This is a genomic window from Ruegeria sp. BG11 (assembly GCF_056538565.1).
On the sequence record NZ_JBQFTH010000014.1, the window covers coordinates 57,672 to 106,253 of the forward strand.

Here is a 48,582-nt window from a genome sequence, read left to right on the forward strand (position 1 = left end):
GGATTCACCCGCGACGCCGAACATTTCCGCTTCAAACGTATCGGCCGACAATGCGGCGCAATTCAGCGCCAGAAACGGTGCCTCCGGCGCGCGGCCCAAATCATGTAAAGCATGGGCAACCAGCTCTTTCCCGGTGCCGGTATCCCCCTGCAACAAAACTGCAACCGATGTATCGGCAAGATCAAGTACGTCTTGTCGCAAGTCTGTAATGGCGTCCGTTTGGCCCAGAAGGATACGGTCAAGGCCTGACAGTTTGAACAGCCTGTCTTTGAGGCGGGCATTGCTTTTCCGCATTCGGTTTTGTTCAGCCGCATGCCTCAGCACCGTCAACAATCGCCGAGGTTCATATGGCTTTTCGATAAACCCATACGCGCCTTCCTGTATGGCCTGAACCGCCATTGGGATGTCACCGTGCGCCGAAATCAAGACTACCGGAGGCGCCACATGCCTGTCCAGACTGGCCAGCAATTCAAGCCCCGACATCCCAGGCATACGCACGTCGGACAGAATGACATCGGGCGACGCGCTGGCCAGATACTCCGTCACCTGGGTTGCGCGCGACAGGGCGCTAACAGTCCAGTCAGCAGCTTCGAGCAACTCGACAAGAGAATGTCGCATCGATTTGTCATCATCAACGACCAGAACTTTGAAAGGTTGCTGCTGGGTCATTCGTCCGTTTCTTCAATATTTGAGGCCATCGGGAAGGTGACGCGGAAAATTGTTCCTCCGCCATCGCGGTTTCGGGCCGTCATTGTGCCATCGTGATCTTTGACTATGCTGGTGGAAATCGCCAGTCCCAAGCCCATGCCTCGCCCGCTCTCTTTTGTGGTTACAAATGGCTCTTGCAACTCAGCCAGCGTTGCCTCGCCCAATCCGTGACCGTTGTCCTGAATTTCCAAAACTGCCTCACCATCAGAAGCCGTGATAGACATTTGGATTTCAGGCGCCTCCGCTTCATCTGTTGCATCTATGGCATTGCGCAAAAGATTGGTGATGACCTGTTCGATCCGCAGGGCACTGCCCCGGATAAAGACCGGACCGGTCGGCGCATCAACTGAGATTTTCACCCCACCCTGCTCGATGTTTGGCGCAACCAGAGCCAAAGCGGCATTGACCGAAGTGCATAAGTCTACGTCGTCGAACGCCTCATTCTCTGACCGTGCAAAGAACCGCAATTGGCGCGTGATCCCTTCCATCCTGTCGACCAGGCTTCCGATTTTTTGCGGCAGTTTTGTCTCACTAGAAGATGAGATCTCTGCTGCCACCAGATGATTGCGCATCGCAGCGATGGGCTGGCCCAGTTCATGCGTGACCGACGCGGAGAGTTGCCCCAGAGCCGCCAGTCGGCTTGCGCGCTCCAACTCGCTCTGGGTGCGTTTGAGGCTCCGTTCGGCTGTCTTGCGGTCGTCGATTTCGATGGCAAGCCTTTCATTTGCATCGCGCAGCTTTGCTTCTTCCTCTTCAGATCGCGCCAACGCCGCGCTTACGCGTCTCGCGCGTTGTATCTGGAAGAAGATAAATGTGAGCCCCGCCAAAAGGACAAAAATTGCAGTTACAAGCCAACTGCGCGCGACGGCCTGATCGTCACTTGCAAAATAGTGAAGCGACCAGCCATGAGGCAACTCCGTAGCTGCAAGATGCAAGCGCTTCGTCCCCGCAATTCTGGCCTGATCTCCCGGCAACTCAACCCAATCCAACGCATCCAAGTCTTGCCCCGGAAACTGCCTGGCATTTCGAATTCGCTCTCGCTGTGGTTCCGACAATTGTGTCAATGCGCGATATTGCCAATCCGCGTTCGAAGAAAGCAGAACGACACCGTCTTCATTGGCCAAAAGAACCTGTTCGCCCGAGTTTTTCCAACTGTCCTGAAGATCAGAGAAATCGATCTTAATCGCTATGACACCAGTTGAAGCTCCTCGGTCGTTAAGCACTGTGTTGGCGATGAAGTATCCTGGCAGACCAGTCGTCGCCCCGATGGCGTAAAAACGGCCTTGTTCCCCGGAAATGGCGCTTTGGAAATACGGGCGGAAAGCGTAGTTCTGGCCGACAAAGCTCCCTGTGTCGCGGTAGTTCGATGCGGAAATCGTGATCCCGTCTTCGTCCATCAGGTAGATCGCATCCAGACCGGCCTGCTCTGCAAAATCCTCGAGGCGTCGGTTTAAGGTTCCGGTGCCATCGCCTTCGGCTGTTCCAATTACAAAGGAGTCTTGTGACAGCACATAAGTAAGGTGGGAAAATCGTTCGAGCTCGCTGTTCACCGAACTTTGGTAGAGAGAGAGCCGACCTTGAGCTTTCGAAAGCTCCTCCGAAACGAAGTATTGATAAGAAACCAAATAGAGGCCAATGCTGGCGGCAATGGCTGCTAAGATACCTACAAGATACGAAACTGATCGCATTGAATGCCCATGAACTGCAATGGCATAGGATCACAGTAGAATTTGGCCGTCCATCCCAAGAGTTCTAGGATCACGACCCATGATTTCCTTCAGGCGATATGATTCACTTTTTGAAAATTGCGCTTTGAACATATCTGATCTCTTGTGGCTGTCGGATGCGCAGATGGCGCGTCCTGGGCTTTTTTACCGAAGCCCCATGGCAAGCCATGCGTTGATGACCGGCGTGTATTGAGCGTGTTTCTCGTCATCAACTTCAATGGTATGCTATGGCGTGATACCTTGGCGGTTTTTGGACCTCGTAAGACGCTGTACAACCGTCGGAAGCCGCGGAGAGATAAGAGCATCTTCGCCCGTATGATGGTTGGTCTGGCCGCCGCGCATAGCGAAGAGAAGACAGTGATGATCGACGCGACTTACTTGATGGCGCAACACAAAGCGATCAATTTAGACGTCAAAAAGGGGGGCGTGGACGCCTTATTGGTCGGAAGACAGGTGGCGTGAACACGAAGCTACATTCTATCTGCGATTGTCTGGACAGACCGATCAAACTTCTTGTCACTGCCCGTAAGGTCAGCGGCTACATGGGTGCCCCGGCGTTGCTGAGCAGCCTTCCGATCGTCGATTGGCTTCACGATAACCGGGACTATGATGCCGACTGATCCAGAGAAAGCTTGAGAAACAAAGGGATAACTCAATAGCGTCATCGAACAAGATCACCGCTTCATCATACGGAGCAATAGTCTCAGGTTAGAGTTCAAGGCTTTTGCTGTAGCCGAATCTACCTTTGCAGATTTAGAATTGGTCAACATGATGCGCAGAGGTCAGTTCGTACCTGGAGTCCACCCGTGTCAACAGTTTGGTCGGCTGGCGAAACAATCGCCTCTCCGGTTCCGTCTAGGCAGGTCTCAAAGAAATTTGCGACAGAATCGTCAAAACGCAAAGGTTTGCAAGAGTCTTAACCGCCCAATGCAAGATAGCCATCCAGAATGCAGTGATCATTATATTGATATTTTGCACACTCCTAAAAAGTTGCTTTTCTGCCCTCCTTTCTACCAGCCTCCTGCACCTCAACTATTACCTATTCAAATTGCTTACAAAGTTGGTTCACCAAGGCTTCCGCATCTGCCGGCGCCAGTTCACGCCCCTTGATTTTTAGCCGCAATTCACCGGATGCGACTTCTGCCCAAACCTCTCCTCCACCCTTCAATGGTCTCTTTGGGAGGCGTAGAACTTCTGTGGGTCGACCGCCTCGGCTTTTGCCTTGAGATGCTTCGGACGAGTCACTCATTGCTTTTTCAAGGATACCCCATTCGGCCTTTGCATCCAGCGGACCTACTCCTGCCAAAGCTTCGCGAAGTACCGCTTGCGCACCACTTCGAATGGCCGATGCCAGCTTTAAACCCGCCTTCTCTGACAAGGCAACCGGGTGCTGGAGAAGATCGCCTAGGCTTTCATGAACCATTGCAAAGCTGCGGACCTTTGATCGCTTTGCTTTTGACGCAGCAGCGAACAGCACATCAACAGCCGCTTCGGTCGACGGGAAAACCCCCTGCCCTGCCGCCAGTACGGCTATGCGTCCTCTCTCATACGGCGTGAGATTGGCGCGTAGCTCGTTCTCTTCGACCATGGAGACATAGGCCCCTTGCCCCGCCCCCGCGTTGCGAACAAAAGCTGGGATTTCGGCAAACCGAGGATCCGTGCCCGCCAGCCGTCGGAACGCTTCAAGCCGTCGAAATCCCGAAATCAGACCGAAGCCATCCCCTTCGGGAGTAACTTCGATCGGTGTTCTCAGCCCATTGACGCGAAGGGATTCCAGGAGCTCTGCCATGGCTTCTTCATCTTCGACCATGCGGTCACGTCGGATGAAATCTGCGTCGATCTGGTCAAGTGGCAGCATCTGGGCCACCAACCCCGCCTCTTGCGCATCGCGCCAACGCGCGGCGTCGCCCTGATCCTGAGCCAGCGCAACACGGTCTGTGACAGCAGCCATTCCCCCAAGCGATGCTGCTTCGGACGCGACTTGGGCGATGGGTGGCGGAGCGGATTTGGTCTCAAACGGGCTAACCGAGGGTTTCGCCGCGAAACCGGCCTCTAACTGTTCAAGCGCCTCTGTATCTGGTGCAATCAGTCTTCTACGTTTAGCCATCTGCCTGTCCTCCCATCTGCGCGTCGCGCCACCAACATCCGATCAGAACTTCTTTGAATTCGGCGTAGGTTCGGTCAAAGGTCTCACGTCCGCGCACATATGTCTCACGGTTGAAATCGCGGTAGTCCGCTTCATAGATGCCGTTCACTTGTTCACCCGCCTGCCCGACCAGCGCTGTATAGTCCTGCCTGTAGGCATTCATGAAATCCCCGAAATACGCCTGAATGACATTGGCCATATCGGTCTGCTGGCTTGCGTCAAACCGCGTGATGATCGCGCGCACTACATCCCATTCGAACTTCAGTTCGGGTAAACCCGCCGCACGTTGCGCTGCATTCTCACCATCTTCGATGCTGGCGAATGTCGTATAGAGCATATCGAAGAAACGACCGGTGGAATCGAATTCCAGAAACGAAGCCCCCAGCGGCACCAACAAAATGTCTGCAGCAGCCAACGCATTGATCGTTAGGTACCCAAGAGCAGGAGGCGTATCGAGGAAGACAACGTCATAGTCATTCAAAACGCCTTCATCCTGGAGGAAGTTCGTCAAACCGTCCCATAAGGGCCAGCTTCTCAGGCCCATACGCCAGACGGGTATCTGGAACTCGGCCCAATACAGGTTCAGTTGCGCCCCGATTAAGTCGATATTGGGCCAATGCGTTTTTTGAATCACGTCCTGAGGCGTGGTTTTCAAGGCTTCCTGCAGGGTTTCGTCAAGAGGGATTTCGGGTTGCGCCGAAGCCGAGCGCACCCGATTCTCCTCCTGTACCGCGCGGGCATAGTCTTTCGCGACCAAAGGGAAGACGGTTTGCCACTCATCAGCAACCTGGCCTCCGAGTATTGATGTCATCGAACCTTGGCTATCTAGGTCGATAACCAACACCTTATACCCATCTAGGGCTGCGGACATCGCCAGATGCGCGGCAGTGGATGTCTTGCCAACACCTCCCTTGAAATTGGCTACAGCCACGACCTTTGCTGGCAGCCCTTCGGGTCGGTAAGGCAGGTATTCCTTGGTGCTTACACCTTCCGCCGCAAAGTGCTTGCGCAGCGATAGTACATCTTCAAGGGTGAACCACTTGGAGCCCGCCTCACCTTCGCCTTGTGGCAAATCTGGGTTCGCTTTTAAAACACGTCGCAGATGGGCCGGAGCAACCGGAATCAGATATTTTGTGATTTCCCAAATTGAAAATCGGCGCAGTCGCTTTTCACCATCAGGCGCATATCCTCTACGGGCAAGGTCCTCGCGTCCTTTTGCACAGAAAGCCGCTGCTTTTGCGAATCGAGATGTATCGATAGGATTAGGTAACTTCGTCGCTGCGATTTCCGGATCGAGGTTCAGATAAGGGGGTAGGGGAGGTTGGTTGGTTTTACTCACTGTCGATGCCTCAGAAAATGTTCGTCTTTGCGACGTATATCGGTAAATGTAGCGAACATTGTTGGAGATGACTATCCTCTTCCGGTGTTTTTTCCACAGTTGATTGTAGCTGCAAGCGGTTTCGTGGCGAAACCAATCAAAATCAAAGAAAATCGACACATAAAACGTTTTAGTATTTTAGAAGTTTTAGAATCTTTACTATGTAGAAATGCAGTGAAAACAATAAATTAAATGCAATAGAGTACCTACTTACGGTTCTAAAGGAACCGTTTTACGGGATCAAAGGTATCTGTTTACGGTACATCAGGTGCCAAGGATCAGGAAGTAGGGGACTGATTCTCGGGACACTGAAAATCCACGGTAAAGAGACACTAATTCGATGGGTTTTCTCGCAGAGTACCGGGGACGAAGTTGGGATCGGACTCGGATTGATTCAATTTCTGTGGATAACTTGCTTGCGTGATTCTTAAGGTACCTGAATACGGGATTGCCTTCATCCCGTGTTTGGGTACCCAAAAACTATTGAAGCAAAGGTACCTTTTGTGTCACGCTTTTGCAAAATGAGCAGCCGGGCAGAATCATGCCGGATACACAATTGAATATGGATCAGCTCTCGGGCGCTTTGCGTCGAGAGACTGTTAAAAAGAATGTCGCAGCGATACACATCAGCGGCAAACTTTCTCTGTTGCAGAGAAAGCTTTCGAATGTTTTGTTGATGAACGCCTATGACGCACTGACGACCGCGCAGACCCACACGATTGATGCGCGGACGCTTGCTATGATGGTCGGGTACAATTCAAACGACTTTGACACTCTGCGTGCCAGCCTGCGGGCATTGGCGGAAACAGTCGCGGAATGGGACATGCTGGATGAGCAGGGGCGTCAGGAATGGGGCGTCTCATCCCTGCTGAGTTTTGCCAAACTGAAGGGGGGAGTTTGCGAGTATTCATACTCACCCGCGCTAGCGCAAAAACTGTACGATCCGAAGATCTATGCGTTGATCAACGTGCAGATACAGCGAAATTTCAGTTCCGGGCATGGGCTTGCATTGTATGAAAACTGCTACCGATTTGTGCGAACAGGGTCGACTGGTTGGTGGCCCCTGGACGTTTTCCGTAAGCTGATGGGTGTTGATGGCAGCGACTACTACGCCAGTTTCAAGCATCTCAACGCGAAGATCATCAAACCAGCGGTCACGGAGGTGAACAAAAGCTCGGATATTTTGATCGAGCCCGAGTTTCAAAAGAAAGGTCGAACCGTCACCGACATTCGTTTTCTGATCAAAGCAAATCCGCAAAAGGCGATGTTCGAGATCGACGATAGTGATGGGGTGCGCAATCTCGCCGTGTACAAAACTTTGAGGAAGCAGGGTGTGTCGGATCGCTTGGCACGGCAATGGATCGCGGAACACGGCGAAGACTATGTCCAGAAGAAGCTCGATTACGTAAAAGGGCAAGGCGGTGTAAAATCGACTGTCGGATACTTGTCGGCTGCTCTGCGGGATGACTACGAAGATACGAAGGAAATTTCAACACCCGAGCCTAGTCCCGAAGCCATCGAGGCAGCGCGAAAACGGGTCGCGGAAAAAGCCTCAGAAGAAAAGGCATATGCGGCCCGAACAGCCGAAAGGCAGGCAAGGGCACGCAAGCTTGCAATCGTAGAAGACCTGGTTTCGCGGCGAAACCCAACACAGCGAGATGCAGACAAGCGGTTATTCTTAGCAGGTTTGCACAATGATCTAGATCGAGAGCATTTTCGATCTCATGGCTGGCGCTCGGGCTTGAACGCCACAGCTATCTTCGAGTTTTGGGAAGACATGGAGCCAGAAGCGTTCGCCGTTTGACGCTTTGTTGTGTAGCTTTTTGACTTAAAAAGCTGACATCGAACTCACCGCCTATAATTTCAGTACTGCAATTTGAAGAAAGTGAAAGTATCTGGGCGTGAATTCACTTTTGCGGATCACGTGCGCCACCTCGCTTCTGACTATTGTTGTAGTGACTGAAGTGAAAGTCTCAAATCCCACTTTCTGTCGAGTGCGTCTTTTGGTGAAGCTATGGTTCTATCCCGCGACGTCACTCAAATGCTTCCCCGTGACCCTCTTGTTTGGGATTGGGCTGCCTAAGCCAATCAGCATATTTTCTTTGGCTTTGATACCTGCTGTGTTCGCTCCGCTCACATCGACACTAACTGTCGCGCAAGATCACTGCGTTAAATCAATTGAGCGACGAGTTCTTAAGCAGCAGGTTTCTTCCGACGCTCTGAAAGCATGAAGCCCAGCGTATCGCCGTGTTTGCACATAGCTTTATGGAGAGTGACCGTGTACCTTTCACGCTTGTTTAAGGTTCGTCCATCCGCAAGGGGTGGTCACTCGGTCCCTTATACCCGTATGCGACGTCGGCGATTTCACTAACGTATTTTGTGATCCAACGGTTCAGCGTCGGGTGTTTCACCCTAACGCCAAGGTAGGACATAGTCTCTGTAAGATCTTAGCAGGGAACGCTGTGTCGGACACAGAAGAAGACAAAAATTAGGATCACGTCCTCGGGATGTTTCGCGCCTTCGAAGGAGGTCATGAGTTGGCTTTCGACCAGTTGGGACTGAAGGTTTACCACGTACTAAAACCAAACGGAGCAAGCCAGAGCTTTGAAACAAAGCCTCAAAAGTGGGTGAAATTGACGAAGCAGATGTAATGTGCAGAAAGTTCGAAAAAATACCACAAAATTGTTTGTCAAACTAATTTCGCACACTCGTAGGTCCTGTAGCAAAGTTCCTTGCTGAGTACAGATATCGCGCTTTCCCCACGGGTTAAGCAGTGAATCCCGCGAACTGTAGAAACAGACAAATTCTCTGCGTGAACTGACCTTTACGGATCATCTGCGACACTTCGATTCCTGCAAGAATTGAGGGTGCAGATGCAAAAGGCTTGAAGCCGAGCTTCGTGCGAGTTCGTCTATAGATGGAACGATGGTCCTTTTCCATGATGCTGCCTCTATAAGAATGGGGCGACCAAAGCCTTTGAGCATTTTGTTGATCGCCTCGATACCAGCTGCCTTCTTCCCGCTTGTGTCGACAATACTCTTTCGCGGTAGAATGTTGACAGCAAAAATCCAAACAATGAGCTTTGTGGGACTGTCTAGTTGGCCGTTCGGACAGCATGGAATCCTATATTTTGCCGCGTTCAAGCACTTCCAGCAATGATCGAGCATACATGCGCTGCTTCTGGATGCATTCGCACGCTCGTGACCATTTTCCGGATATCGGATCGGGTGACTTGGATTGTACCTGAAGCTGCCCAGAGGCCCTGCCTCAAGGGCTTGTTGAAGCCAGTGCACAGGTTCAGAACGCGTAGCGCATCCCGAATTCGGTATAGTTTTGACTCAGTGTAAGATCGGCTTTCCGGCTATCGCGGATGACACGTTCTGCGTTGGGCAGATCGTTGGTTTTCGCGCGTTGTAGCGCGGTTTCAGGGTCAAATCCGTGCTTAATCCAGCGCTGCTGCAATCTGCTTTCGAGTTCTTCCAATGTGGGGCTGACAAAAACCGTTAGGGCGAAAACATCCTCTAACGTCCTCCAGGGGTCGCTTTTCATCAAAAGGTAGTTTCCTTCCACAACCACGATCGGAGTTTCAGGGTGAACCGCAATTGCATTGGCGATGGCAAGGTCCATTTGGCGGTCGAACATGGGATGAAAGACTTCGTGTCGCGCGGATTGTAGCGCCTTAATTGCCTTGCAAAACCCAACAGCGTCGAAAGTTTCTGGTGCGCCTTTTTTTGCCCGCAAGCCGCGCGTCTCCAATACGCGGTTGTCCAAATGGTAACCATCCATTGGCACAAGAGTGGCTGAAGGAACCGCCGAGCTCTGTTGCGCGTTCAGCGATTGAACAACGGCTTCTGCTAGGGTCGACTTTCCGGAAGCAGGGGGGCCGGCGATTGCAACAATCGTCCGAACCCCAACCTGCCTCCGGGAGGAGATCAGGTCGCAAACGTGCTTTGCATCCTGCTCGATCACGCGGCGTCCTCTTTTGGGGGTTCCTTGGCGCCGGTCATGAAGGCCACGGCGTCGGACATCGTATAGTCCTTGGGATCAATCGTGCAGAGCCTTTTACCGAGCCGGTGCACATGGATGCGATCGGCGACTTCGAAGACATGTGGCATGTTGTGGCTGATCAAAATGATCGGAATGCCACGTGCCCTTACGTCCTGGATCAGCTCAAGCACCTTGCGGCTTTCCTTGACGCCCAAAGCCGCCGTCGGTTCGTCCATGATGATGAACTTGGTCGCAAAGGCAGCTGCGCGCGCAACGGCAACGCCTTGGCGCTGGCCGCCGGACAACGTCTCCACCGCCTGATTGATCGACTGCACGGTCATTAACCCAAGCTCGGTCAGTTTTTCGCGGGCGAACTTCTCCATCGCAGGCCGATCCAGCTGACGCATGTATTTGCCCATGAATCCCTGTTTGCGGATCTCGCGTCCCATGAACATGTTGTCCGCAATCGACAGGGCAGGGGACATGGCAAGCTGTTGATAGACGATCTCGATGCCCATGTTCCGGGCATCAATCGGCGAGGTGAAGTTGACCTTTTTGCCTTCTATCAGGATCTCGCCTTCATCCGGGATCGTGGCACCGCAGATCGCCTTGACGATGGACGACTTGCCTGCGCCGTTATCACCGATCACCGCAAGGATTTCCCCCTGGCGCAGTTCAAAATCAGAATGGTCGATGGCGGTAACGTGCCCATAGCGCTTCACGATCCCGCGGCCTTGGACGACTGGAGTTGTGTCTGACATTAGCCCGATACCTTTCTGATCCACTGGTCGACTGCGACCGCTGCGATGATGAGAAGTCCGATAAGCAGGAAGGTCCACTGCGCGTCCGCGCCCAGAAGCCTGAGCCCCAGAGTAAAGACACCGACGATGAGAGCCCCGAACAGGGACCCCAGAATGGAGCCTCGTCCGCCGAACAATGAGATACCACCAATCACAACCGCAGTGATGCTTTCGATGTTGGCCAATTGACCGGATGTTGGTGAAACCGACCCGATGCGCCCGATCAGCGCCCAGCCCGCAAAGGCACAGATCAAACCGGATAGCATATAAACGGACATCAGTGTTTTGTGCACGTTCACACCGGATAGCTCGGCGGCCTCGGGATCGTCCCCCACCGCATAGACATGCCGGCCCCAGGCCGTGTGTTTGAGCGCGTAGGCCAGCACGAAAATCAGAACGAGCATGAAGATCACGCCAACCGTAAAGGTCGCGCCACCGACGCTGAATTTTGTACCAAAGAATTGCAGGAACGGGGCGTTGGCCTCGATATCCTGACTGCGAATTGTTTCATTTGCGGAATACAGGAAGTTTGTCGCCAGAACGATCTGCCACATGCCGAGCGTGACAATAAATGGCGGCAGCTTTACGCGACTGACCAGCCATCCATTGAGAGCCCCGATCAAGGTCCCCATGGCCAGACCGCACATCACCGCAATGGGCACGGGGATGCCATAGCGAAAGGTGAACTGACCCATTATGACGGATGAAAACACCATGATCGCACCGACGCTTAGGTCGATGCCGGCAGTCAAAATGACAAGACTTTGTGCGGCGGCCACGATGCCGACGATCTGAACCTGCTGTAGGATCAGCGTCATCGCAAAGGGTGAGAAGAACTTTGAGCCCAGCAGAAGGCCGAAAATTACGATCGCGCCAACCAGAACGATCAAGGGCACAAAGGATGGATTGACGTGGAGAAGATGCTGCAACTTCCCCAGAACACCACGCCGGTGATCTTCAAACTCCGCAACGGTTTCTGACGCGTTGGCGGCGGTTTCGAATTCCTGGGCGTTTTGGTTTGCTTCAGACATTTCTCCCCCTTTTCGTGGCTGGCATCGCGTCCACGAAATCAGTGTACAGGAAGTTTCGGTTTGCTGGTGAAAGGATTGATGAGGCGCTGCTGCGCGCCTCACCTATAGAGCTGTCTTTAGCCCCAGCAGAGATCCAGGCCTTCTGCGACCGACAGCGACTCAACCCCATCAACCGGCTGGTCGGTGATGAGTGCCACGCCCGTGTCATAGAAGTCTTTGCCGGGTGTGTTTTCGGGCTTCACACCCTCTTCGGCCCATTTCTTTACGGCCTCAACACCAAGCGAGGCCATCAACAGCGGGTACTGCTGGCTTGTCGCACCGATCACACCGGCTTCGACGTTTTGGACACCGGGGCATCCGCCGTCAACCGAAACGATCAACACATCGTTTTCACGCCCGATGGATTTCAGCGCCTCATATGCGCCTGCAGCGGCTGGTTCGTTGATCGTGTGAACAACGTTGATGGATGGATCTTTGGCCAGAAGGTTTTCCATCGCGCGGCGGCCGCCTTCTTCGTTGCCGTCGGTCACGTCACTGCCTACCAGACGCGCATCGGTTTCGTCGCCGATGACATTCGGGTCAGCCAGTTCCACACCGAAACCGTCGAGGAAACCCTGATTGCGCAGAACGTCCACTGTCGGCTGACTGACGTTCAGATCCAGCGTCGCGATCTTGGCATCGGCTGCGGCATCGCCCATCTTGGCCTTTGCCCATTGACCGATCAGCAGACCAGCCTTGTAGTTGTCTGTCGCGAATGTCGCGTCCGCTGAGTCAATCGGGCTCAGCGGTGTATCTAGAGCAATGACCAGAACTCCCGCATCCCGGGCCTGTTTGACCGCAGGAACGATAGAGCTGGTGTCGGATGCCGTCAGCAGAATGCCTTTTGCGCCATCGAGAATGCAGGTCTCAATAGCCTGGACCTGAGTTTCATGGTCGCCATCAACCTTGCCGGCAAACGCCTTGAGCGTCATGCCCAGCTCTTCTGCCTTGGCGGTCGCACCTTCCTTCATCTTGACAAAGAAGGGGTTGGTATCGGTCTTTGTAATCAGGCAGACGGTTTCCCCGGCAGCCTGCGCAGATGCTGCAGCCAACGTAAGCGCTGTGGCGGATGCGGCAATCTTAAATAGATTTCTCATTTAGTCTCCTCCCAGAAAATTGTTGTTGCCCCGCGCGAATTAGCGACAAGGCGCGCCTCCATCCTCCAATGAAGGTCCTGCTCAAGAAACCGTGATTCTAGCCTCGGTGTCAATAAATAAATAAAGTTTATTTATTAATTTGACTGCGCATCTTTTCATAAGAAAACAAGGTGTTTATGTTTAGGGTAATGGAAAAAGAGGCGCTGAAAATACTAACCGGCGGGGTAAGCCAAAGCGGTGTTCGTGATCACAACGAACGCCTGATTCTGACGGTTTTACAACGGCATGGACCTGCCGCCGGGGCCGATGTCGCTCGGCTGACGGGCCTTTCCCCGCAGACCGTGTCGATCATTCTGCGTAAGCTCGCAAAGGACGAGATTCTCAAACGTGGGACGCCGTTGAAGGGCAAAGTTGGGAAACCTTCGATCCCTATGGAACTCAATCCCGAAGGTATCCTGTCGGTGGGAATGAAGATTGGTCGCCGCAGCGCTGATCTTCTTTTGATCGACTTTACCGGCAAGCCGCGCCAACAGCTCTCGACGACTTATGACTACCCGCTGCCCGAAGCTGTGTTCGGGTTCTTGGAGGAAGGATTGCAAGAGCTTCTGGCCAATGAGCCCCAGAAGCTTCGCGACCGTGTATGCGGGATCGGGATCGGTACGCCGTTCGAGCTGTGGAAGTGGCACGACCTGTCTGGGCTTGCGGCTCAGAAATTCAAATCCTGGAGAAACGTGAACTTTTTTTCCGAAGTGGCCAAGTTCAGCGACCTGCCGGTTTTTGTGGTCAATGACGCGACGGCCGCGTGTCACGCCGAACATCTCTATGGCCGCGGGGCCGAGTACCGAGACTACTTTTATTTCTTCATCGGCTCAATGATTGGCGGAGGCGTTGCCCTGAATGGCACCGTATTCGAGGGCAACCAAGGCAATGCCGGTGCCTTGGGCGCGATGCGGACAACGGGTCCTTTGGGTGAAAGCCAGCAACTGATTGACACCGCATCTCTGTTTCTGCTCGAGGACAGGCTGATCGAAGCGGGTATTGATCCTGTAATTTTGTGGAAAAAGCCGCAGGATTGGAGCAGCATTTCTCGCTATGTCGAACCCTGGATCGGCACCACGGCGCAGGAACTGGCCAAGGCTGCGCTGTCTATTTGCGCGGTCATAGACTTTGAGGCGATTTTCATCGACGGCGCGTTCCCACCTGAAATACGGGAAGAGCTGGTCTCACGAGTTCGTCGTTACCTGGCCAACCAAGACAAACGTGGTTTGATTCCTCCGGTTGTTGAAGCTGCAGCTGTTGGAGAAAACGCCCGCGGTATTGGAGCGGCAAGCAGCCCAATTTTCCGCCAGTTTCTATTGAACACCAATGCCGGGCTTTCTGGGATGTAGCCACCCTCGAACAGGCACCTCCCAGCCGCACCAACGCGACTTGTCCCAACACTACGACAAAGCGCTTACGCGTGTTCTTTAAGTGTTGTGACGAAATTCAAATAACGTCCAAAAAATAGCCAGATTGCACTTTTTTTAACTTTTTTGTTGCCGAAACCGGTTTCGGAACGAACAAATAGCTTCAATGACTGCGAATCTATCATATCCACCGCGTGACCAGTCAGGTAGCGCAACCGTCACGGGCCGGGTGAAACTGGACGAATTGGCGGCGCATCTGGGCTTGTCTAAAAGCACGGTTTCGCGCGCGCTTAACGGGTATCCAGATATTTCTTCGGCGACGCGCGCAAGGGTGGAAAAAGCAGCTCGGGTGTTGGGATATCGACCGCTCAGCCATGCGCAGGCGATCCGTACCGGGCAAGTTCGTGCGATAGCTATGGTTATCAACAGCGAGGAGCCGGATCAGCATAATCCCTTCTTGCAGGATTTTCTGGCCGGAGCTTGCGCAGCAGCAAGTAGCCTCGACTGGACCATGACCATTTCCACGGCGACCTCCGAAAAAGACACATTGAAGGTGCTGAGCCGCCTTTACGAGGAACGGAAGGCCGATGGATTCATTCTCCCGCGGACAGCGGTCAAGGATGCGCGTATTGGCCTTCTGCGCAGTCTTGGGGTACCTCATATTCTGTATGGGCGCACCGGCTATGGACAGCCAAACAACTGGGACGAGACTTCGTGGTTCGACATTGCCGGTGAAAGCGCGATGCGTAACGCCGTTTTGCGACTGAGCAATTTGGGACATACACGCATAGGCTTTGTCGGCAGCGATCCCAAGTTCAACTACGCGCATCTCCGCCGCGATGGTTATGCCGAAGGTTTGCACGCCGCTGGTCTGCCCTTAGATCCGGATCTGATCCAGGAAGGGGCGCGCACGCGTGAAGATGGCGCGGCTCAGGGGCGTGCGCTGATGGCCTTGGATCAACCTCCAACAGCGATTGTCTTTGCGACCGATCTGGCCGCGTTGGGATTCTGCGCGGATGCGCAGGATCAGGGGCTCGAAATCGGGCGCGACATCTCGGTGATTGGCTATGACGGCATTCCGGAATGCCGTTACGCGCGTCCCGCACTGACCACATTTTCCGTCGATTCCCGCGCCGCCGGTGAACGGTTGGCGACCCTACTGATCCGGCAAATCCGTGGCGAAGCGGCTGCAGACTTGCGAGAACTGGCCGAGGCCACCCTGATCGAAGGTGATTCTGACGGGCCACCAAATCTGACGTCAAATGAATTGGCGCGTAGACTAAACCATCTGACGTGAACATAACCGGGGAGGACACCGATGAAACTAACACCCAAAGCTGCTAAGCTGATGCTTGGCTCGTCACTTGCACTGGCGCTGACAGCGTTATCTGCGCAGGCCGACACGATCCGTTTTTGGACCACTGAGGAGCAACCTGAACGTCTGGCAAAACAGCAAGAGATGGCAGACCAGTTCAAAGCCGAAACCGGTACCACGGTTGAGGTGATCCCGATCACTGAAAGCGATCTGGGCACGCGTGCGACTGCCGCTTTTGCTGCTGGCGACCTGCCTGACGTTGTTTATCACACTCTGCAATACGCCCTGCCTTGGGCCGAGGCTGGTATTCTGGACACCGAAGCCGCGACCGAAGTGATCGAAGAGTTGGGCGCAGACACTTTCGCCCCCGGTGCTTTGGCGATGGCTGCGTTCAACGACGAAACCGCCTCGGTGCCAGTCGATGGCTGGACCCAGATGGTGGTCTACCGCAAGGACCTGTTCGAAGAGGCCGGTTTGGAGGCCCCCGATAGCTTCGCTGATATTCAGGCCGCGCTTGAGGCTCTGCACAACCCGCCGGAAATGTACGGTTTTGTCTCGGCGACCAAGGTTGACGAGAATTTCATGAGCCAGGTGTTGGAGCATGTCTTCCTCGCCAATGGAGTGTCGCCTGTGGGTCCCGATGGGTTCCAGCCGCTGGACGAAGCCAAAACCACCGAGGTTCTGGATTTCTACAAAGCAATCTCCAAGGCGTCGCCTCCGGGTGAACTTTTCTGGAAGCAATCGCGCGAGCTGTATTTTGACGGCAAGGCCGCAATGATCATCTGGTCTCCCTTTATTCTGGACGAACTGGCCGGCCTGCGTGACAGCGCCCCGCCAACCATCAACGACGACCCGACTTCGCGCGATCTGGCGAGCAAGACCGGCATCGTAACCAAACTGTCCGGCCCGTCGAACCCCGATGGCGCGGCATGGGGTGACGTGCGGTACTTCGGCATCACCAACGACGCCGATACCGATGCGGCGATGGAGTTCGTGAAATTCGCCATGGACGACGGTTACACCCAAACGCTGGCAATCGCGCCTGAGGGCAAGTTCCCGGTCCGTCGTGGCAATGCCGACAACCCGACCGCGTTCTCGGAGGCCTGGGCAGAGCTGCCTGTTGGTGTCGACCGCAAAGCGCCCCTGGGTGATTTGTACGAACAATCCATGATCGACGAAATCGTTGGCGGTCTGGATGTGGCGCAACGCTGGGGCGTGGCCGAAGGCCAGCTGGCACTGGCATCGAAGATGATCAACAGCCAGGCCATAAACCGCGTCGTGCGCCAGTATATTGACGACGAGATCGACGCGGCCGCAGCCATCGCGGCGTTGAACGAAGAGTTGGCCAAGGTTCAGTAACCTCCCGGCACCTGCAGCGGCGCGCGCGCCGCTGCCCCTAAACACCCTTCGAGGTAACCCATGACTTCGGCCTCCCCACCGACAGGAACCGGGGCGTTAGCCAAACGCGAGGCGCGTCTGGCCTGGACGCTGCTGGCTCCGACCATCATCAGTGTGTCGCTGGTTGTGATCCTGCCTTTGCTGGCGATCTTCTGGATCAGCTTCAAGCCCTTCACCCTGTCTGACCTGCGCCCGCCTGCTCCGGTCGTGCGTGAAAGCCTGCGCGGATCGGGTGATGATCTGCGGATCGAATACCGCCTGCGCAACTCTAGTCAGGATATTGCGATCGACGGCGTGACAGTCCGGGATGTCCTGCCCGATGGCGTGACGCCACTTGGCGATATTGCAACCCCCTGTGTATTGAACAGGCAAGAGCTGTTCTGCGACTTTGGTACGCTGGAAGGCGGCGAGCGCGAGCGTATTCGCGTTCCCGTTGCGGTCGATGGCGACCCGGACTCCTTCGAAGATCTGGTTGAAGGGTCTGAACCAACGGTCACCGGCAGCGGCACCAGCGTGCTGACAAACTTCGAGTTCAGCCTAGAGAACTTCGCCCGTGTGTTCGACGGCGACGAGTTCTGGGGCGTGCTTTGGGTCACCCTGTTCTACACCGTCTTCGGCACCATCGGCGCGTTGGTCATGGGCCTGTTCGCTGCCTTGCTGCTGAACAAAAGCTTCCAGGGGCAGGGCTTCATCCGGGGTCTCTACCTGTTCCCCTACGTGGCCCCCGTCATCGCCGTGGCCTTTACCTGGGTCACTTTGTTTGATCCGTTCTCGGGTTCGGCCAATGCTTTGCTGGTGCAGATGGGGCTGAGCAGCGAGCCGATCAACTTCTTTGGGGAACGCCCACTGGCGCTGATCATGGTCACCGTCTTTGAAATCTGGCGCTATTTCCCGCTGTCCTTCCTGTTCATTCTGGCGCGGATGCAGTCCATCGACTCCAGCATGTATGAAGCGGCGGATATGGATGGGGCTTCACCGTTCCAGAAGTTCTGGCTGCTGAGTATCCCGCAATTGCTGGGTATCCTTTCGGTCTTGTTCCTGCTGCGCTTCATTTGGACGTTCAACAAGTTCGACGACATCTTCCTGCTGACCGGTGGTAACGCGGGCACCCGCACGCTGACGGTGAACGTGTATGAACAGGCCTTTGCGGTCTCGAACATCGGGGCGGGCGCGGCAGTGGCCGTGGTGATCCTGCTATGTCTGATCGCCTTCAGCTTTGTCTTCTTCAAATTCATAAGCCGTGAGGAGGGTCTGTGATGCGCCAAGGGTATATCACTGGCCCGATCCTGGGCGCGCTGTGGCTGGTGGTGATCGCCACCACCATTGCGGTCACCATGTCCTTCGCCACGGGCGCGGCCTTCCGTCCGCAGGTTCTGCTGAGCCTGATCTGGGGCGCGTTGGCTGGTCTGGCATATGTCCGCTTTCCCGCTCGTCATGCCTCGGCGCGTCTGGGAGTGTCGGCCCTTTTGGGTCTGACTTGCCTGACAGGCTTTGGCCCGGTTCTGATCGGCTCGGACACAACGCTGCTCGCGCTATCGGTCACCGTGGTTTCGATTGCCGTGGTCATGCATCTGTCGATCGCTGAAATCCTGAAAGAGCTGCCCTTTGGCGAACTGACCCGTCATGAGTTCGAAGACGCCGTGATCAGGTTCTGCACTGGTTTCGGTTATATCTTCTTCACGGCGATCGTGGTCATTCCTTTCTACGTGATGGTGATGACCAGCCTGAAGTCACAGCAGGCGCTGTTGCAGAACCCGCTGGATTTCTCGCTGGATCTGGATCAGGGCTGGGCGCTGTTCCGCAGCTATACGGAACTGTTCCACGATTTCAATTTCGGCTCGTACCTGTGGACGTCCTTCTATGTCTCGGTGCTGACGGTCTTCATCACGCTGGCCTTCAGCATTCCGGGGGCCTATGCCGTCGCACGGTTCCGGTTCAAAGGGCAAAAGGCGTTCTCGCGCTCGATCCTGCTGATCTACATGGTGCCGATGATCGTTCTAGCGCTGCCGATCTATATCGCGTTCTCGCTGACCGGCCTGCGCAACTCGATCCTAGGCATCGTCATGATCTACCCGGTCACCACGATCCCGGTCGCGCTGTATATGCTGCAGGGGTATTTCCGTGGTCTCCCGACCGAGGTCGAAGAGGCCGGCTTGATGGATGGTCTCTCGCGCTTGGCGGTGATCTGGAAGATCACCCTGCCGCTCAGCCTGCCGGCTCTGGCTTCGGTGTCGCTCTATGTCTTCATGATCGCCTGGAACGAGTTCCTACTGGCCTTCATGCTGCTGGACGATCCCTCGAAATTCACTCTCACCCGAGGCGTCACAATGCTGAACTCCTCGGAAATCCCTCGCCAACACCTCATGGCTGGCGCGGTGATTGCCACCGTTCCAATCATGGCCCTGTTCCTGGGGCTTGAACGTTTCATGACCAAAGGCCTGACGGCTGGCTCGGTCAAAGGATGACAGAAATGAACCACTTTACTTCGCCGACAGAGTCAGCACGCAATATCCTGATCGCCAATGATCGGGGTGGCTATACGATCCCGACCAGCGGGCTCTATCCCTACCAATGGAACTGGGACAGCGCGATCGCCGCGCTGGGCTTTGCCGAGTTCGATATCGACCGCGCCTGGACTGAGCTTGAGACGCTGTTCTCGGGCCAGTGGGAGGACGGAATGGTTCCCCACATCCTGTTCCACAAAACGGATCCGGGCTATTTCCCCGGGCCGGATGTCTGGGGCGGCATCGGGCCGATTGCCTCCTCTGGCGTAACGCAGCCACCGCTGGCGGGCACCATGGCCCGGCGGGTATGGGAGAAAGACCGCGCGGCTGGTGAAGCCCGCCTCCGGGCCCTGTTCCCGGCTATGCTGGCCTGGCTTCGGTGGTTCATGACATGGCGTCTAGATGACCACGGCGCGGTTTGCACCACCCACCCTTGGGAGGCTGGGCGCGACAATGCACCGGACTGGGACGACGCAATGGCGAGCATTGATGCCTCAGACGTGGGCGAATACCAGCGTCGCGACACGAGCCACGTGAACAGCGCCGACCGGCCCACCAAATACGACTATGACCGCTACATCAAACTGGTCCAGATTGGACGTGAAGCGGGCTGGGATCAGCAGCAATTGATGGAGAAGAACCCGTTCCGCGTCGCCGATCCGACGATGAGTTTCACAACTCTACGCGCCGCCCGCGATCTGCTGGCGATAAGTGAGGAGTTGGGGATCAGTGCCGAAGGCCTCGGTGAAGACGTAGACCGGCTCGAGGCAGGCGCAAAGTCACTGTGGAACGAGGCTTTGGGCACCTTTGATTCACGAAATGCGCATACGGGCAAATGGGCTGAAAGCGTCTCAAATGCGAGCTATCTGTGTTGGTATGCAGGCATTGAATCTCAGCAAATGTTGGACCGATTGAAAACTGTTTTGACCACGGTCCCGCACCCGATCCCTAGCTATGATCACAAATCGCCCAAGTTTGACGAGCGCCGATATTGGCGTGGGCCAACATGGGCATTCATGAACATGCTGACGGGGTTCGGTCTGAAGGATATGGGCCACGGGGTTGAGGCCGAAGCACTGCGCCTGAAAACCGGTCGTCTGATCGCAGGCCACGGCTTCGCCGAATATTACGACCCGATTACCGGTAGTCCCGCCGGAGGCAACTCGTTCACATGGACCGCTGCCGTCTGGCTGCATTGGGCAGGGAGGAACTGATGGGCAGCATAGAGCTCAATTCCGTCGAAAAATGGTTCGGCGAAGTGCAAGTGATCAAAGGCATCGACCTAAAGATCGAAGAGGGTGAGTTCGTCGTCTTCGTTGGCCCGTCGGGCTGTGGTAAATCGACCCTGTTGCGGATGATTGGTGGGCTCGAGGACATCTCGCGCGGGTCTCTTTTGATCAATGGGGATGACGTCACCGACAATCCGCCCTCTAAGCGCGGGCTGACCATGGTGTTCCAGTCCTACGCTCTTTATCCTCACCTGACGGTAGCCGAAAACATGGGGTTCTCGCTGAAAGTGGCGGGCGTATCCAAGGGTGAAATCGCCGAACGCGTGGGTAAAGCTGCCGAGGTACTCAAGCTGGAACCCTATTTGGAACGCAAACCTAAAGACCTGTCCGGCGGTCAGCGTCAGCGCGTGGCGATCGGTCGGTCTATTGTGCGTGACCCCACCGCATTCCTGTTCGATGAACCGCTATCCAACCTGGACGCCGCTCTTAGGGTCGAGATGCGGTATGAGATTGCCAAGCTTCACCAGAACCTCAACCGCACCATGATCTATGTGACTCATGATCAGGTCGAAGCGATGACACTGGCTGATCGTATCGTGGTGCTGGAATTCGGCAAGATTGCACAGGTCGGGACCCCACGCGAACTATACGAACGCCCCGCCAACTTGTTCGTGGCGCAGTTCATCGGCAGTCCGAAAATGAACGTCATTCCCTGCACCGTGTCCGGCGATCAGTTCCAGCTGGAGAACGGTGGAGGCGGCCCGTTTGATCGGACTGGTACTGCTACGATGCTGGGTATCCGTCCGGAACATATCAGTGTGGTCGAACCTGGCTCGGGTCACAGCGACGGCAAGGTAGAGGTGGTCGAGTATCTTGGCGCAGATATGTTCATCATCGTCGATTGCGGGTTTGAAGAGAAGGTGACGGTTCGCCTTGGCGGGGACACGCAGATCAAAGCCGGAAAGCAAATCGGCTTGTATTTTGCACCCGAGAAACTGCAATTTTTCGACGGGGCAGGGCAGACGATCAGCCCAGATGAACGGGTGTGACACTCTCGAGATGTTTGAGGATGCGTCGCAAACCTATGCGACGGCCAGAACCAGCGACTTAATGGACGCACCCATCCTTCGATCTCAGCAAATAACCGAAAACTAGCCGGCGTGGAGCTAGAGAATTGCCGCTTCCAGCAATGTTGGCGGCTCGATAGAGGTACATCCATTTGTCGCGAACACGAGCATATATCTCGTCCATGCGCCGGGAACTCAGCGTTGGTCGCTTCTTCAATTGCGCGCGCCCCGCGATCATAGGCGACTACTTGACAATTCACCCGTTGAAAGTGGCGTGGTCCACCCTCACGCCGCGTACAGCCATGATCTCTTCGAGGTCACGATAGGATATTTTATACCGCAGATAGAATTGCAGGGCGTGCAAAAAAGGTAAGATCAGACATGCTTACCGATCTCGCTATTGAGACGTGACCCACCCCCACCAGCAAAAACAAATGGGCACTGACCTTAATGCGCAGGTCCCCTGCGGTTCTTCTACTCAGTAATAATCTTCGTACCAGAGCCTGTGGACGCACCAAGAAGGTGTTGACGAACCTTCATATCCAGTTTGGTGCTTTTTAAATCGACGATACCGCTTTTCGAAAACAGCTCTCGCACTGAGCGGTAGTTTTCAGCTCTTTTCCAGACAACAGGAGAAGAGGTTGGCGTTCGGCCGGACAACGAAGCGAGATAAGACATCGTGCCGAACAATAGCTTTGACTTGTCGCGATGGGGTTTGTTCAGAATGTACAGGCTGACAGGTGCGTCTGGACCGCGTTCGGAATCGACGACAAAAACCTGCCCCGCGCGGAAAGCGGCTTTGCCATCACATCTTGTCCAGCGGCGCGTCGATGACTTTCCTTCGCTTAAGGCTTCGACGACACGGCTGTAAACCGTCCCGTTCCGCTCATCCAAAAAGGCAACGTTGACAATGGCTTTGGTTGGATCGTTCGGTGCGCGAAAGAACACTTGATAAGATCCGAGAAATGGCCGCAGCCGTTGAAGATCACCTGGGAACACATCGATCAGAGGGTCTCGTCGCCGATCCGCCTCGGTTTTGGCGAGTTGGGTGGTGAGGCGCCGCAGTTCTGCATGATCTCCCAGCAAGATATGCTCGCTCACGTCGAAGAACCGGCTAATGCGGCGCAAGTTGTTTGGCGAGGGCATGCTGCGGCCGTTGAGGTACTTGGCGAATTGCTGATAGTTGATGCCAATCTCTCTGCAAACAGCCGCCACTGACGGGTAATCCGCACAAAGGTGACGCAGGTTTGCAGCTAAATCCTGGTGCATCGGTGGTTGGCCCTTGCGTCGCATAAACTCGCTAAAGAAAGCATAATGTGGCGTCATTGTTAAGCTCAAATTGGTGCGTGATCTTCCGGGCAACAGAAGAATGCTCAGGGAAGGTCAAGCAATGGATAAGTTTCAATACGTGCGGCAGATGGAACAGCGTCTGCAATTGCGTCAGGTGGATCGTCGCCAGTTCATGCGCGGTGTTTTGGCAACCGGCATGACCGTCGGTGCCTCAACGCTTTTGGCGGATCGCGCTATTGCGGCCACGCCCAAAAAGGGCGGCAGCATGATTGCCGGGATTGGTCATGGCGGTACGACCGAGCAACTCAATCCGGGGCAGATATCAGCGGGTTTCCTGATTCCGCTGAGCCTGGGCATGAACGGTTTCCTGACAGCGATCGACGCGGACAGCAACGTGCAGCCGTCACTTGCAAAATCATGGGAGGCCTCGCCGGACGCGTCGGTCTGGACCTTCGAGATGCGCGACGGGGTCGAGTTCCACAATGGTCGCACAGTGACAGTTGAGGACGTGATTGCCTCGCTCAATTTCCACCGCGGTGAAGGGTCAACCTCGACTGGGGCGCCGCTGCTGGCGGGTGTGAAGGAACTGCGTGCGGACGGGCCAAACACCGTCGTTTTTGAGCTTGAGGGCGGTAACGCAGATTTCCCGGCCATCCTCAGCGACTACCGTTTTGCTATTCTGTCGGCAGAGGGTGACAGCATTGACTGGCAATCCGGTATTGGTTGCGGAGCCTATCAGCTAAAGGATTTCCAGCCAGGGATTTCGGCGGATCTGACCCGTCACGGGAACCACTGGAACCCTGATGTCGCGCATGTGGACGAATGGAAGCTCTTGGTGCTGCTGGATACGACCGCACGGATGGCGGCGCTGTCGGCGGGGTCGGTCGACATTGCTGATAAGGTTGATCCCAAGACGGCCAAGTTTGTCTCGCGTGATCCAAACGTAACGCTGCATTCGGTAGCCGGTACGCAGCACTACTCCTTCCCGATGCTGACCAATGCCGCGCCGTTTGACGACAACAATGTGCGTCAGGCGATCAAATGGGGCATCGACCGGCAAGAGCTGGTGGACAAGATTCTGCTGGGTTACGGCGAGGTCGGCAATGATCATCCAATCGGGTCCGGTCAGAAGTATTTCAATGCTGAGCTTGAACAAAAGACTTTCGATCCGGACAAGGCAAAATACTATCTGAAACAGGCTGGTCTGGAGTCGCTGAATGTCGAACTCTCGTCCTCTGACGCTGCTTTCCCTGGCGCGGTGGACGCAGCGACGCTGATTTCGAACTCGGCCGCGAAATGCGGGATCAACGTTTCTGTCAAACGAGAGCCTAACGATGGCTATTGGTCCGAGGTTTGGACGAAAAAACCCTGGTGCGCCAGCTATTGGGCCGGACGACCGGTCGAGGATCTTATGTTTTCATTGGCGTTCCAATCCGGTGTCGCTTGGAATGAATCTCTCTGGTCGTATGAGAAATTCGACAAGATACTGGTCGAGGCTCGGGCTGAACTGGACACCGAAAAACGTCGCCAGATGTATGGCGAGATGCAGGATATTGTCGCCAATCAGGGTGGTGTCGCGATCCCGATGTTTGCGTCATACGTTTTTGCCACGCGGCCAAGCGTTGGCACGCCCGAAAAATTCGGCTCGAATCTGGATCTGGATGGAAGCAGCTTTATGGAGCGTTGGTGGAAAGCCGAATAACTCTGGTGAAATATGATAGCATCGCCAAAGATCAGAGGATGGCTCACGCAGCCGTCCTCTGACGTGTTGGGAACAGAGAATTTATGAAACTTTTCATTGCGACACTGTCGACAGAAACGAACACGTTTTGCACGATGCCGACTGCGATGTCGGGTTTTGAGGACTATTTCCTGCGGCATGGTACGGCAACACAAGAGCCTCCAAACCTTATGACGGAGGCGCTTCATCTGTGGCGCGAAAAGGCCGAAATTCTGGGCTGGCAGGTTGTCGAAAGCCTGACCGCCATAGCCGAACCTGCCGGTCTGACCACACGCAGCTGTTATGACGCGCTGAGCGGCGCGATTTTGTCTGATCTCGCAGAATGCGGCGGTGCAGATATCATTCTGTTGCAACTTCACGGCGCGATGGTGGCCGAGCATATAGAGGATTGCGAAGGTGATATTCTGACCCGCGTCCGCAAGAAGTGCCCGGATGCAACGATCGGCGTTTCGCTGGACCTGCATTCTCATCTGACAAAGAAGATGCTGAACGCCAGCGATCTGATCGTGCATTTCAGAGAATACCCTCATGACGATGCAACAGCCTGCGCCGCCGAACTGTTTGATCTGGCAAAGCGGGCACATGAGGGTGAGATCACGCCAAAGATGGCGTTTTTTGATACCCGTATGATGAACCTATACCTGACCAAAGCTGGGGCGATGAAGGATTTTGTGGCCGAGATGGCCGCAGCTCAAACCAGACCCGGTGTGTTGTCGGTTTCATTGAGTCACGGTTTTCCCTGGGCAGATGTCGAAGATGTCGGCGCGCGGATGTTGGTAATAGCAGATGGCCAGGCACAACTGGCCGCGCGACTGGCCGAGGAGTTGGGGCGGCGCTTCTTTGAGTTGCGAAACGAAGTAACCACGCGGTATCTACCGATCTCCGAGGCGCTGGATCACATTGGTACACGGTCCGGTCTATGCGTTCTGGCGGACATGGGTGACAATTCAGGCGGAGGAGCGCCGGGCGACGCCACCCATTTGCTGAAAGGCATGCTGGCGCGTGGAATGACAAATTTTGCCAGCGGTTTGTTCTGGGATCCCGGAGTAGTGCGGATTTGTCAGGATGCGGGCATTGGAAGCAGATTGAAGCTTCGGCTTGGTGGAAAAACCGGTGTAGTTTCAGGGGATCCGATCGACCTGATTGCAAGGGTTATGAACATAGAGACAGGCCTGGGTCAGCATCTCGGCACTGGTCTTGAACCAATGGGCACCGTGGTCTGGCTCCGCTTGGATGGCGAGATCGACCTGCTGGTCAACGATCTGCGTGTTCAGGTGTACCATCCTGAAGCGTTCGAGCAGATCGGCATCCGGCTGGCTGAGAAATTGGTGGTGGCGGTGAAATCCCTGTTCCATTTCTACGGCCCGTTCAGCCAAATTTCGAACCACATCCTGCAGGTTGCCAGCCCCGGAGGAACACAGCCTGCGTTCCACGACCTCGCGCTCACCAAACGAAAACTGCCGTTCTGGCCTGCGGTTGCGCAGCCATTTTTAGACGAAAATCTTATGGACGCCGGATAGCGGTTTCAACCAATAGGTCTAGTGGTTGGAATCCAATCGCAGACATACTCAGCATCCGGTGCTATGGCGTGGGATTGGGGTCACGCCAGATAAAACCCATTTCGGACTATTCATGTCCTTCCCCATCGCACCGCCTGTTTGGCTTGCTGAATCAAGCTTTGGCCGTTGAGGCGCTGACCACTGCGGCGAGTGATTTCGGTGATGTCAGCACGCAGGGTTGAGCTAAAGGCTAGAGGATGTTTGACGCTCTTCATCCGGCCAGAATGCGCCGCGCTTTAGAACGGGAACCAACTTGCAAAATGGCCCCGGCGTCGCTGAGATTCTCACGTGGTTGGGCATCGCCGGTCAAACGATTCATTGAACGCTATTCCGAACCTGTTCCCTCGGGCTGCGTCGCATCGCTCCAATAGGAGCCTTCTTTCCTGTCGATATGGAGTTTCAGCACTTTTAAAGCTTGTGGAACGTCTCCATCCTGAACGCACTGAAGCAACTCAATGTGCTCCCGATAGGATTTAGCCATGTGATCAGGGTGATGACCCAACCGGCTGCGCAACGCCGCCATTTTCAATGCAATCGTTTGATAGGCGTCATTCAGAAACCGATTGTCTGCGCAGTCGAAAAGGCACTGGTGAAATAGAGTATCCAGATAAAGGTATTCTGCATCATCCGCGGCCTCACGGGCCGCTGTCATCCGATCAACGCATTTTTCAAGCGCGGCATGAAGCGCCTGTGGGTTCGTCTGCATGGCCGAGGTCAAAGCGGTTGTTTCAAGGCAGACACGTGCATCGCAAAGTTTTGCCAGTTCCTCGGGCTCCAGATTGAACACGAATGAGCCTCTTTGCGGTTCAACGACCAACAGACCTTCCATCTCGAGCCGGTTGATTGCCTCGCGCACAGGGGTGCGGCTTACCTCAAGATTCTTGGCGATTCGAGCTTCAGACAGTTGCTCACCCAGTTCGAACTCGCCTTTGATGATCCGCTCGCGCAGGTTTTCGGTCACCAATTCCGTCAATGATTTCGGTCTGTTGAATGGGCTCATGTCGCTCTCCTCAGTTCAACAGTAGCAGGCCTGTTTCTGGCATACAATGTGTTAGTGTTGACAGATTAGCATACTGTATGCCAGTTTTGATTTCCACGAGGAGACGGCATTGGGAGGGGCGTCTTTGCAAACTCTGGAAACATGGATTGTTGCGTTGAACCGGGCGCTGGTGGCTTTGGCGCTGGCTACGGTCTTTGCAATCGTCTTCGCCAATGTGGTGGGGCGATACGGGTTCGGTACGTCCCTGGCCTGGGTTGAAGAGGTCGCCAGACACCTGATGATCCTCGGCGCTTTTTGCGGTGCCGGTCTTGCCTTGCGCGAAGGTCGCTTGGTCGCGATTACCACAATTCCGGATTTGCTACCCGACGCTCTGGCCCGCCTGCTGCGCTGGGGCATCGTCTTCGTCATGTTTGCCTTCATGGCGACGATGCTGTGGCTGGGCGTCAAATTCGTTGAATTCGGCTGGAACAAGGAAACCATGTCCACCGGCATTTCGCGTGGCATCCCTTATCTCGCCATCCCGATCGGGTGCGCGTTGTTCCTGATCCAGTTAACCTTTTTCGCAAAACGTTTCGTAAGCCAAGAGTTTGAACACGGTCCCAGCGCCAAAAGCGAAGAGGCAGAGGTCTGAGCCGTGGCAAAAACCCTGATCATCCTGTTCTTTGCCACTTTGTTTTTGGGTGTTCCCGTAGCCTTCACGATGGGGATCGCCGGGCTGTCGGCGATTTTTATCGACGGTTCGTTGAACCCACTGGTCGCAACCCAACGCATGTTCGCCGGGATCGACAGTTTCCCGCTGATGGCAGTGCCGTTCTTCATTCTCGCGTCTGAACTGATGACGGCCTGCGGCCTAACAAACGCTTTGTTACGCTTTGCCAACGCTCTGGTTGGCCATGTGCGTGGCGGGCTGGGGCATGTGAACATCCTTGTGTCGATGCTGTTCGCGGGGATCAGCGGCTCTGCTCTGGCGGATGCAGCGGGGCCTTCTGCCATCGTCATGCGGATGATGCGTGAGGCCGGGTATGAGAAGAATTACGCCGGTGCCCTGTCCGCTGCGACGGCCACCATCGGTCCGATCATCCCGCCCTCCATTCTGGCCGTGATTTTTGCGATCTCAACCAATGGAGTGACGGTTGCGGGACTGTTTCTGGCCGGAATTGTGCCTGGTGTTCTGCTGGGCATTGCGCTGGCCATCGCGAACCATATCGTATCCACGGGCAACGGCTACCGCGGGCGCGAACATTGCGCCACTATGGTTGAATTGCGCGGTGCAACCCTGTCGGCCATTCCGGCCCTGATCATGCCAGCAATTATTCTGGGCGGCATCCTATTCGGTATGTTCACTCCGACCGAGGCGGGCGCGGTGGCCTCAGCCTACGCTCTGTTCCTTGGGTTCATCCTGCGCGCCTTCACGTTCCGTGCTCTGTACGCCGCTTTTGTAAGGGCTGCTATGGTGACGTCTTCGGTCTTCCTGATCGTGGCGATGGCGTCGATCTTTGCTTGGCTGCTGACCTACCTGCAAATCCCGCAGGAACTGGCCAAGCTGATCACTCAGATCACCGACAACCGTCTGGGAATTCTGTTCATTCTGGCGGCCTTTGCCCTGATTTGCGGCTTCTTCATCGACACGCTGCCCGCGCTGATCATCCTGACTCCGATCCTAGGTCCCATTGCCTATTCCGCGGGGATCGACCCGCTGCAATTCGGGATGATGTTGGTGCTGAACCTGACTATCGGGATGATCACCCCTCCGGTTGGTCCGGTGCTGTTCGTGATCGCCACGGTCGGACAATTGAAAATCGAACGCCTGTCAAAAGCGGTTCTGCCGCTGCTGCTGGCTGAACTCGTAGTGCTTCTTCTGGTCATTCTTGTGCCAGGCGTCAGCACCTTCATCCCCAACTTCTTTGGATTTGCGAACTGACATGAAAGGGAGGAACCTCATGAAAACCATGTCGAAACTGATGACGGCAACAGCTGTTGTTGCAATGACCGCCGCCAGTGCGGCCTCGGCTAAAGAGCTGAAATACGCACATTTTCAAGCCGCTGACCTGGGCTCGCCCAAACACGCTGCCGCGCTGGCGTTTGAGGCCTGCGTCGAGGGCAAAACCTCGGGTTCGATTGATGTTCAGATCTTCCCTGCATCGCAGCTGGGAGGCGGGTCCGAGATCATGGAAGGGCTGCAGCTGGGCACCGTTCAGATGGCGGCGATCCATGACGGCCCGATCTCGGCTGTCTATAAACCCTTCTCGGTTTTGGCGATGCCCTATCTGTTCGACGATCAGGCGATGGCCTGGGCGGTGATGGACGGTGAATTCGGTGACGCGCTGGCTGAAGACATGCGGGCGAAAACCGGCATCCGCAGCTTTGGCGTGGCCGACAACGGGGTGCGCAATTTCACCAACAACGTGAAGCCCGTGGCCGAACCTGCCGATATGGAAGGCCTGAAAATGCGCGTAATGACCGCGCCGGTCTGGGTGACTCTGGTCGAAAGCCTCGGCGCATCGGCAACACCCGTTCCGTGGCCGGAACTGCCCGGCGCTCTGCAACAGGGTGTCGTGGACGGTCAGGAAAACGGCGTGACGAATATCGTCAACGCGTCGCTCTACCAGCACCAGAAATACGTCTCGCTCGATGGCCACGTGTTCAGCTGGCACGCCTATCTGATGTCGGACATGTTCTTCGAAGGCCTGACGGATGACGAGAAGAAAGCCGTCGAACAATGCGTTGAGATCTCGAAAACGATCCACCGTGGCATGACCGCTGCGCAGGACGCGAATGCGAGCGCGATCCTGTCGGAGAAAGGCATGGAAGTGGTCCCCGTCAGTCCCGAGCAAAAGGCCCTGTTCCGCGAAGCCGCGCAGCCTGCCGTGCGCGAGTACATCGTCGGTGAGATCGGCGAGGAATGGCCCGATCGCCTCGACGCCGCCGTCGAAGCCTACAAGGCTCAATAACCCATGCCGAGAGACCGTCACATGACCCGCCAAACCATCGCAATTCTTGAACCCGGCTATGCCGCCTATGACACCGAAGCTTCGGTGTTGGCCGAGCAGGATGTTCAGATCGCGCCGGTCGGGCCGGAAACGGAGGCGGTCCCGGCCCTGCAGGCACTGGATCCGGTTGCCATCCTTGTGCGGGAACGCATTGTGGATGCGGCTGTGATCGATGCCTGCCCGAACCTGAAAGTCGTCGTCCGCTATGGGGTGGGCGTCGACAATATCGATCTGGACTACGCGCAATCGCGAGGTATCTATGTTGCGAATGTACCAGACTATGGTGCGGAAACCGAAGTCAGCGAACACGCGCTCGCACTGTATTTGGCCGTGCAGCGGCGAATCCCGTCCCGAGATGCCGAAGTGCGGCAGGGTCAATGGGGGGTAGGGCAGGCGGCGTTGATCCCTAGCCGCGAAAACGCCACCCTTGGCCTAATTGGCTGCGGCAAGATCGGCTTGCAAGCGGCACGGAAGTTCCAGGCCCTAGGATTCTCTTCGGTTCTGGTGTTCGATCCCTATCTGAGCGACGACGCAGCCCAAGCGGCGGACGTGCAAAAGGTGGATTTGATCGACCTCTGCAAAGTGTCCGATGTCATAAGTCTGCATGCTCCTCTGACGCCCGAAACGCGGCATATTCTGAACGCTGAGCGTATCGCACAGATGAAGCCGACCTCGATCGTGATCAATGTCTCTCGCGGCGGTTTGGTGGACGAAGTCGCATTGGCTCAGGCCCTGCACCAAGGTCGCATTTTCGGGGCAGGGATCGACGTGTTCGAACAGGAACCGGTGGACCTGACCAACCCCCTTTTGCATAGCCCCAACACCATCGTGTCGGACCATGCTGCCTGGTACTCTGAACGCTCGGTTGCGGTGCTGCAGCGTTGCGCTGCGCGTGAAGTCGCGAGAGTTCTTGAGCACGAGCAACCCGATCACTGGGTGAACAAATGGTAGATTTCGTCAGCACTTTGCGATCTGCGCAAATTGTCCCGGTGATCCGCCATAGCGACCCCGAGATCGCTTTGACGGCCTGTGACCTGCTGGCCGAGGCCGGAATCCGCGCATTGGAGATCACCACTACGGTTCCGGATGCCGCAGCTCTGATCGCTGAGCTGTGCCAACGCTATCCTGAAATTCACACCGGCGCCGGAACGGTTCTTGACGCTGATCAGGCTGACGCAGTGTTGGCCGCTGGTGCCGAATTTGTTGTCTCTCCGTGCTGGAGCGATGCTGCTGCGCGCGAAGCCGGTGCTGCGAAAGTGCCCTATCTGCCCGGAGCAATGACACCGGGCGAGGTTCACCATCATGCGGAAAACGGTGCTGCGGTGATCAAGATTTTTCCGGCCGATGCTGCCGGAGGGCCCGGCTTCCTGAAGGCTGTCAAATCCGTGTTTCCCAATCTCGCCCTGATGCCGACTGGCGGCGTGTCTCCTGACACTGCGCAAACCTATCTGAACGCCGGTGCGCTTTGCGTTGGCATGGGTGGAAATCTGCTGCCCGCCCAGGCGCTCGAGGCCGGTCACATCGACTTGGCTCGCGCACAAATCAACGCGGCTCTCACGGCCGCATCTTTTCAATCTTCCCAACGTAAGAGGATACTCTCATGAACACCCAAGAACTCGTCGCCGGGTTTCGCGACGTGGCCACCGCATCCGTCGCGGATGCTGTGGACAAGGTGTCCGGCAAGACCGGATTTCTGCCGGCCTCGATCAAGCCGCGCATCAATGAAAAGAAGATCGTTGGCCCGGCCGTAACAATTCTGGAAGGCCCTACCGATGAATTCCTGCCGCCGCAGCACGCGCTTGACGCAATCGACGAATCCGAGGCCGGTTCGGTCATCGTGATCTCGACCAATGGCACCACCGATGTGGCGCTGTGGGGTGGTCTGATGACCGCCGGAGCCGTTGCCAACAAACACGAAGGTGCCGTTCTGGACGGTGGTGTGCGTGATCTGGTCGAGATCAAGCGCGACTATGACTTCCCGGTCTATTCCCGCTGCGTTAACCCGGGTACCACTCTGGGCCGCGTTCGTACGCTGGCTTCGAATGTAGAAGTCGACATGGGTGGTGTGATTGTACACCCCGGCGACATCATCGTTGCAGATATCGACGGTGCGGTTGTGGTCCCTCGTGAACATGCAGAACCCATCTTGGACATGGCACGAGAGATTGATGAGCGCGAAGCCGAACAGGCACGTCTGATCATCGAAAGCGGCTCGCTGCGCGAAGGTCTGGCGAAATACGGCCGCATCTAAACTAACAAAACGTCCCGCAGGTTGCTCGCAACAACCTGCGGGACACCAGACCTCAGCAAGGGAGTAATACATGCTGAAACGAATGCTCAACACGGTGGCCCTTACCGCCGTCCTGGTTACCCCGGCGCTCGCGAGCGGGCTCGAGGTGGTCGCGGAATGGAACACTCTGCCCTATGCCGTCAAGGATGAGGCGACAAAATCCGCTTGGGAAGGGAGCGAGATCTACGGCAAAGCACTGGTTCAAGGCGCCAAGGTCGACAGCCAGGGCAACATCTATGTGTCCACCGCGCGTTGGGGTGGGGCCGAGATCCCCTCAACCGTCTCCAAGCTGGTAAAGAACGGTGACACTTGGGAACTCGAGGCGTTTCCGTCTGAAGAAATGAACAGCATGTCGAACCCCGATGGTCTAAAGGCCGTGCTGGGTTTTGAGATCGACCGCAATGACGTGATGTGGATTCTCGATCAAGGCCACGTGGCAGGCCCTCCGTTCAAGGATGGCGACGCGAAGCTGGTTCTGTGGGATCTGAAAGAGAACAAGGAAATTCAGCGTTATGTTTTCACCGCGGAAGAGGCGGATCGCCAGTGCTCTTTCCTGAACGATCTGGCTGTCGATAACGACACCGGCTTTGCCTATATCGCCGACAGCGGCATATTCTGTGACCCGCTGCATGGTGGCTTGATTGTTTATGACAGTAAAACCAATTCGGTGCGCCGCATTCTGGACCAGCACCGGTTCACCAATGATGAGCCGAATTTCTTTTTCAACATTGACGACCGTCCGGTACTGAAGAATGGCGGTATGCGCACCGGTGCCGACGGTATCGCGTTGTCAGGCGACAAGGAAACGCTCTACTGGACCAACCTGACGGGCAATCACCTGTATAGCCTGCCGACCGAAATCCTGCGGGACTTCGAGACCAATGAGACAGTCATCGAAAACGCGGTTGAGGTTGCTGCGGTGCTGCCTTCCAACACCGACGGGATGACGGCGGACAACGAAGGCAACATCTACATGACCGCGCTGTCGCTGGACGGGATCATGAAGTTCGATGAATCCACCCGTCAGGTCAGCCGTTTCGTCCACCACCCGGAAATGAACTGGCCGGACACGCTGGCCTGGGGTCCGGATGGCGAGATGTATGTGGTCTCGAATCACCTGCATATCTGGGTCGATGGTGACATGAACTTTGAAGACCCCAAAATCCCAAACTTCCGTATCTGGAAGATTCCGGGTGTCGGCCAAAGCTATACGACCGAATAACCCTCCCAAACTCCTTGGTCAGCCCACCGGGGCTGACCCTTTTTTGCAAAGATGAGATGACCATGAACCCCGATATTTTGTGCCTTGGCGAACCGATGCTGGAGTTCAACCAGCAGCCTGACGGGAACTACCTGCCAGGACATGGCGGTGACACTTCGAACTGCGCTATCGCGGCTGCGCGGCAGGGTGCGTCCGTCGGCTATGTGACGCATATCGGCGCGGATACGTTCGGCAATTCTTTCATGGACCTGTGGAAGGCCGAGGGGATCGACACCTCGACTGTGCGTCACGTCGCGGATGCTCATACCGGGGTCTATTTTGTGACGCATGGCGCGAACGGGCATGAGTTCAGTTATTTCCGCGAAGGCTCGGCCAGTAGCCGGATGGAGCCAGATGATCTGCCAATGGCGGCGTTGAAATCGGCGAAGATCCTGCACGTTTCGGGGATCAGTCAGGCGATTTCGGATGTTGCCGCCGACACCGTGTTTCGGGCCATTCAGATTGTAAAGGACGGCGGAGGCCTCGTGTCCTACGACACCAATCTGCGCCTGAAGCTCTGGCCGATCGAACGCGCCCGTGCTGTGACGCACGCCGCAATGTCAAAATGCGATATTGCCCTTCCTGGTTTGGATGATGCCGAGCAACTGACTGGCCTGTCCGATCCCGATGACATCGCAGATTTTTATCTGAACCTCGGGGCAAAAATTGTCGCCCTGACGTTGGGGGCCGAAGGGACCCTGGTTGCGACACCAGACAAGCGTGAACGTGTCAAAGGCCGTCGCGTCGAAGCGGTGGATGCCACGGCCGCAGGCGACACATTTGACGGTGCCTTCCTGTCTCGTATTGTTGCGGGCGATGATCCGTTTCAGGCCGCACGATATGCCAACGCCGCTGCTGCGCTTTCGACTCAAGGGTATGGAGCGGTTGCCCCGATGCCTCGCAGAGATGCGGTCGAGGCGTTTCTCGCGGAAGGAGATTGATCCATGAAATACGCCGTTGTAATTGGCGGCACCCGCGGCATAGGCGCTGGTATCGCAGGGGAACTTCGCCGCAAGGGATGGCGCATCACCGCGACCGGTGTCCGAGCTGAAGAGGTTGCGGAACATGCTGCGCAGCACCCTGACGACGTCTGTGCGCAGTTGGATGTGCGGGATACTCAGGCCGTAACCGCGTTCTTCGGTGGGATTGAAAAACTCGACGGGCTGGTCAATTGCGCAGGTATTCTGGCACGTGGCGCGGAGTATGAGATCGACGTTTTTGAGACAGTGATCGATATCAACCTGACCGGTACCATGCGCTGCTGTCTGGCCGCGCAACCCTTGTTGGCCGCGTCAGGCGGGGCCATCGTGAACACGGCGTCGATGCTCAGTTACTTTGGTGGGCCACTTGTTCCTGCTTATTCTGCCAGCAAGGGCGGGGTGGCGCAGTTGACCAAGGCCTTGGCTGGAAAATGGGCTGAGGATGGCGTGCGCGTCAATGCAGTTGCACCCGGATGGATCGAAACCGAAATGACCGAGGCTCTGCGCGCCGATCCGGCTCGCAACCAGCCCATTCTGGGTCGGACGCCGCTGGACCGTTGGGGCAAACCATCCGAGGTTGGCGCGCTGGCCGCGTGGCTGCTGTCGGATGAGGCTGCTTTTGTGACCGGCGCTGTCTATCCTGTGGACGGCGGCTATTCTGCAATGTGAGGAGGGCAACTGATGCCAGTACAAGGAAACGACGACGATCCCAGGATGCCTTATCAGCTGCCCTTCCCCAAGGATGCGCAGGACGAGATCGTCATCCCTGAAGCCGTCGCCAAAGACGAGAGGGTCTGGGTGCCGCAAACTGAAAACGTCTCGTTCCGACCGCTCTGCTTGAACCGGTCCCAGGGGTACTGGATGAACCTGCTACGGGTGCGGAAATCCGGAGTTCTGTCGAGGCATCGGCATCCGCAGCCAGTTCATGGTTTTGTTCTGAAAGGCCGCTGGCATTATCTGGAACATAACTGGGTCGCGGAGGAAGGCGGCTATGTATTCGAACCGCCGGGCGAAACCCACACTCTGATCGTACCCGATGATGTCGACGAAATGATCACCTATTTCCAGGTCAACGGCGTGATGCTGTATGTTGACCCATGGGGCAAAACCATGGGGTATGAGGACGTCTTCACTAAAATCGACATGTGCCGTAAACATTATGAGGATGTTGGTTTAGGGGCGGACTATGTCGAGCAATTCATCAGGTAGACCGCTCAAACTGGCCCTGGTTGCCCATGACGCCAAGAAAGACCTGATGGTCGAATGGACCCAGTCCCATGCTGACATTCTAAGTCAGGCGGAATTGTTCGCCACCGGAACCACCGGTGGCCGCCTCAGGGCCGCCTTGCCTGAGCTTAATGTCACCGCGCTGCATAGCGGGCCACTAGGCGGGGACCAGCAACTTGGGGCAATGATCTGCGAAGGCCGGCTGGACGGTTTGTTCTTTTTTATCGACCCAATGTCGCCGATGCCGCACGACGTGGATGTCAAAGCTCTGAGCCGTCTAGCGATCGTTTATGATCTACCCTTCGCAAGCAGCCCAAGCACAGCGGATTACGTTCTGAAAGGGCTGACCGGACCAAAGTAGCTTTAAGGCTTTGGATGATGCTACGTTCAGTCGGACCCGCAAGGTCAGGGTGTATTGATATTCGTTGCGCTGCAGGATTCACGGCTTGGAATTCAGAGCGGTGGCATTAGCAGTTTTTTTGACTGAACGACAAGCAGATGGCGTAGCGTCCCTCTTTTTCTCCAGCGCTAGCGCGGCAAACTACAGTCATCTATTGGCTATGAACCCTGACCCCAGGAAACGCGTTTCCCAGATCGAGTTCCGTCGAACGGCTCATTTCAGTGAATGAGTCTACAACGAAGCGCCCCAAGGGTTCATGTGCTGTCTTCTGGGTCCAAACCATTTCGCTTTCCCATTTCGGCAAATCCAATGGCGTTGGAAAGACGTCACACCCAGCGCGCCGCGCAACCGGAGTCAACGACGTTGGCACAGTTGCAATCAAGTCGGATTGAGCGACGATATCGGGTAGCAGAGCAAATTGGGCGCAGGTCAAAACCACTTGCCGAGCTTTTCCAAGCTTCTTTAGTGCCTTATCTACAAAACCGATTTTGTCATTGTTCAGTGTCATCAATGCATGACGAGCCTCTAGGAACGACTCAAGTGTCAAACCATCTCGGGTCAAAGGGTGATCGCGGCGGGCGATACATACAAAACTGTCCGGCATAATCGTCCGTCGATGAAACCGCGCAGGAAGCTGACCAAATGTACCAATGGCCAACGTCACTGTTTCGGCATCCAATTGATCAATCAGATCCGTTTTGTTCATCGGTACGAAGATCAGGCTAAGATTTGGTGCGTGTTCTGCAAAGTATGTGACCATCGCAGGCGCCAAACGAAGAATTGCTAAATCCGAAGCTGCAACGGTGATTTGGCCTTGGGCGTGTTTGGGATCAAACTCGGTTTGCTCCAGCATTTCGGAAACGATCGTCAGCGCGCCTTGCACTTTTGGCGCCAATTCTTCCGCGCGGCTGGTAGGTACCATTCCGCCCGGCCCCCTTTGAAAGAGTGGATCTTCGAACCTGGCGCGAAGCCGGTTCAGCGCGTTACTCATGGAGGGTTGGGCAAGGCCTATAGACGCCCCAGCGCGGCCGACATGTCGTTCTCGGTACATCGCGTCGAAGGCTTTGAGGAGGTTGAGGTCGATAGATTTAATATTCATTTTGTGAATTTATCGCATTCTATTTATCCATTTCAACAACTTCGTTCTGCGCACTAGATATCCGACCAGAAACAACAAACGCTCAGATTGCGACGGGTTGAAAGCTCCAAGGGGCACGATGGTTGCCTGGAGCACCTAACACCGGAGTTGGGCCTGGAAGAGTGTTCCTCAACCAGCCGAACCAACCCACAGCTGCGATCCGGTGCAAATGCAACTGAAGGGAAAAGGAGTGGAACTGTGACAAACGTTTTTGAAGCCGCGCTAAAAGGCAAACATGTCGTCATCGTTGGCGGCGGTAGCGGTATGGGCAAGGCAACAGCTGAACTTGCAGCCAGTTTGGGCGCCAAGGTTACAATCTCAAGCCGCAACGAAGAGAAACTGTCGGCCGTTGCGTCTGAAATCGGAGGCGACATTTCAGTCGCTTCCGTTGACACCACTGACGAAGCAGCTGTCAAAGCCTGGGCTGCCAGCCTTGCCAAGGTCGATCATCTCGTCATCTCGGCATCCAGTGCCGCGCACGGCGCGTTTGCTGAACTGCCGACTGACGACCTGCGCGGCATGATTGAGGCTAAATTCATTGGCCCCTACGTGACCACTCGCGAGGTTCTGCCGTATCTGGCCGACTGTGCATCAATCACGCTGTTTTCCGGTGTGCTTAGCCGCCGCCCATCTGCCGGCGCTACCGGTCTGGGTGCGGTGAACGCGGCGGTTGAGGCTTTGACCATGGGGCTCGCGCAAGAACTGGCGGGTAAGGCCCGTGTCAACTGCATCAGCCCCGGGATGGTTGCCACCGAAACCTATGCAGACATGCCAGAAGAAGCCCGCGAAGGTATGTATGCGCAAGTTGGTGGATCGCTCCCTGTTGGCCGCGTCGGCAGAGCCAGCGAAATCGCTCAAGCTGTCATCATGGCAATGACCAACGATTTCCTGACAGGTTCTGTGCTGGATATTGATGGCGGGCATCTGATCAAGGCCTGACAATATTTGCGGGGGTGCTAGCTGCCCCCTCTTCCTGTTCGGCTCTTGCGTAGCTCCACATGTCAAGTTCCCTTATTTCGATGCAATTGACTTGCGCGAGCCGGTGATCTCTAACAAAAACCCCGCCACCATGGACGATGTTGCCGATCAGCTTGAGGCTGATGACAATTCGTCCGGCGCACCCGGTGAACGCGGCACTTTTTGATACCTTCGAGGCTTGGATTGGATCTGAAACAGCCCCCCATGTTCAGTTGGCCGATCTACCCGAGCCGGCCTTTGACAAAACAGGTCGCACGCGCAATTCGGTATGGCGGGGCGTCATCACTCATCTGAAAAAAAGATGCGGATGTGAACGCGGCCAACGCTCAGATGTTGGAGCGCCTCATACCTTTTCACCGATGAATTGATGCTGACGTAGAGGATCGTGTGATCGCTTATGCCATGTTGGTTCTCCACCGGCGTAACTAGAATTCTCTGTGGGTTTTCCTGTCACTCATCCACAACACGAAACTCCCCGGAAGGCGCGTCAGTAGGTGGCTCTTCGAACTCGTTGGAAATCAGACCGCGGCGGATGAGTTCTCGAATGGCGGCCGCTCTGGACGGCAATCTGTTTTCGAACCGCCAATCATCAATGGCTTTAAGCTCCTCGAGGTCGAGCATCAGTTGCAGTTTTTCCGTGCGCTTTGGTGGTCGATTTTGATCGGACACTGGCATGACCTCAGTAGCTTACGTCAGTTACTCCAAGCATGTATGGCATTGGGCCTGCGTGTCTACAGCAATGTTGGCATGTTGGGCTGGATACCCAGGATCATGAAGCGCCGCATGATGCGTTGGATACATATAGTAAGTATATGATTTTGTTTGAAAAATGTCTTTTTGCTCTTAGGTTCTACTCCACAAGCAACGAAACGGAGTGAAAATGATACAGCAAGTTTTGAAGTCTGAAGTTCAGGAAGAAACCAACGACACAGGCATCGACAAGAACGCCTGGATCGCAAATGCGGTGACGGAAGTACTGGCCGATACCATGGTTCTGATGGTGAAAACGCAAGGCACACATTGGAACGTCGTGGGCCCACTCTTCCTGCCGATCCATGAACTGACAGAGCGTCAGTATCGCGACCTGTTTGAAGCTGCGGATGATTTGGCCGAGCGTGTGCGCGCTCTGGGTCAGGTGGCCCCGATCTCGTTCACGGACATGGTTAGCCAAGCCAAGTTGACTGAAGAAGAAACAGTCAAAAACGCAGAGGGTATGATCAACCAGTTGGTTGCGGACCACGAAGCGATTGCCCGGAACCTGCGTGAGACTGCCGCGACCGCTGCCCGTTATGGCGATGGGGCTACAGAGGATTTGATGAACGCTAGGATGGCGAAGCATGAGGAAGCGGTCTGGATGCTCAAGGCAATTGTTGCGGCCTAATTGGCAGCTCCCATTGATATGAACCAAAGTTTGAGACGAAAGGAAAATTTGATGACACGCGTTGGGTACGAGAAAAAGGCGCAGCTGCAACTGGAAAGCTGGAATGCTCAAATTGATGTTCTCGAAGCCAAGCTGAAACTGGCCGAAGCGGACGCCAAACTCGAGCTCGAGGAGCAGCTCAGTAAGCTCTACAAGGCAAGGTCTGACGCAGAGGCTCAACTGAATGACTTGAAGTCGACCAGCGACGAGGCCTGGGAAGACGTCAAAGAGGGCTACGAGACTGCATGGGGCGATATGCGGAGTGCTTTGAAAGAAGCGGCCGACCGGTTCGCGTAAAGCTGGGTTCGTGAACAAAGCTCGTGTCGTGAATGGGGACCGGAATGCAAACACCTAGAGAATTAGTGAGGTACTTTCGCGGGTTCCTAACCATCCCTGCCGCCATTAGTCTTTCAGGGCTTTTGGTGGCTGGGATTGTCTTCAAAACGGAGCAAGCGCTCGTGAGTTGGGGTTGGTCCGCTTCCGATTGGCTGAGCGTTTCTAATCGTACTGCGAGCGATGTACTAAGCGCAATCTCAGCAGCATCCATGTCCGCGTTGGTCATGGTCTATTCCATTGTTTTGCTGGTCTACACCTTGGCAGCTGGATCTATTGGGCCCAGGCTCTTGCAGCGCTTTGGCGAAGACAGGGTAAATCAGGTTGCAGTGGGCTCACTTGGAGCGACGTTTTTGTACAGCTTGATGATCTTGTGGCTGATACGCGATGACACATCCGTCAATTCGGCCGTTGCGATTGGAATAGTCTATTCAATCATTTCAGTTCTTTTGCTGCTGCTCTTCGTTCATACAGTATCGACGCGCGTAACCATTGATCAGGAGGCGGCGCGGATTTCTGAAGCCTTGGATCGCCAAGTGAGCACCGCAATCGAAAACAGTGCAGATATTCCATCTTCAGAGGCAGTCCCTGAGGAGGGAGACAAGCGCCAAGTCTCGGCTTCGGGCACTGGATATGTGAACTCGATCAATACCGAAGGTCTGGTGGGTGCCGCCAAGGAAGCAGGAGCCGTCGTCGCTTTTGATGTGCAGCCAGGCGACTTCATAGTTCCAACGGACACTTTGGCCAACGTTTATTATGATAGTGAAGAGAGCCTCAATGATTTGGTGCAAGCAGCAGCTCCGTTGATCCCCGCACGAGATCCTAGTGGAGATATCCGCTTTTCTGTCCATCTTCTCGTTGAAATTGCACTTCGGGCGTTGTCACCGGGTGTAAATGACACGTTTACCGCAATAGTCTGCATCGACCGACTGTCGGCGTCTCTGGCTCGAGCGTGGTCGTCCAAGCTCTGTACGGGCGTGTATCGGGATGACGACGGAGCTGTGCGAGTGGTTTACCCATCAATCACGGCAGAGTCTTTGTTTAGCGACTCAATGCCGGCACTGAGACGCGCAGCCAGAGGCAATGGGCTCGTAACGGCCGCCCTTATTCGAGCTTTGGTGCGCATCGCGGAGGCAGCTCCAGAAGAAGATTTGCGAGCTGTTGTAGATGAACTATCTGCGGTCAGAGATGAGACCCGAGAAAGCGATATGCTAAAGCGCGATATTGATAAGTTTTGCGGCCAAGTGGAAACCGCAATTGAACGATTTTAGGTAGCTGTCCTGAACTCAAGTCAAAGTATCTCAGCCCCACGAAGACAGGTCACTGAGGTGACAGTTATCCGTCCGAACAAAGCTTGGACCATAAAACGTGAACTTGTCACACGTCAGCGGGATAGTTCCAGGGCATCAGGCTGGCGATGTTTGCCTGTTTGTGACCGCTTGCAATAGCGATCAGCGTTCGGGCGAGCTAGGCGGGGCGGTCTACGCCATTGAGTTTGCAGGTTTCGTTCATTGAGGCGAGGAATGCCCAGTATTGAACTCCGGTCTCGTGTCTAGCGAACAACGCGTTTGTCCTGATCAGGGCTATTAAACGGATTGTCCATTTGACGCTGTTGAAATCCAGTTTAACTCAACCATCCTGGAGGAAGACGATCAGTCCGTCCAAGTGTTTGGGAGTTTGGCTCAGAGCCCCACCGACGGGAAACTTGGCGGAGACGCGGGCGCGTTGTTTATGCAGCGGGGGCATACCAGTACAACCGACTGTGCCTTGAGACTACTCTAGCGAAACCCACAAGACTCTTGCGTCTTCTTTGCTGGTTGAAATGCAGCCGTGACCCATGCCGCTGTCGTAGTACAGGGAATCCCCGGCCTTCATGTTCAACGGGCGATAGTGTTCGGAAATAAAAGTTAACTCGCCGCTGATCACATACATAAATTCTTCACCCGAATGTCTGATCCAGTTTTCGAATTCAGACACATCACGGGCTTTGATCGTCGCGATATACGGCAGCATTCGCTTGCTGGTAAGTTCAGGGCAGAGCAACTCGTGCAGATATGTCGGTGTGTCCTTCATCTCGCCCTGGCCTTTTGGAGTGTAGTCGCGGCGGCCCGAAATACCACTTTGGCCTGATTGCAGGAACAGCTGCGGGGTGCTCATTTCCAGCGCTTGGGTCAGCCTGCGAACAATATCGAAACTGGGTCGCGTCTGGTTGTTTTCGATCTTGGAAAGTGTCGAGCGACCGATTCCCGCTGCCCGTCCGGCTTCCTCCAACGTCCACCCTTTTGCGCGGCGCGCATCCCGGATTGAACGCCCCAAAGCAGCGCCTTCGTCCTGTTCTTCCGGCCCGACGGCGTCGTTCAGGCTGTCATCGACCATAGAAATCTCCCTGATTTTCCGCAGGTTACCGATTTCCCCATCCTTGCACAACTTCACAAGTACGAGATATATGTTGCCTTGAGTATCCAATTTCCACTATAGGAAACAAAATTTCATATTTGGGATTCGAGTATGGAGGAGGGAACCATGTTTACACAAACGCTCAAAGATGCAGATCCAGTTATTGCTGCTTCGATTGCACGTGAAGGCAAGCGCCAAGCAGAACAGATCGAGCTTATCGCGTCCGAGAATATCGTCTCACAGGCTGTGATCGACGCGCAGGGTTCTGTGCTCACGAACAAGTACGCTGAGGGCTATCCCGGTCGCCGCTACTACGGCGGTTGCGAATATGTGGATGAGGTTGAGGTTGAAGCGATCGAACGATTGAAGACGTTGTTCGGCTGTGAGTTCGCCAACGTTCAGCCACACTCTGGCGCGCAGGCAAACGGAGCGGTGAAGCTTGCGCTGCTCAGCCCCGGTGACACGATCCTTGGCATGTCGCTTGATGCCGGTGGTCACCTGACGCACGGTGCCAAGCCTGCGCAGTCGGGAAAGTGGTTTCACCCGGTTCAGTACGGCCTGACGAACGAGGGGCTGATCGACTATGACCAAGTCGAAGCGCTGGCCAAGGCTGAAAACCCAAAGCTGATTATCGCTGGCGCTTCGGCCTATTCGCAAAAGATCGATTTCGCTCGGTTCCGCGCGATCGCGGATGAGGTCGGTGCCTGGCTGCTGGCCGATATGGCGCATATCGCGGGTCTGGTAGCGACCGGGCTGCACCCCTCGCCAATTGGTCACGCGCATGTGGTCACCTCGACGACCCACAAGACTCTGCGCGGTCCGCGCGGCGGGATCATTCTGACGAATGACGAGGCGTTGGCGAAAAAGATCAACTCTGCTGTGTTCCCCGGGCTTCAGGGCGGCCCCTTGATGCATGTGATCGCGGGTAAGGCCGTCGCATTTGGCGAGGCGTTGAAGCCAGAGTTCATGGATTACATGCAGCGTGTCGTCGACAGCGCCACTGCTTTGGCAAACGTCATGATGGCGCGTGGTTGTGATATCGTTTCGGGCGGCACAGAAAACCACCTTATGCTGGTTGATTTGCGGCCGCTTGGCGTTACCGGCAAAGATGCAGAAGCCGCGCTCGAACGCGCCGGGTTCACTTGCAACAAGAACAGCGTGCCGGGTGATCCAGAAAAGCCGACGATCACGAGCGGTATCCGGCTGGGAACGGCCGCTGGATGTAGCCGCGGGTTTGGGCCTGATGAGTTCACTCAGATCGGCCACTTGATCGGCAATGTGCTCGATGCGCTGCGTGAGTCCGCTGAAGGCGATGCAACCATCGAAGCCGAGACCCGCGCAAAAGTCCGCGCTCTCTGCGCCAACTATCCAATCTACTGAAAGAACACCCAATGAGCATTTACGATCTCATCGTCATCGGGGGCGGCCCCGGCGGTTATGTTGCTGCGATCCGCGCGGCTCAACTGGGTATGAAAGTGGCTTGCGTGGAAGGGCGCGGGGCGCTGGGCGGAACCTGTCTGAATGTGGGGTGCATCCCCTCCAAAGCGTTGCTGACCTCCTCGGCTAAATATGCCGAGCTTGCACATCTCTCCTCCCATGGCATTGCGGTTGAGGGGGCCAGCATCGACGTGCCGTCAATGATGGGGCGCAAGGACAAGATCGTTGGCGATCTTACCAAGGGCATCGGTTTTCTATTCAAGAAGAACGGCGTTGAGCTGATCGAAGGCTGGGCCCGTATCCCGGCGGACGGGCAGGTGCAGGTTGGCGACGATATCTATGAGGCCAAAAATATTCTGATCGCCACGGGGTCTGAGCCGACGCCGCTGAACGGTATCGAGATCGATGAGCAGGATGTTCTCAGCTCAACCGGTGCCTTGGCGCTGGACACGGTGCCTGATCATCTGGTTGTCGTCGGGGCAGGGGTTATAGGGCTAGAGTTGGGTCAGGTTTGGGCGCGTCTTGGGGCCAAGGTCACAGTGGTTGAGTATCTGGACCGTGTTCTGCCCGGTATTGACGGCGAGGTTGCGAAACTGGCGCAGCGCGCGCTCAGCAAACGTGGCCTGAAGTTCCAGTTGGGACGAGCACTGAAGGCCATTGAAAAGTCTGAAACCGGATTAACGCTTACTCTGGACCGGGTCCGCAAAGACAAGGAAGAGGTGATCGAGGCTGACAAGGTTCTGATCGCCGTCGGACGCCGACCCGTCACGCGCGGGTTGGGGCTGGAAGAACTGGGGATAGCCCTTGACCCGCGCGGCTTTGTTCAAGTTGACAACAGCTTCCGCACGTCGGTTCCCGGCATCTATGCGATCGGGGACTGCGTCCCCGGACCGATGCTGGCCCATAAGGCCGAAGAAGACGGCGTTGCCTGCGTTGAAATGTTGGCGGGGCTGGGCGGCCATGTCGACTACAACACCGTGCCGGGTGTCGTTTACACCGACCCTGAGGTCGCCTCGGTCGGTGTGACTGAAGAGGCACTGAAAGAAGCCGGTGCAGAATACGTGGTCGGCAAATTCGCGTTCATGGCCAACTCGCGCGCGCGGTCGACCGGAGAAACCGACGGCGCGGTCAAGGTTTTGGCTGACCCGAACGGCGAAATTTTGGGCGCGCATATTTGCGGTGCGCACGGCGGTGATCTGATCGCGGAACTCGTTCTGGCGATGACCAAAGGTGCCACCGTCGCCGAGGTCGCCTCCACCTGTCATGCACATCCGGCTATGGGCGAGGCGGTCAAAGAAGCCTGCCTCGACGCTCTGGGCCGCGCGATCCACGCGTAAGAAGGAGCCGCCAGATGACCATCCAGCTTCGCCCCCGCCACCCCGAAAAGGCCAAGAAGGCAGACAGTGTCATTCCCCGCAAGCCCAAGTGGATTCGCAAGAAAAAGGGTGACAGCACCGAGTATTATGAAACCCGTCGCTTGATGCGAGAGCATAACCTGGCGACGGTTTGCGAAGAGGCCGCCTGTCCGAATATCGGCGAGTGCTGGTCCAAACGCCACGCCACCATGATGATCATGGGCGAGGTTTGCACGCGTGGCTGTTCCTTCTGCAACGTCGCCACCGGTCGGCCGGACGCATTGGATGTGTTCGAACCGGGCCGTGTCGCGGCGGCCGTCAAGAAGCTGGGGCTTCGTCATGTGGTGATCACTTCGGTCGATCGTGATGATTTGGAAGACGGCGGTGCCGAACACATAGCGCAGACTATCCGAGCAGTGCGCCACCAAAACCCTGAAACCACCGTCGAAGTTTTAACTCCGGACTTCTTGGGAAAGGGGACTTCTGCAGATCTGGTATTTGAAGCAGCGCCGGACGTTTTCAACCACAATCTGGAAACTGTGCCGCATCTTTACCCAGCGGTTCGTCCCGGCGCGCGGTACTATACGTCTTTGCGTCTGTTGGACGATGCCAAACGCGCAAACCCTGAGATTTTCACCAAATCCGGCCTGATGGTCGGCCTTGGCGAAAGCCTCAGTGACGTCCGCCAAGAAATGGATGACCTGCGCGCCGCAAATGTCGATTTCCTGACAGTCGGGCAATACCTGCAACCGACACCGAAACATCACCCGATCGATCGGTTCTGGTCACCGGAAGAGTTCGTCCAGCTGGAGCAGATCGCGCGCTCCAAGGGCTTTCTGCACGTGTCAGCCACTCCGCTGACCCGTTCGTCATTCCACGCGGACGAAGACTTTGCCGCCCTCAAGCAAGCTCGCCAACGAGCGATTGCTGCCGGGGCATAACCAGACGCACTAGGGAGGAATACCATGGAAGCGTTAAATTCAATCGTAGGGGCCATCAATGGCGTCGTATGGGGGCCGCTGATGCTGGTTCTCATCCTTGGCGTCGGCTTCTTCCTGCAGGTCGGGCTGAAATTTATGCCGATTCTGCGCATTGGCACGGGCTTCAGCCTGTTGTTCAAAGGCCGGGAAGGTCAGGGCGAAGGGCAGATCAGCCCATTCAACGCGCTGATGACCTCGCTGTCGGCAACCATCGGTACAGGTAACATCGCTGGTGTGGCCACTGCTGTCTTCCTGGGCGGTCCAGGCGCCTTGTTCTGGATGTGGATGACCGCCCTGGTGGGCATGGCCACCAAATATGCCGAAGCTGTCTGCGCGGTGAAATATCGCGAAAAAGACGAGCTGGGGAACTATGTTGGCGGCCCGATGTACTACATCAAGAACGGTCTCGGCGCGAAATGGGCTTGGCTGGGTGTAGCATTCGCCCTGTTCGGCGCGATCGCCGCCTTCGGCATCGGCAATGGTGTACAGGCCAACGGTGTGGCACAGGTTCTTGAAGCGAACTTCGGCTTGAACACCTCGGTCACCGGCGTTGTTCTGATGGTTCTGACCGCAGCTGTAATCCTGGGCGGTATCACTCGCATCGGTGCGGTTGCCGGTAAACTGGTTCCGTTCATGGCTGTTGCTTACATCATCGCAGGCCTGCTGGTTCTGCTGATCAACATCGGCAATATCGGACAGGCGCTGTCGCTCGTCTTCACCTACGCGTTCACTCCGTCCGCCGCAGAAGGTGGTTTCGCGGGCGCTGCAGTTTGGGCCGCCATCCGCTTTGGTGTGGCACGTGGTGTGTTCTCGAACGAAGCCGGTCTGGGTTCGGCTCCGATCGCACACGCCGCAGCCGAGACCAAAGGTCCGGTTAACCAAGGCCTGATCGCGATGCTGGGTACGTTCATCGACACCATTATCGTCTGTTCGATTACCGGTCTGGCAATCATCGCCTCGGGTGCCTGGACATCGGGTGAATCCGGTGCGGCTCTGACCAGCCATGCGTTCGAACTGTCCCTACCCGGTATCGGTGGCTATCTGATCGCCATCGCTCTGTCGATCTTCGCCTTCACCACTATCCTTGGCTGGTCCTTCTATGGTGAGAAATGCGTTGAGTTCCTGCTGGGTGTGAAATCCCTGATGCCCTACCGCGTCTTGTGGATCGTCATGATCTACTTCGGCGCAACTGCAGATCTGGGCTTTATCTGGCTGCTGGCAGACACGTTGAACGCCATGATGGCTATCCCGAACCTGATCGCCCTGGCCCTGTTGAGCCCGATCGTCTTCAAACTGACGAAAGAGTTCTTCGCCTCGGGCGGCCAGTCCGAAGAGCCGGAGGCAAAACCTGCCGAATAAGTTCGGCCCGACCAAAACGGGGGGCCAATCTGGCCCCCCGCCTTTGAAACAGAATTCCATATCTCGAGGAGAGACGTGATGGCCACGAAAATCCTGCTGCCCATTGATCATACCGACGACCGTTCCTGGAAACTGGCCCTGCCGGTCGCATTGGAACAGGCGAAATTCTACGGTGCCGAACTGCACGCAGTTGCCGTCATCCCTGAGATTATCCAACTTCCGAACCTGCCCGCGAACTATGGCGCCGGAGCAAAGGATCACGTCCGCAACGCCGTTCAGGCCATTCTGGACCACGGCGATGCCTCCGATGTGGCGATCCATATCGAAGAAGGCAGCGTTTACCGTGAAATCCTGAAACTCGCCTACAAAGAGGGTTTTGATCTGATTGTCATGGCCTCCACCAAGGGCGATTTCCCGAACTATGAGATTGGCCCGAACTTAGCCCGAGTGGTTCGGAATGCGCACTGCACTGTGACGGTCGTTCGCGACCAATCCCGCTGATTGAAAGGTTAGAATAATGACTTCACCGAATCGCACTCCACTTTACTCTCTTCATGTTGAGTTGGGTGGAAAGATGGTTGATTTTGCGGGCTGGGAGATGCCTGTTCAGTATCC

The 48,582-nt window shown here is 55.7% G+C and carries 43 protein-coding genes and 2 pseudogenes (1 of these 45 cut by a window edge); 31 read left to right on the plus strand and 14 right to left on the minus strand.

The genetic code is table 11. The features are described from left to right. Positions 1-669: the 5' end (the start) of a sigma-54-dependent transcriptional regulator gene (locus tag ACR0JF_RS19900; RefSeq protein WP_170661344.1), read on the minus strand. It extends 672 nt beyond the left edge of the window; the window shows 669 of its 1,341 coding nt (coding positions 1-669); its start codon is at positions 667-669; the stop codon falls past the left edge of the window. Then, positions 666-2,396, minus strand: coding sequence for an ATP-binding protein (locus ACR0JF_RS19905; protein ID WP_170661343.1), 1,731 nt, complete (start codon positions 2,394-2,396; stop codon positions 666-668). The genes ACR0JF_RS19900 and ACR0JF_RS19905 overlap by 4 nt, the downstream gene beginning before the upstream one ends. A gap of 130 nt (positions 2,397-2,526) precedes the next feature. Here ACR0JF_RS19905 and ACR0JF_RS19910 point away from each other — a divergent pair. Beyond that, positions 2,527-3,052, plus strand: a pseudogene (locus ACR0JF_RS19910) (transposase family protein); the annotation flags it as partial. Positions 3,053-3,474: 422 nt separating this feature from the next. Here ACR0JF_RS19910 and ACR0JF_RS19915 read toward each other — a convergent pair. Both ACR0JF_RS19915 and ACR0JF_RS19920 read right to left on the minus strand, forming a co-directional pair. After that, positions 3,475-4,542 (minus strand): ParB N-terminal domain-containing protein, encoded by a 1,068-nt coding sequence (locus tag ACR0JF_RS19915; RefSeq protein WP_170661341.1) that lies wholly within the window; start codon positions 4,540-4,542, stop codon positions 3,475-3,477. Then, complete coding sequence (locus ACR0JF_RS19920; RefSeq protein ID WP_170661486.1) at positions 4,535-5,920, minus strand: AAA family ATPase; 1,386 nt, start codon at positions 5,918-5,920, stop codon at positions 4,535-4,537. Before ACR0JF_RS19920 ends, ACR0JF_RS19915 begins: the two co-directional genes overlap by 8 nt. Before the next feature lie 580 nt (positions 5,921-6,500). On the opposite strand from ACR0JF_RS19920, the gene ACR0JF_RS19925 reads away from it, so the two are divergent. Next, complete coding sequence (locus tag ACR0JF_RS19925) at positions 6,501-7,763, plus strand: replication initiation protein (RefSeq protein ID WP_170661340.1); 1,263 nt, start codon at positions 6,501-6,503, stop codon at positions 7,761-7,763. A 1,493-nt stretch (positions 7,764-9,256) separates the two neighbouring features. On the opposite strand, the gene ACR0JF_RS19930 is transcribed toward ACR0JF_RS19925, so the two are convergent. From ACR0JF_RS19930 to ACR0JF_RS19945, 4 genes are all read right to left on the minus strand, one after another. Next, positions 9,257-9,928, minus strand: coding sequence for a nucleoside triphosphate hydrolase (locus ACR0JF_RS19930; protein ID WP_480669723.1), 672 nt, complete (start codon positions 9,926-9,928; stop codon positions 9,257-9,259). Beyond that, a complete protein-coding gene (locus ACR0JF_RS19935) occupies positions 9,925-10,707 on the minus strand; it encodes an ATP-binding cassette domain-containing protein (protein ID WP_170429655.1) in 783 nt (260 codons plus the stop codon). The genes ACR0JF_RS19930 and ACR0JF_RS19935 overlap by 4 nt, the downstream gene beginning before the upstream one ends. Then, on the minus strand, positions 10,707-11,777 hold the full coding sequence (locus tag ACR0JF_RS19940) for an ABC transporter permease (RefSeq protein WP_170474861.1): 1,071 nt from the start codon (positions 11,775-11,777) through the stop codon (positions 10,707-10,709). Before ACR0JF_RS19940 ends, ACR0JF_RS19935 begins: the two co-directional genes overlap by 1 nt. A 116-nt stretch (positions 11,778-11,893) precedes the next feature. Next, complete coding sequence (locus tag ACR0JF_RS19945) at positions 11,894-12,913, minus strand: sugar ABC transporter substrate-binding protein (RefSeq protein ID WP_170661339.1); 1,020 nt, start codon at positions 12,911-12,913, stop codon at positions 11,894-11,896. Positions 12,914-13,101: 188 nt separating this feature from the next. On the opposite strand from ACR0JF_RS19945, the gene ACR0JF_RS19950 reads away from it, so the two are divergent. The 7 genes from ACR0JF_RS19950 (at position 13,102) to ACR0JF_RS19980 (ending at position 21,814) form a co-directional block, all read left to right on the plus strand. Beyond that, complete coding sequence (locus tag ACR0JF_RS19950; RefSeq protein ID WP_170661338.1) at positions 13,102-14,301, plus strand: ROK family transcriptional regulator; 1,200 nt, start codon at positions 13,102-13,104, stop codon at positions 14,299-14,301. Between the two features lie 184 nt (positions 14,302-14,485). Further along, a complete protein-coding gene (locus ACR0JF_RS19955) occupies positions 14,486-15,616 on the plus strand; it encodes a substrate-binding domain-containing protein (RefSeq protein ID WP_170661337.1) in 1,131 nt (376 codons plus the stop codon). Between the two features lie 21 nt (positions 15,617-15,637). Further along, a complete protein-coding gene (locus ACR0JF_RS19960; protein ID WP_170661336.1) occupies positions 15,638-16,993 on the plus strand; it encodes an extracellular solute-binding protein in 1,356 nt (451 codons plus the stop codon). Positions 16,994-17,053: 60 nt separating this feature from the next. Beyond that, on the plus strand, positions 17,054-18,289 hold the full coding sequence (locus ACR0JF_RS19965; protein WP_170661335.1) for a carbohydrate ABC transporter permease: 1,236 nt from the start codon (positions 17,054-17,056) through the stop codon (positions 18,287-18,289). Next, positions 18,289-19,497, plus strand: coding sequence for a carbohydrate ABC transporter permease (locus ACR0JF_RS19970; protein WP_170661334.1), 1,209 nt, complete (start codon positions 18,289-18,291; stop codon positions 19,495-19,497). Before ACR0JF_RS19965 ends, ACR0JF_RS19970 begins: the two co-directional genes overlap by 1 nt. 5 nt (positions 19,498-19,502) lie before the next feature. Then, positions 19,503-20,750, plus strand: a complete 1,248-nt coding sequence (locus ACR0JF_RS19975) for an MGH1-like glycoside hydrolase domain-containing protein (protein ID WP_480669727.1) — start codon at positions 19,503-19,505, stop codon at positions 20,748-20,750. Further along, entirely contained in the window at positions 20,750-21,814 is a 1,065-nt protein-coding gene (locus tag ACR0JF_RS19980) for an ABC transporter ATP-binding protein (RefSeq protein ID WP_170661332.1), read from the plus strand. Before ACR0JF_RS19975 ends, ACR0JF_RS19980 begins: the two co-directional genes overlap by 1 nt. 133 nt (positions 21,815-21,947) lie before the next feature. On the opposite strand, the pseudogene ACR0JF_RS19985 reads toward ACR0JF_RS19980, so the two are convergent. Together ACR0JF_RS19985 and ACR0JF_RS19990 are read right to left on the minus strand one after the other, a co-directional pair. After that, positions 21,948-22,211: pseudogene (locus tag ACR0JF_RS19985) on the minus strand (IS6 family transposase); the annotation flags it as partial. A 95-nt stretch (positions 22,212-22,306) separates the two neighbouring features. Next, entirely contained in the window at positions 22,307-23,158 is an 852-nt protein-coding gene (locus tag ACR0JF_RS19990; RefSeq protein ID WP_170661331.1) for a helix-turn-helix domain-containing protein, read from the minus strand. 64 nt (positions 23,159-23,222) lie between these two features. Between ACR0JF_RS19990 and ACR0JF_RS19995 the strand changes: the two genes are divergently transcribed. Both ACR0JF_RS19995 and ACR0JF_RS20000 read left to right on the plus strand, forming a co-directional pair. Then, positions 23,223-24,824 (plus strand): ABC transporter substrate-binding protein, encoded by a 1,602-nt coding sequence (locus ACR0JF_RS19995; RefSeq protein ID WP_480669730.1) that lies wholly within the window; start codon positions 23,223-23,225, stop codon positions 24,822-24,824. 83 nt (positions 24,825-24,907) lie between these two features. Further along, complete coding sequence (locus tag ACR0JF_RS20000; protein ID WP_170661330.1) at positions 24,908-26,383, plus strand: M81 family metallopeptidase; 1,476 nt, start codon at positions 24,908-24,910, stop codon at positions 26,381-26,383. Between the two features lie 364 nt (positions 26,384-26,747). Here the strand turns inward: ACR0JF_RS20000 and ACR0JF_RS20005 are convergent, their stop codons facing one another. Next, entirely contained in the window at positions 26,748-27,422 is a 675-nt protein-coding gene (locus ACR0JF_RS20005; RefSeq protein WP_170661329.1) for a GntR family transcriptional regulator, read from the minus strand. Between the two features lie 124 nt (positions 27,423-27,546). On the opposite strand from ACR0JF_RS20005, the gene ACR0JF_RS20010 reads away from it, so the two are divergent. The 11 genes from ACR0JF_RS20010 to ACR0JF_RS20060 all read left to right on the plus strand — a co-directional run bounded on the left by ACR0JF_RS20010 (position 27,547) and on the right by ACR0JF_RS20060 (position 36,531). Continuing rightward, positions 27,547-28,053 carry a TRAP transporter small permease gene (locus tag ACR0JF_RS20010; protein ID WP_170661328.1) on the plus strand — a complete coding sequence of 169 codons (507 nt, stop codon included), beginning with the start codon at positions 27,547-27,549 and terminating at the stop codon, positions 28,051-28,053. A gap of 3 nt (positions 28,054-28,056) precedes the next feature. Continuing rightward, complete coding sequence (locus tag ACR0JF_RS20015) at positions 28,057-29,343, plus strand: TRAP transporter large permease (RefSeq protein WP_170661327.1); 1,287 nt, start codon at positions 28,057-28,059, stop codon at positions 29,341-29,343. A gap of 19 nt (positions 29,344-29,362) precedes the next feature. Further along, on the plus strand, positions 29,363-30,373 hold the full coding sequence (locus ACR0JF_RS20020) for a DctP family TRAP transporter solute-binding subunit (RefSeq protein ID WP_480669733.1): 1,011 nt from the start codon (positions 29,363-29,365) through the stop codon (positions 30,371-30,373). A 21-nt stretch (positions 30,374-30,394) separates the two neighbouring features. Next, the gene (locus ACR0JF_RS20025; protein WP_170661326.1) at positions 30,395-31,363 is read left to right on the plus strand and encodes a C-terminal binding protein; all 969 of its coding nucleotides are present in this window, start codon (positions 30,395-30,397) and stop codon (positions 31,361-31,363) included. After that, the gene (locus tag ACR0JF_RS20030; RefSeq protein ID WP_170474908.1) at positions 31,357-32,016 is read left to right on the plus strand and encodes a bifunctional 4-hydroxy-2-oxoglutarate aldolase/2-dehydro-3-deoxy-phosphogluconate aldolase; all 660 of its coding nucleotides are present in this window, start codon (positions 31,357-31,359) and stop codon (positions 32,014-32,016) included. Before ACR0JF_RS20025 ends, ACR0JF_RS20030 begins: the two co-directional genes overlap by 7 nt. After that, a complete protein-coding gene (locus ACR0JF_RS20035) occupies positions 32,013-32,663 on the plus strand; it encodes an RraA family protein (RefSeq protein ID WP_170661325.1) in 651 nt (216 codons plus the stop codon). The genes ACR0JF_RS20030 and ACR0JF_RS20035 overlap by 4 nt, the downstream gene beginning before the upstream one ends. Before the next feature lie 70 nt (positions 32,664-32,733). Continuing rightward, positions 32,734-33,924, plus strand: a complete 1,191-nt coding sequence (locus tag ACR0JF_RS20040; RefSeq protein ID WP_170661324.1) for an L-dopachrome tautomerase-related protein — start codon at positions 32,734-32,736, stop codon at positions 33,922-33,924. Positions 33,925-33,986: 62 nt separating this feature from the next. Beyond that, positions 33,987-34,904, plus strand: coding sequence for a sugar kinase (locus ACR0JF_RS20045; RefSeq protein WP_170661323.1), 918 nt, complete (start codon positions 33,987-33,989; stop codon positions 34,902-34,904). 3 nt (positions 34,905-34,907) lie between these two features. Next, entirely contained in the window at positions 34,908-35,612 is a 705-nt protein-coding gene (locus tag ACR0JF_RS20050) for an SDR family oxidoreductase (protein WP_170661322.1), read from the plus strand. Positions 35,613-35,624: 12 nt separating this feature from the next. Then, positions 35,625-36,152, plus strand: coding sequence for a 2,4'-dihydroxyacetophenone dioxygenase family protein (locus ACR0JF_RS20055; protein WP_170661321.1), 528 nt, complete (start codon positions 35,625-35,627; stop codon positions 36,150-36,152). Next, the gene (locus tag ACR0JF_RS20060) at positions 36,130-36,531 is read left to right on the plus strand and encodes a methylglyoxal synthase (protein WP_170661320.1); all 402 of its coding nucleotides are present in this window, start codon (positions 36,130-36,132) and stop codon (positions 36,529-36,531) included. The genes ACR0JF_RS20055 and ACR0JF_RS20060 overlap by 23 nt, the downstream gene beginning before the upstream one ends. A gap of 190 nt (positions 36,532-36,721) precedes the next feature. Here ACR0JF_RS20060 and ACR0JF_RS20065 read toward each other — a convergent pair whose 3' ends face one another. Then, on the minus strand, positions 36,722-37,669 hold the full coding sequence (locus tag ACR0JF_RS20065) for a LysR family transcriptional regulator (protein ID WP_170661319.1): 948 nt from the start codon (positions 37,667-37,669) through the stop codon (positions 36,722-36,724). Positions 37,670-37,816: 147 nt separating this feature from the next. On the opposite strand from ACR0JF_RS20065, the gene ACR0JF_RS20070 reads away from it, so the two are divergent. Further along, a complete protein-coding gene (locus ACR0JF_RS20070; protein WP_480669739.1) occupies positions 37,817-38,647 on the plus strand; it encodes an SDR family oxidoreductase in 831 nt (276 codons plus the stop codon). 489 nt (positions 38,648-39,136) lie between these two features. Here the strand turns inward: ACR0JF_RS20070 and ACR0JF_RS20075 are convergent, their stop codons facing one another. After that, positions 39,137-39,355 carry a hypothetical protein gene (locus ACR0JF_RS20075; protein WP_152456637.1) on the minus strand — a complete coding sequence of 73 codons (219 nt, stop codon included), beginning with the start codon at positions 39,353-39,355 and terminating at the stop codon, positions 39,137-39,139. A 211-nt stretch (positions 39,356-39,566) separates the two neighbouring features. On the opposite strand from ACR0JF_RS20075, the gene ACR0JF_RS20080 reads away from it, so the two are divergent. From ACR0JF_RS20080 to ACR0JF_RS20090, 3 genes are read left to right on the plus strand one after another with little or no spacing between them, the layout of a single operon-like run. Then, positions 39,567-40,067, plus strand: a complete 501-nt coding sequence (locus ACR0JF_RS20080) for a Dps family protein (RefSeq protein WP_170661317.1) — start codon at positions 39,567-39,569, stop codon at positions 40,065-40,067. Between the two features lie 51 nt (positions 40,068-40,118). Further along, positions 40,119-40,403: a sll1863 family stress response protein gene (locus ACR0JF_RS20085; RefSeq protein WP_170661316.1), complete on the plus strand. Its 285-nt coding sequence runs from the start codon at positions 40,119-40,121 to the stop codon at positions 40,401-40,403. Between the two features lie 44 nt (positions 40,404-40,447). Continuing rightward, on the plus strand, positions 40,448-41,710 hold the full coding sequence (locus ACR0JF_RS20090) for a DUF2254 family protein (protein WP_170661315.1): 1,263 nt from the start codon (positions 40,448-40,450) through the stop codon (positions 41,708-41,710). Between the two features lie 502 nt (positions 41,711-42,212). On the opposite strand, the gene ACR0JF_RS20095 is transcribed toward ACR0JF_RS20090, so the two are convergent. Next, positions 42,213-42,815 (minus strand): XRE family transcriptional regulator, encoded by a 603-nt coding sequence (locus tag ACR0JF_RS20095; RefSeq protein WP_170661314.1) that lies wholly within the window; start codon positions 42,813-42,815, stop codon positions 42,213-42,215. A gap of 147 nt (positions 42,816-42,962) precedes the next feature. On the opposite strand from ACR0JF_RS20095, the gene glyA reads away from it, so the two are divergent. The 5 genes from glyA (at position 42,963) to ACR0JF_RS20120 (ending at position 48,468) form a co-directional block, all read left to right on the plus strand. Then, entirely contained in the window at positions 42,963-44,216 is a 1,254-nt protein-coding gene (gene glyA / locus ACR0JF_RS20100; RefSeq protein ID WP_170661313.1) for a serine hydroxymethyltransferase, read from the plus strand. A gap of 11 nt (positions 44,217-44,227) precedes the next feature. Beyond that, on the plus strand, positions 44,228-45,610 hold the full coding sequence (lpdA, locus tag ACR0JF_RS20105; protein ID WP_170661312.1) for a dihydrolipoyl dehydrogenase: 1,383 nt from the start codon (positions 44,228-44,230) through the stop codon (positions 45,608-45,610). A gap of 14 nt (positions 45,611-45,624) precedes the next feature. Next, positions 45,625-46,569: a lipoyl synthase gene (lipA, locus tag ACR0JF_RS20110; protein WP_170661311.1), complete on the plus strand. Its 945-nt coding sequence runs from the start codon at positions 45,625-45,627 to the stop codon at positions 46,567-46,569. A gap of 24 nt (positions 46,570-46,593) precedes the next feature. After that, positions 46,594-47,967, plus strand: a complete 1,374-nt coding sequence (locus ACR0JF_RS20115; RefSeq protein ID WP_170661310.1) for an alanine/glycine:cation symporter family protein — start codon at positions 46,594-46,596, stop codon at positions 47,965-47,967. A gap of 78 nt (positions 47,968-48,045) precedes the next feature. After that, entirely contained in the window at positions 48,046-48,468 is a 423-nt protein-coding gene (locus ACR0JF_RS20120) for a universal stress protein (protein WP_170637793.1), read from the plus strand. Positions 48,469-48,582: the final 114 nt, after the last annotated feature.

Bases quoted from the DNA above. Each gene is read 5' to 3' on its own strand.
- ACR0JF_RS19905 (WP_170661343.1), bottom strand. From the start codon at position 2,396: ATGCGATCAGTTTCGTATCTTGTAGGTATCTTAGCAGCCATTGCCGCC.
- ACR0JF_RS19915 (WP_170661341.1), bottom strand. From the start codon at position 4,542: ATGGCTAAACGTAGAAGACTGATTGCACCAGATACAGAGGCGCTTGAA.
- ACR0JF_RS19925 (WP_170661340.1), top strand. From the start codon at position 6,501: ATGCCGGATACACAATTGAATATGGATCAGCTCTCGGGCGCTTTGCGT.
- ACR0JF_RS19935 (WP_170429655.1), bottom strand. From the start codon at position 10,707: ATGTCAGACACAACTCCAGTCGTCCAAGGCCGCGGGATCGTGAAGCGC.
- ACR0JF_RS19940 (WP_170474861.1), bottom strand. From the start codon at position 11,777: ATGTCTGAAGCAAACCAAAACGCCCAGGAATTCGAAACCGCCGCCAAC.
- ACR0JF_RS19945 (WP_170661339.1), bottom strand. From the start codon at position 12,913: ATGAGAAATCTATTTAAGATTGCCGCATCCGCCACAGCGCTTACGTTG.
- ACR0JF_RS19950 (WP_170661338.1), top strand. From the start codon at position 13,102: ATGGAAAAAGAGGCGCTGAAAATACTAACCGGCGGGGTAAGCCAAAGC.
- ACR0JF_RS19955 (WP_170661337.1), top strand. From the start codon at position 14,486: ATGACTGCGAATCTATCATATCCACCGCGTGACCAGTCAGGTAGCGCA.
- ACR0JF_RS19960 (WP_170661336.1), top strand. From the start codon at position 15,638: ATGAAACTAACACCCAAAGCTGCTAAGCTGATGCTTGGCTCGTCACTT.
- ACR0JF_RS19965 (WP_170661335.1), top strand. From the start codon at position 17,054: ATGACTTCGGCCTCCCCACCGACAGGAACCGGGGCGTTAGCCAAACGC.
- ACR0JF_RS19970 (WP_170661334.1), top strand. From the start codon at position 18,289: ATGCGCCAAGGGTATATCACTGGCCCGATCCTGGGCGCGCTGTGGCTG.
- ACR0JF_RS19975 (WP_480669727.1), top strand. From the start codon at position 19,503: ATGAACCACTTTACTTCGCCGACAGAGTCAGCACGCAATATCCTGATC.
- ACR0JF_RS19980 (WP_170661332.1), top strand. From the start codon at position 20,750: ATGGGCAGCATAGAGCTCAATTCCGTCGAAAAATGGTTCGGCGAAGTG.
- ACR0JF_RS19990 (WP_170661331.1), bottom strand. From the start codon at position 23,158: ATGACGCCACATTATGCTTTCTTTAGCGAGTTTATGCGACGCAAGGGC.
- ACR0JF_RS19995 (WP_480669730.1), top strand. From the start codon at position 23,223: ATGGATAAGTTTCAATACGTGCGGCAGATGGAACAGCGTCTGCAATTG.
- ACR0JF_RS20000 (WP_170661330.1), top strand. From the start codon at position 24,908: ATGAAACTTTTCATTGCGACACTGTCGACAGAAACGAACACGTTTTGC.
- ACR0JF_RS20005 (WP_170661329.1), bottom strand. From the start codon at position 27,422: ATGAGCCCATTCAACAGACCGAAATCATTGACGGAATTGGTGACCGAA.
- ACR0JF_RS20020 (WP_480669733.1), top strand. From the start codon at position 29,363: ATGAAAACCATGTCGAAACTGATGACGGCAACAGCTGTTGTTGCAATG.
- ACR0JF_RS20025 (WP_170661326.1), top strand. From the start codon at position 30,395: ATGACCCGCCAAACCATCGCAATTCTTGAACCCGGCTATGCCGCCTAT.
- ACR0JF_RS20030 (WP_170474908.1), top strand. From the start codon at position 31,357: ATGGTAGATTTCGTCAGCACTTTGCGATCTGCGCAAATTGTCCCGGTG.
- ACR0JF_RS20035 (WP_170661325.1), top strand. From the start codon at position 32,013: ATGAACACCCAAGAACTCGTCGCCGGGTTTCGCGACGTGGCCACCGCA.
- ACR0JF_RS20040 (WP_170661324.1), top strand. From the start codon at position 32,734: ATGCTGAAACGAATGCTCAACACGGTGGCCCTTACCGCCGTCCTGGTT.
- ACR0JF_RS20045 (WP_170661323.1), top strand. From the start codon at position 33,987: ATGAACCCCGATATTTTGTGCCTTGGCGAACCGATGCTGGAGTTCAAC.
- ACR0JF_RS20050 (WP_170661322.1), top strand. From the start codon at position 34,908: ATGAAATACGCCGTTGTAATTGGCGGCACCCGCGGCATAGGCGCTGGT.
- ACR0JF_RS20055 (WP_170661321.1), top strand. From the start codon at position 35,625: ATGCCAGTACAAGGAAACGACGACGATCCCAGGATGCCTTATCAGCTG.
- ACR0JF_RS20060 (WP_170661320.1), top strand. From the start codon at position 36,130: ATGTCGAGCAATTCATCAGGTAGACCGCTCAAACTGGCCCTGGTTGCC.
- ACR0JF_RS20065 (WP_170661319.1), bottom strand. From the start codon at position 37,669: ATGAATATTAAATCTATCGACCTCAACCTCCTCAAAGCCTTCGACGCG.
- ACR0JF_RS20080 (WP_170661317.1), top strand. From the start codon at position 39,567: ATGATACAGCAAGTTTTGAAGTCTGAAGTTCAGGAAGAAACCAACGAC.
- ACR0JF_RS20085 (WP_170661316.1), top strand. From the start codon at position 40,119: ATGACACGCGTTGGGTACGAGAAAAAGGCGCAGCTGCAACTGGAAAGC.
- ACR0JF_RS20090 (WP_170661315.1), top strand. From the start codon at position 40,448: ATGCAAACACCTAGAGAATTAGTGAGGTACTTTCGCGGGTTCCTAACC.
- ACR0JF_RS20095 (WP_170661314.1), bottom strand. From the start codon at position 42,815: ATGGTCGATGACAGCCTGAACGACGCCGTCGGGCCGGAAGAACAGGAC.
- glyA (WP_170661313.1), top strand. From the start codon at position 42,963: ATGTTTACACAAACGCTCAAAGATGCAGATCCAGTTATTGCTGCTTCG.
- lpdA (WP_170661312.1), top strand. From the start codon at position 44,228: ATGAGCATTTACGATCTCATCGTCATCGGGGGCGGCCCCGGCGGTTAT.
- lipA (WP_170661311.1), top strand. From the start codon at position 45,625: ATGACCATCCAGCTTCGCCCCCGCCACCCCGAAAAGGCCAAGAAGGCA.
- ACR0JF_RS20115 (WP_170661310.1), top strand. From the start codon at position 46,594: ATGGAAGCGTTAAATTCAATCGTAGGGGCCATCAATGGCGTCGTATGG.
- ACR0JF_RS20120 (WP_170637793.1), top strand. From the start codon at position 48,046: ATGGCCACGAAAATCCTGCTGCCCATTGATCATACCGACGACCGTTCC.